The sequence below is a fragment of the Nocardioides gansuensis genome (genome assembly GCF_003076135.1).
GTDB lineage: Bacteria > Actinomycetota > Actinomycetes > Propionibacteriales > Nocardioidaceae > Nocardioides > Nocardioides gansuensis.
Genome location: NZ_QDGZ01000006.1, coordinates 224,046 through 280,772 on the forward strand (window position 1 = coordinate 224,046; position 56,727 = coordinate 280,772).

49 protein-coding genes and 1 pseudogene (1 of these 50 cut by a window edge) are annotated in these 56,727 nt (G+C 70.6%); 27 read left to right on the forward strand and 23 right to left on the reverse strand.

Annotated features, from left to right (window positions below; translation table 11 throughout):
- Window positions 1–58 precede the first annotated feature (58 nt).
- Genes DDE18_RS15020 through DDE18_RS15030 form a run of 3 tightly spaced genes read left to right on the forward strand, consistent with a single transcriptional unit; the run spans window position 59 to window position 2,474 of the window.
- Window positions 59–535: a RidA family protein gene (locus tag DDE18_RS15020; RefSeq protein ID WP_116573069.1), complete on the forward strand. Its 477-nt coding sequence runs from the start codon at window positions 59–61 to the stop codon at window positions 533–535.
- A gap of 42 nt (window positions 536–577) precedes the next feature.
- Window positions 578–1,684, forward strand: a complete 1,107-nt coding sequence (locus DDE18_RS15025) for an alanine racemase (RefSeq protein ID WP_116573070.1) — start codon at window positions 578–580, stop codon at window positions 1,682–1,684.
- 55 nt (window positions 1,685–1,739) lie between these two features.
- Window positions 1,740–2,474: an SDR family NAD(P)-dependent oxidoreductase gene (locus tag DDE18_RS15030; RefSeq protein ID WP_116573071.1), complete on the forward strand. Its 735-nt coding sequence runs from the start codon at window positions 1,740–1,742 to the stop codon at window positions 2,472–2,474.
- A 15-nt stretch (window positions 2,475–2,489) separates the two neighbouring features.
- On the opposite strand, the gene DDE18_RS15035 is transcribed toward DDE18_RS15030, so the two are convergent.
- From DDE18_RS15035 to DDE18_RS23710, 4 genes and pseudogenes are all read right to left on the reverse strand, one after another.
- Window positions 2,490–4,829: an ATP-binding protein gene (locus DDE18_RS15035; RefSeq protein ID WP_116573072.1), complete on the reverse strand. Its 2,340-nt coding sequence runs from the start codon at window positions 4,827–4,829 to the stop codon at window positions 2,490–2,492.
- An 840-nt stretch (window positions 4,830–5,669) separates the two neighbouring features.
- The gene (locus tag DDE18_RS15040; protein WP_116573249.1) at window positions 5,670–6,488 is read right to left on the reverse strand and encodes a DUF1206 domain-containing protein; all 819 of its coding nucleotides are present in this window, start codon (window positions 6,486–6,488) and stop codon (window positions 5,670–5,672) included.
- A 365-nt stretch (window positions 6,489–6,853) separates the two neighbouring features.
- Entirely contained in the window at window positions 6,854–7,117 is a 264-nt protein-coding gene (locus tag DDE18_RS15045) for a fatty acid desaturase family protein (RefSeq protein ID WP_342748954.1), read from the reverse strand.
- A 39-nt stretch (window positions 7,118–7,156) separates the two neighbouring features.
- Window positions 7,157–7,380: pseudogene (locus DDE18_RS23710) on the reverse strand (tRNA (N6-isopentenyl adenosine(37)-C2)-methylthiotransferase MiaB); the annotation flags it as partial.
- Window positions 7,381–7,414: 34 nt separating this feature from the next.
- Here DDE18_RS23710 and DDE18_RS15050 point away from each other — a divergent pair.
- The gene (locus DDE18_RS15050) at window positions 7,415–7,993 is read left to right on the forward strand and encodes a winged helix-turn-helix domain-containing protein (protein ID WP_116573073.1); all 579 of its coding nucleotides are present in this window, start codon (window positions 7,415–7,417) and stop codon (window positions 7,991–7,993) included.
- The gene (locus DDE18_RS15055) at window positions 7,990–8,781 is read left to right on the forward strand and encodes an SRPBCC domain-containing protein (RefSeq protein WP_116573074.1); all 792 of its coding nucleotides are present in this window, start codon (window positions 7,990–7,992) and stop codon (window positions 8,779–8,781) included. Before DDE18_RS15050 ends, DDE18_RS15055 begins: the two co-directional genes overlap by 4 nt.
- A gap of 448 nt (window positions 8,782–9,229) precedes the next feature.
- Here DDE18_RS15055 and DDE18_RS15060 read toward each other — a convergent pair whose 3' ends face one another.
- The gene (locus tag DDE18_RS15060; RefSeq protein ID WP_116573075.1) at window positions 9,230–9,874 is read right to left on the reverse strand and encodes a maleylpyruvate isomerase family mycothiol-dependent enzyme; all 645 of its coding nucleotides are present in this window, start codon (window positions 9,872–9,874) and stop codon (window positions 9,230–9,232) included.
- Window positions 9,875–10,093: 219 nt separating this feature from the next.
- On the opposite strand from DDE18_RS15060, the gene DDE18_RS24270 reads away from it, so the two are divergent.
- Window positions 10,094–10,645, forward strand: a complete 552-nt coding sequence (locus DDE18_RS24270; RefSeq protein WP_425437572.1) for a recombinase family protein — start codon at window positions 10,094–10,096, stop codon at window positions 10,643–10,645.
- A gap of 123 nt (window positions 10,646–10,768) precedes the next feature.
- Here DDE18_RS24270 and DDE18_RS15070 read toward each other — a convergent pair whose 3' ends face one another.
- Window positions 10,769–11,584: a class I SAM-dependent methyltransferase gene (locus DDE18_RS15070; RefSeq protein ID WP_165821181.1), complete on the reverse strand. Its 816-nt coding sequence runs from the start codon at window positions 11,582–11,584 to the stop codon at window positions 10,769–10,771.
- 111 nt (window positions 11,585–11,695) lie between these two features.
- On the opposite strand from DDE18_RS15070, the gene DDE18_RS15075 reads away from it, so the two are divergent.
- Window positions 11,696–12,682 (forward strand): AraC family transcriptional regulator, encoded by a 987-nt coding sequence (locus tag DDE18_RS15075; protein ID WP_245916731.1) that lies wholly within the window; start codon window positions 11,696–11,698, stop codon window positions 12,680–12,682.
- A 102-nt stretch (window positions 12,683–12,784) separates the two neighbouring features.
- On the opposite strand, the gene DDE18_RS15080 is transcribed toward DDE18_RS15075, so the two are convergent.
- From DDE18_RS15080 to glnA, 7 genes are all read right to left on the reverse strand, one after another.
- Entirely contained in the window at window positions 12,785–13,366 is a 582-nt protein-coding gene (locus tag DDE18_RS15080) for a putative glycolipid-binding domain-containing protein (protein WP_116573078.1), read from the reverse strand.
- Window positions 13,367–13,678: 312 nt separating this feature from the next.
- The gene (locus DDE18_RS15085) at window positions 13,679–14,794 is read right to left on the reverse strand and encodes a TolB family protein (RefSeq protein ID WP_116573079.1); all 1,116 of its coding nucleotides are present in this window, start codon (window positions 14,792–14,794) and stop codon (window positions 13,679–13,681) included.
- Entirely contained in the window at window positions 14,787–15,284 is a 498-nt protein-coding gene (locus tag DDE18_RS15090) for an RNA polymerase sigma factor (protein WP_116573251.1), read from the reverse strand. The genes DDE18_RS15085 and DDE18_RS15090 overlap by 8 nt, the downstream gene beginning before the upstream one ends.
- 362 nt (window positions 15,285–15,646) lie before the next feature.
- Complete coding sequence (locus DDE18_RS15095) at window positions 15,647–17,044, reverse strand: amidohydrolase family protein (protein WP_133241231.1); 1,398 nt, start codon at window positions 17,042–17,044, stop codon at window positions 15,647–15,649.
- Between the two features lie 5 nt (window positions 17,045–17,049).
- On the reverse strand, window positions 17,050–17,907 hold the full coding sequence (locus tag DDE18_RS23020; protein WP_165821182.1) for a hypothetical protein: 858 nt from the start codon (window positions 17,905–17,907) through the stop codon (window positions 17,050–17,052).
- Window positions 17,904–18,410, reverse strand: a complete 507-nt coding sequence (locus tag DDE18_RS15110) for a SigE family RNA polymerase sigma factor (RefSeq protein ID WP_116573083.1) — start codon at window positions 18,408–18,410, stop codon at window positions 17,904–17,906. Before DDE18_RS15110 ends, DDE18_RS23020 begins: the two co-directional genes overlap by 4 nt.
- Before the next feature lie 883 nt (window positions 18,411–19,293).
- Window positions 19,294–20,721: a type I glutamate--ammonia ligase gene (glnA, locus tag DDE18_RS15115; RefSeq protein ID WP_116573084.1), complete on the reverse strand. Its 1,428-nt coding sequence runs from the start codon at window positions 20,719–20,721 to the stop codon at window positions 19,294–19,296.
- Window positions 20,722–20,921: 200 nt separating this feature from the next.
- On the opposite strand from glnA, the gene DDE18_RS15120 reads away from it, so the two are divergent.
- The 3 genes from DDE18_RS15120 (at window position 20,922) to DDE18_RS15130 (ending at window position 22,993) form a co-directional block, all read left to right on the forward strand.
- Window positions 20,922–21,692 carry an SCO4651 family lipoprotein gene (locus tag DDE18_RS15120; protein ID WP_133241232.1) on the forward strand — a complete coding sequence of 257 codons (771 nt, stop codon included), beginning with the start codon at window positions 20,922–20,924 and terminating at the stop codon, window positions 21,690–21,692.
- A complete protein-coding gene (locus DDE18_RS15125) occupies window positions 21,685–22,098 on the forward strand; it encodes an RDD family protein (RefSeq protein WP_116573086.1) in 414 nt (137 codons plus the stop codon). The genes DDE18_RS15120 and DDE18_RS15125 overlap by 8 nt, the downstream gene beginning before the upstream one ends.
- 61 nt (window positions 22,099–22,159) lie before the next feature.
- A complete protein-coding gene (locus DDE18_RS15130) occupies window positions 22,160–22,993 on the forward strand; it encodes an SCO4651 family lipoprotein (protein WP_116573087.1) in 834 nt (277 codons plus the stop codon).
- A gap of 104 nt (window positions 22,994–23,097) precedes the next feature.
- Here the strand turns inward: DDE18_RS15130 and DDE18_RS15135 are convergent, their stop codons facing one another.
- Genes DDE18_RS15135 through lipB form a run of 3 tightly spaced genes read right to left on the reverse strand, consistent with a single transcriptional unit; the run spans window position 23,098 to window position 25,560 of the window.
- Window positions 23,098–23,802, reverse strand: coding sequence for a DUF4191 domain-containing protein (locus DDE18_RS15135; protein ID WP_116573088.1), 705 nt, complete (start codon window positions 23,800–23,802; stop codon window positions 23,098–23,100).
- A 38-nt stretch (window positions 23,803–23,840) separates the two neighbouring features.
- Complete coding sequence (gene lipA, locus DDE18_RS15140; RefSeq protein WP_116573252.1) at window positions 23,841–24,788, reverse strand: lipoyl synthase; 948 nt, start codon at window positions 24,786–24,788, stop codon at window positions 23,841–23,843.
- A 10-nt stretch (window positions 24,789–24,798) separates the two neighbouring features.
- On the reverse strand, window positions 24,799–25,560 hold the full coding sequence (gene lipB / locus DDE18_RS15145; protein WP_116573089.1) for a lipoyl(octanoyl) transferase LipB: 762 nt from the start codon (window positions 25,558–25,560) through the stop codon (window positions 24,799–24,801).
- Window positions 25,561–25,652: 92 nt separating this feature from the next.
- On the opposite strand from lipB, the gene DDE18_RS15150 reads away from it, so the two are divergent.
- On the forward strand, window positions 25,653–26,174 hold the full coding sequence (locus DDE18_RS15150; RefSeq protein WP_133241233.1) for a hypothetical protein: 522 nt from the start codon (window positions 25,653–25,655) through the stop codon (window positions 26,172–26,174).
- Here DDE18_RS15150 and DDE18_RS15155 read toward each other — a convergent pair.
- The 4 genes from DDE18_RS15155 to lpdA form a co-directional block, all read right to left on the reverse strand.
- The gene (locus DDE18_RS15155) at window positions 26,149–26,886 is read right to left on the reverse strand and encodes an SDR family oxidoreductase (RefSeq protein WP_116573091.1); all 738 of its coding nucleotides are present in this window, start codon (window positions 26,884–26,886) and stop codon (window positions 26,149–26,151) included. The two genes, DDE18_RS15150 and DDE18_RS15155, sit on opposite strands and share 26 nt — an antisense overlap.
- A gap of 25 nt (window positions 26,887–26,911) precedes the next feature.
- Entirely contained in the window at window positions 26,912–27,802 is an 891-nt protein-coding gene (locus DDE18_RS15160) for a TIGR01777 family oxidoreductase (protein WP_116573092.1), read from the reverse strand.
- 131 nt (window positions 27,803–27,933) lie between these two features.
- Complete coding sequence (sucB, locus tag DDE18_RS15165; protein WP_116573093.1) at window positions 27,934–29,790, reverse strand: 2-oxoglutarate dehydrogenase, E2 component, dihydrolipoamide succinyltransferase; 1,857 nt, start codon at window positions 29,788–29,790, stop codon at window positions 27,934–27,936.
- Between the two features lie 53 nt (window positions 29,791–29,843).
- Window positions 29,844–31,220, reverse strand: coding sequence for a dihydrolipoyl dehydrogenase (gene lpdA, locus DDE18_RS15170; protein ID WP_245916732.1), 1,377 nt, complete (start codon window positions 31,218–31,220; stop codon window positions 29,844–29,846).
- A 103-nt stretch (window positions 31,221–31,323) separates the two neighbouring features.
- Here lpdA and DDE18_RS15175 point away from each other — a divergent pair, with 103 nt between their 5' ends.
- A complete protein-coding gene (locus DDE18_RS15175; protein ID WP_116573095.1) occupies window positions 31,324–31,686 on the forward strand; it encodes a hypothetical protein in 363 nt (120 codons plus the stop codon).
- Window positions 31,687–31,723: 37 nt separating this feature from the next.
- On the opposite strand, the gene DDE18_RS15180 is transcribed toward DDE18_RS15175, so the two are convergent.
- Entirely contained in the window at window positions 31,724–33,241 is a 1,518-nt protein-coding gene (locus DDE18_RS15180; protein WP_116573096.1) for a leucyl aminopeptidase, read from the reverse strand.
- A 55-nt stretch (window positions 33,242–33,296) separates the two neighbouring features.
- On the opposite strand from DDE18_RS15180, the gene gcvT reads away from it, so the two are divergent.
- From gcvT to DDE18_RS15210, 6 genes are all read left to right on the forward strand, one after another.
- A complete protein-coding gene (gene gcvT, locus DDE18_RS15185; protein WP_116573097.1) occupies window positions 33,297–34,418 on the forward strand; it encodes a glycine cleavage system aminomethyltransferase GcvT in 1,122 nt (373 codons plus the stop codon).
- The gene (locus DDE18_RS15190) at window positions 34,418–34,669 is read left to right on the forward strand and encodes a hypothetical protein (RefSeq protein WP_342748953.1); all 252 of its coding nucleotides are present in this window, start codon (window positions 34,418–34,420) and stop codon (window positions 34,667–34,669) included. The genes gcvT and DDE18_RS15190 overlap by 1 nt, the downstream gene beginning before the upstream one ends.
- Window positions 34,670–34,754: 85 nt before the next feature.
- Window positions 34,755–36,002: an SfnB family sulfur acquisition oxidoreductase gene (locus DDE18_RS15195; protein ID WP_116573098.1), complete on the forward strand. Its 1,248-nt coding sequence runs from the start codon at window positions 34,755–34,757 to the stop codon at window positions 36,000–36,002.
- A 7-nt stretch (window positions 36,003–36,009) separates the two neighbouring features.
- Complete coding sequence (locus DDE18_RS15200; RefSeq protein WP_116573099.1) at window positions 36,010–36,843, forward strand: PhzF family phenazine biosynthesis protein; 834 nt, start codon at window positions 36,010–36,012, stop codon at window positions 36,841–36,843.
- A gap of 10 nt (window positions 36,844–36,853) precedes the next feature.
- Window positions 36,854–37,666: a thymidylate synthase gene (locus DDE18_RS15205; RefSeq protein ID WP_116573100.1), complete on the forward strand. Its 813-nt coding sequence runs from the start codon at window positions 36,854–36,856 to the stop codon at window positions 37,664–37,666.
- The gene (locus DDE18_RS15210) at window positions 37,656–38,177 is read left to right on the forward strand and encodes a dihydrofolate reductase (RefSeq protein ID WP_116573101.1); all 522 of its coding nucleotides are present in this window, start codon (window positions 37,656–37,658) and stop codon (window positions 38,175–38,177) included. Before DDE18_RS15205 ends, DDE18_RS15210 begins: the two co-directional genes overlap by 11 nt.
- Window position 38,178: 1 nt before the next feature.
- Here the strand turns inward: DDE18_RS15210 and DDE18_RS24055 are convergent, their stop codons facing one another.
- A complete protein-coding gene (locus DDE18_RS24055; protein WP_281258389.1) occupies window positions 38,179–38,313 on the reverse strand; it encodes a hypothetical protein in 135 nt (44 codons plus the stop codon).
- 105 nt (window positions 38,314–38,418) lie between these two features.
- Here DDE18_RS24055 and dapA point away from each other — a divergent pair, with 105 nt between their 5' ends.
- From dapA to DDE18_RS15225, 3 genes are read left to right on the forward strand one after another with little or no spacing between them, the layout of a single operon-like run.
- Window positions 38,419–39,312, forward strand: a complete 894-nt coding sequence (dapA, locus tag DDE18_RS15215) for a 4-hydroxy-tetrahydrodipicolinate synthase (protein WP_116573102.1) — start codon at window positions 38,419–38,421, stop codon at window positions 39,310–39,312.
- Window positions 39,313–39,338: 26 nt separating this feature from the next.
- Window positions 39,339–41,030 (forward strand): ribonuclease J, encoded by a 1,692-nt coding sequence (locus DDE18_RS15220; protein ID WP_116573103.1) that lies wholly within the window; start codon window positions 39,339–39,341, stop codon window positions 41,028–41,030.
- 16 nt (window positions 41,031–41,046) lie between these two features.
- Window positions 41,047–42,831 carry a sensor histidine kinase gene (locus tag DDE18_RS15225; protein ID WP_116573104.1) on the forward strand — a complete coding sequence of 595 codons (1,785 nt, stop codon included), beginning with the start codon at window positions 41,047–41,049 and terminating at the stop codon, window positions 42,829–42,831.
- An 87-nt stretch (window positions 42,832–42,918) separates the two neighbouring features.
- Here the strand turns inward: DDE18_RS15225 and DDE18_RS24060 are convergent, their stop codons facing one another.
- Window positions 42,919–45,804 (reverse strand): M4 family metallopeptidase, encoded by a 2,886-nt coding sequence (locus tag DDE18_RS24060; protein ID WP_116573105.1) that lies wholly within the window; start codon window positions 45,802–45,804, stop codon window positions 42,919–42,921.
- A gap of 190 nt (window positions 45,805–45,994) precedes the next feature.
- On the opposite strand from DDE18_RS24060, the gene DDE18_RS15235 reads away from it, so the two are divergent.
- From DDE18_RS15235 to DDE18_RS15260, 6 genes are all read left to right on the forward strand, one after another.
- The gene (locus DDE18_RS15235) at window positions 45,995–48,592 is read left to right on the forward strand and encodes an FtsK/SpoIIIE family DNA translocase (RefSeq protein ID WP_116573106.1); all 2,598 of its coding nucleotides are present in this window, start codon (window positions 45,995–45,997) and stop codon (window positions 48,590–48,592) included.
- Window positions 48,592–50,379: a helix-turn-helix domain-containing protein gene (locus tag DDE18_RS15240; RefSeq protein ID WP_116573107.1), complete on the forward strand. Its 1,788-nt coding sequence runs from the start codon at window positions 48,592–48,594 to the stop codon at window positions 50,377–50,379. Before DDE18_RS15235 ends, DDE18_RS15240 begins: the two co-directional genes overlap by 1 nt.
- Window positions 50,380–50,524: 145 nt before the next feature.
- Window positions 50,525–51,964 (forward strand): 30S ribosomal protein S12 methylthiotransferase RimO, encoded by a 1,440-nt coding sequence (rimO, locus tag DDE18_RS15245; protein WP_116573108.1) that lies wholly within the window; start codon window positions 50,525–50,527, stop codon window positions 51,962–51,964.
- Window positions 51,961–52,581 carry a CDP-diacylglycerol--glycerol-3-phosphate 3-phosphatidyltransferase gene (gene pgsA / locus DDE18_RS15250; protein WP_116573109.1) on the forward strand — a complete coding sequence of 207 codons (621 nt, stop codon included), beginning with the start codon at window positions 51,961–51,963 and terminating at the stop codon, window positions 52,579–52,581. Before rimO ends, pgsA begins: the two co-directional genes overlap by 4 nt.
- A 176-nt stretch (window positions 52,582–52,757) precedes the next feature.
- Window positions 52,758–55,028 carry a 5'-nucleotidase C-terminal domain-containing protein gene (locus DDE18_RS15255; protein WP_116573110.1) on the forward strand — a complete coding sequence of 757 codons (2,271 nt, stop codon included), beginning with the start codon at window positions 52,758–52,760 and terminating at the stop codon, window positions 55,026–55,028.
- A 97-nt stretch (window positions 55,029–55,125) separates the two neighbouring features.
- Window positions 55,126–56,727: the 5' portion of an ExeM/NucH family extracellular endonuclease gene (locus DDE18_RS15260; RefSeq protein ID WP_116573111.1), read on the forward strand. Its footprint extends 885 nt past the window's final position; the window shows 1,602 of its 2,487 coding nt (coding positions 1–1,602); it begins with the start codon at window positions 55,126–55,128; the stop codon falls past the right edge of the window.

Genomic DNA, 56,727 nt, shown 5'->3' on the forward strand with positions numbered 1-56,727 from the left:
CTACTACGTCCTCACCGCCGAGCTCGCTCTCGGCAGCTGACAAGGAGACCGGAAACAGATGACTGAGATTTCCACTAGGAGCGGTTCGGCGACGGAGCGGCTCCAGGCTCTCGGCCTGGAGCTGCCGGTCGTCGGTGAGAACCCGCATTTCTTGCACCACCGGAGCGTTGACTCGAGTGTCTACGTGGCGGGTCAGCTGCCCTTCAAGGACGGCGTGCTCCTGGGCCAGGGCATCGTGGGCCGGGACGTCGACCTCGAGACCGGTCGTGAGCTGGCGCGTCATGCTGCGCTCAACTGCCTCGCTGTCGCCGCCGATGCGGTGGGCGGCCTGGACCGCGTCAGGATTGTGCAGATGCTGGTCTTCGTGGCCAGCCCACCCGACTTCGGTCTGCAGTCGAAGGTCGCGGACGCGGCCAGTGACCTGCTTGTCGACGTGCTCGGGGAGAACGGGCGGCACGCTCGCACCGCCATCGGTGTGGCCGGCCTGCCGCTGAACACCCCGGTCGAGATCCAGATGGTCTGCACGGCCGCGTAGGCCGTTCAAATCACCCCCGCTTCAGAGTTCGAGGAGTGCACCGTGCACCGGCTTCAACGAGTACTCAACCGCCTGGTCGACCGGGTGGACACGCCCATGCCGATCGTGCTGGCCGACGTCATGCAGCGCAACATCGACCGGATGCAGGCCTTCGCCGCTGAGCACGGTCTGGACGTGCGCCCGCACGTGAAGACGCACAAGTGCATCGAGGTCGGCCGGCGCCAGCTGGAGGCGGGGGCGGTGGGGATTACCGCCGGCAACGTCGGTGAGGCCGAGGTGTTCGCCGGCGCGGGGTTCGACGACATCTTCCTGGCCTATCCGGTCTGGCCCTCGGGGACCAAGAGTGAGCGGATCCGCCGGCTCGCGCAGACCGCCCGGATGCGGGTGGGGGTGGACAACGCCGCCGCGATCGACGCACTGGCCGAGGCGATGGGGGAGGAGCCGGACCGGCTCCAGGTGGTGGTCGAGGTCGACTGTGGCGCCCGCCGGTCCGGGGCCCCGCCGGAGGCTGCGGGGGACCTGGCCCGGGCGGCGCGCAACCGCGGTCTGGTGCCGGTGGGGGTCTACACCTATCCCGGGCACGGCAGCGCGGGTCCGGGCGTCCGTGAGCAGGCGGCGCGGGACCAGGAGGCCGCGCTGGGTGCCGCAGTGCGCAGTTTCGACGGCGTCGGCATCACCGCCGAGGTGGTCAGCGCGGGCTCGACGCCGACGGTGGCGTTCGCGACCGGCGGCGTGATCACCGAGATCCGTCCCGGGGAGTACGTCTTCTGCGACCTGAACAACACCCGGCTGGGTGCGTGCGAGGAGGACCAGATCGCGCTGTTCGTGGCCGCGACCGTGGTCAGCGACTGGGTCCCCGACCAGGTCATCCTCGACGTCGGCACCAAGGCCATGGGCCGCGAGGGCAACCTGGAGATCGGGTACGGCGGGATCGCCGGTAAGAAGGCGGTGCTGGCCAAGCTCAACGAGTACCACGGGTTCCTGGCCGTGCCCGGCGGCGAACCGCGTCCGAGCGTCGGCACGGTGGTCCCGGTGGTGCCCAACCACGTATGCCCAGTTGTGGCCAGCTTCGAGGAGCTGCTCGTGACCGACACCGAGGGCACGATGCTGGAGCGCTGGCCGGTCGCCGCCCGCGGGCTCCTCAGCTGACCGTCGTACGACGACTCCCCCATGAATCCACCCCCACCCAATGGAGAACCTACAGATGAGACTCGAGAAGGTCACCGCGCTGGTCACCGGCGCTAGCAGCGGGATCGGCGAGGCGGTGAGCTCGCACTTCCGCCGCGAGGGCGCCCGGCTGCTGCTGACCGGTCGGCGGGAGCAGCTCGACACCGCGCAGCCCGACGACCTGTACGTCCCGGGGGACCTCAACGACGAGGGGTTCGTTGCCCGCCTGGCCGAGCAGGCCGCCGAGTCCTTCGGGTCCGTCGACGTGGTCGTCCTCAACCACGGTCTGCAGGCCAGCAGCCCGCTGTCCGAGATGGCGTACGAGGACGCGAAGAACGTGCTGCACAGCAATCTGCTCAGCTCGTTCCTGGTGATGAAGCACTTCGCGCCGCTGATGCCCGAGGCGGGGGGCTCCTTCGTCCTCATCGGCTCCCGGCTCGGCATGGTCGGCATGCCGGGGGAGGTGCTGTACTCCGCGGCCAAGGGCGGCCTGATCATGCTCGCCAAGGGCGCGGCGATCGAGTGGGCCCCGCGCAACATCCGGGTCAACGTGGTCGCGCCCGGTCTGACCGCGACCCCGGTCATTGACGCGTCCTTCCAGCGCCGGTCCGACCCCGAGGCCTACCGCCGCCAGCGCGAGTCCCAGATCCCGCTCCAGCGACTTGCCACCCCTGAAGAGGTCGCCAACGCCGTCCTGTTCCTTGCGTCGTCGGAGTCGTCCTACATCACCGGAGCAGTCCTCCCCGTCGACGGCGGCTACACCGCCTTTTGAACACGCTGCTGCGCTTCACGACGCGTCACCGGTGCGCTGATCGGTGACCCACGCGCTCACCTGTGTCCTGGATCTGAAGCCAAGCTTGGTGAGGATGTGCTCGACGTGGGTCTCCGCGGTGCGACGCGAGATGACCAGCCGTTCGGCTATCTCCTTGTTGCTCAATCCCTCGGCAAGCATCTGGGCGATCTCCCATTCGCGGCGGGTCAGCCCGCCGGGCACGGACGGCCTCGCTCTCTGTCCTTGAGGGGAGGGGCCACGAGTGCCGCGGGACTCGGCGAACGCCGTGGCCATCGCCTGGTCCAGGTCGTACGAGGCGCCCTCGGCGAACGCCGACTCGAACCGGGCGTCGCCGATCGAGTCTCGAAGCAGCTCTTCGGAGCGCTCGTCCCACTGCCGGTACATTTCCTGCGAAACGTTGCCCCCGATGCTGCGCCAGACGGCTTGGGCAGCGCCGAGGAGACGTGCCGCGTCCTCGTCCGGAGAGGAGAAGGCGGCGCACCACGACAGGCCCTGGACGCAGAAGCTGCCGCCGTTGAAGTTCTCCATCGCCTGGAACATGCGAAGTCCAGCCCGGAGCGACGCGCGCGCGCCGGCGTACTCACCGACTCGCCACTGCGCCAGGCCGAGCCCCCACAGCCCCCACGCCTGCGACGCCTTTGCCCCGTGCTGCTCGGCGAGCTCCACGGTGCGTCGGGCCAGCTGCTGGTCCCGCTCGTCACCGAGGAGGCCCGCCGCCAGGGACAGCAGGAGGAGGCTCCGGCATTCCTCCCGTGGCTGACCGAGTCGCTGGGCATCGTTGAGCGCCTCTTCGAGCAGGGGAATCGCCTCGGCGGGATGGCCGCTGTGCACCAGGGCGTGGCCCTGACACTGCCTGACCCGGGCCGCCATCACCTCGTCGCCGAGCCGTTCCGCGAGCGTGCCGGCCTCGGTCAGCATGGCGAGTGCGCGGTCGAACTCACTCAGGTGGATAGCCACGTTGGCGGTGGCGAACAGGGCGTACGCGCGAGTGGACGTGGGCTCGGTCGCGAGCGCCAGCCCACGGAGCAGGTAGCGGTATCCCTCCTGGAGGAAGTGCGTGTGCCACCAGTTCCAGAGCGGGGCCGCGATCTCAAGCGCGGACGCCGCCTCACCCGGCTCGTTGAGGCAGAAGTCAAGCGCAGCGCGGATGTTGTCGTGCTCCCGTCGCAGGTCGACGAGCCAGTCCGCCACCTTGGAGGTGAAGAACTCGTCTGCGAACTGCGCCGCCAGGCTCCGGTAGTAGTCACGGTGACGCATTCGATACTCGCGGAGCTGATCAGCCGCGGCCAGCCGCGCTGCGCCGTACTGCCTGATGGTCTCGAGCATCCGGTACCACGATGCTGTGCGGCTGTCGCTCTGCTCGCGGACGACGATCGACTTGTCCACCAGCCCTGCGAGCAGCGTGAGCACGTCGTCGCGGGGGATCCCGTCCCCTGGACAGACCGCTTCGGCCGCACCGAGGTTGAATCCCCCGAAGAACACAGACAGGCGTTCCCACAGCAGTTGCTCAGCGGGGGAGCACAGGTCGAAGCTCCAGGCGACCGCCGTGTCCAGCGCCTGCTGTCGCAGGATGCCGCCGCGCGCACCTGTGGTGAGGAGGTGGAACCGGTCCTCCAGCCGATCCAGGATCTGGGGCGGGGAGAGGACCCGCAGCCACACCGCGGCCAGCTCGATGGCAAGCGGCAACCCGTCCAGCCGGCGGCACAGATCGATGAGGATGTCGCGGTTCTGTGGGGTCACCTCGAAGTCCGGCACGACCGCTCTCGCGCGGTCCACGAGCAGCGCGACCGAGTCGTAGTGCGAGGCGTCGTCGAGCGGCGGCTCAGAGGAACCCGGTGTGGACAACGGTGGCACCGGCAGGATCTGCTCTCCGTTGACACCGAGCACCTGCCGGCTGGTGGCCATGACCCGCAAGCCGGGGCATACGGCGAGCAGCTTGCCGACCAGGTCCGCGCACGCCTCGACGAGGTGCTCACAGTTGTCGAGCACCAGCAGGAGGTGGCGGCGCTCCAACCAATCGACGAGATCAGCGGTCGGATCGGCGGAGCCATCGTTGATGTGCAGCCCCTTCGACACCGTATGCGGCAACAGGAGCGGGTCCTGCAACGAGGCCAGCTCGACGAACCACGCGCCGTCACCGAACTGCCGCCGCACCTCCATGGCCGTGCGCAGAGCGAGGCGGGTCTTGCCCACGCCACCCACTCCGGTGAGCGTGACCAGGCGGCTCTCGCCGAGCGCGCGACGTGCGAGAGCGACCTCGTGGCGTCGACCGACGAAGCTCGTGAGCTCGGTCGGAAGGGCTCCCGGAGCTGTGGTGGTGATGTTCGTCGTCATGCTGGGCCTCCGACAGCGGCTTGTCACAGTGGCCGCGAGGCACCGCCTTGCGTCCACGCCCGTCGGCAATTCGCAGTCTACGGCGGAGGCGGAGACCCGGCCGGGGTTCCGCCCTGTCCGTTGCTCGGCGCTTGCCTGTGGCCGGACGGTGGCGAAAGCACACGAGCCGCCATCGATACGTGATGGCGGCTCGTGCGGACTGTCTGCGGACTGCGGAGGACGGTGTTACCTCCAACCGCAGGTCAGGCGGGTATCGGGCTCAGATGTCGTAGAAGTGATGACCTCAGTCCGCTGACCTGCGAAAACGACGTCTCAACGAGCTCGTGGGGTGCAGGCGGTACGCACTCTCCGGCAGCCCCGGCTTCTCTCGCCTGCGTCGATATCAGACGTCAGTAGGTGCGATTGAACGTCCGGGTTCCGCCGCGCGCAGGTGCTGGGTGGGGGCGAGATTGCCTCGGCTCCCTACATGAGGTTCCTTTGCGGGATAAAGCACCGGACGGGTCTTGCGGAACGCCTGGAGCGTGATGGGCTCCCTGACCTGAAGCGTTGCCGCAGCAGGTTCGCCTAACGGCAAGCGCCCGGAACTACCGAGATCCGGTAAAGGGGGCATCGGCGGTTGCGAGTGAGAAACCCGGCCGATGCGAGGACGGCGCGTCCCGGTTCCTGTGCCAGTTTCGTGACAGCCGTGATGGGCACAGACCCATACTGCGCGGCTTCCGACCACGATTTGAGGTGCAGCGTGAGTGCGCGCCTGTTCGATACCTGCGACGTGCGTCGTCGGCCGCGCACCCGCTCCCGACGTGCGGAGCCTGGGCGTCCGTGCACTGGGGTGCAGCCGGGTTACATCCGGCGGTATCGCGACTGGAGCATCGCGAACAGGCCGAAGGCCAAGAATCCAAGCGCCACCGCCGTGAGCAGAAACCTCCCGAACGGCTGCGCCAGGATCGTCTGCAGCGCCCCGTCCAGGCCTGGCGCCTCCTGCGGGTCGAAGGTCAGCGTCGCATAGCTGAGCAGGCCCCCCACCAGGACCAGGGCCACCCCCTTGGCGATGTATCCGACTTGGCCCAATCGCGCCACGCCCTTACGGGCAGCTCGGGGCATCGACGAAGTGTCAATCTCCTCGCTGAAGGACTTCTTCACGCCCTTACTTACGCCGGCCACGCCGACGCCGATGATGATCAGCCCCGTGACGACGACGATCACATGGCCCGCGGGCCACGCCAGCACACCCGAGGTGGTTTCCTGTTGGGACTGTGAGCTTGACGATCCCGAACTCAGGGCGACCGACGCTGCGCTGAACCCCAGCGCAGCGTAGATCACGGCCTTGGCCGTGCTGGTGACCTGCTTGCGGACCCGCTTAGCACCGTCACGGTTGTGATAGCCCCAGATGGCTTCACTGGCCTGCCACAGCGCGAGCGCCACCAGGCCGACCGCAACCAGCCACAGCAGGACCTGGCCGAAGGGGTGATCAGCCACTGTTCTCAGGGCCCCGGAGGGGTCGGCACTCTTGCTGGCCGACGTGCCCCACGCGATCTGCAGTGCCAGCCAGCCGATCAAGAGGTGTACAACGCCGTAAGCGATCAACCCGCCGCGGGCGAACACCTCCAGCGACGCGCTGTCGCCGGCCTGTTCGGCCTTGTCGCCGGCACTGGTTGCCATCGCAGGGGCCCTCTGGTCCGCGACACCGAGCGTGGCGCCGCGGAACAGATTGTCCCACCTCCCGGCCGGGCCTGGAAGCACACGATCCTGTGCAGCAACTGGCGGGCGTTCGATCTTTTCGTGTCTGGTCCCGCTCATCACGCTCCGTAACTTCCGAAGACGCGGTTCTGCCGAATCACCCGGCAAACGCCGACCTCAACGCGTTCACCGTGGTGCTGTACACGAGGCCGATGAGCTGTGCTTGCGATTCGTCGGCTTCGCCGGTTGAAGAAGCGGGCCAAACCTGCTGCCTACGTCGACGGCACAGGGGTTTCGCACCTGATCTTCGGGTTGACGCCAACATAGTTCAATGGCGGCCTGGCCGATCAGCTCCTCGAACGCGCTCGGAGACCGGCCCCCACCATGTGAAGGTGCCGCAACCCCGCTGCGTAGGACTCGAACGCAGACACCTCGGTATAGACGACGCCTCGGCTAGCACAGAAGTCACGCACGACGGCTTGGGCGTGGCGCAGGTTCGGCCGCGGCATGCTCGGGAACAGGTGGTGCTCGATCTGGTAGTTGAGCCCGCCAAGCGCGGTGTCGAACCGGCTGCCACGGATGTTGCGCAAGGTCAGCACTTGGCGCAGCAGAGGATCGGCAAACGACGACGAAGCGGTCGAGGGGTGGCATCCTGGGCGTGCGGTCCTTGACCGGCTTGAGTGGCCGAGGTTGCCGTCGAGCTTGTTGTCGGCGTTCTCGCGCACGGCGCAGGTGCTGAACACGGCGACGTCCGGCTGCGCGCCGTCCGCGCCCCGGGCGTAGCCCGCCGCGCGAGCAGGCCGGCGATGCGCCCGGAGTCGTGCACGTTCATCTGGCAGCCGTAGGTGCGCACCTCCAACGTCCTCGTCACCATTGACAAGATTTCTTGTCAATGGCACGGTGGCGTCATGCAGGACGTCGAGGTCATCGAGAGCGCGGAGGCAGCCGCCGCCGCGCTGGATCCGGTCCGGGCCCGGCTGCTCGGCGAGCTGGCCGTCCCGGCCTCCGCCGCGGGGCTCGCCGCCCGGGTCGGCATCCCGCGCCAGAAGGTCAACTACCACCTCAAGGCGCTCGAGGCGCACGGCCTGGTGGAGCTGTCCGAGGAGCGCCGGCACGGGGGCATCACCGAGCGGGTGCTGCAGGCGTCGGCGGCGTCGTACGTCGTGTCGCCGGCGGCCGTCAGCGCGTCCGCGGCCGACCCGGACGCCAACGCCGACCACCTGTCGGCGGGCTACCTCGTCGCGCTGGCCGGCCGGCTGGTGCGCGAGGTCGGCGCCCTGGCGCGCCGGGCCGGCGCGTCCGGCAAGCGCCTGCCGACACTGACCATCGACACGCAGATCGGCTTCCGGTCGGCCGCCGACCGGGCTGCCTTCGCCGACGAGCTGACCGCCGCGGTGCTCGACCTGGCCGCTCGCTACCACCACGACGACGGGCGCCCGCACCGGCTCGTCGTTGCCGCCCACCCACTACCTGAGGAGAGCGCATGAGCACGACCCCGAACGTCCCTTACCGCCTGGAGTTCAGCGTCGAGGTCCCGGGCACCCCGGAGCAGGTCTGGCAAGCCATCGCCACCGCCAAGGGCATGAGCGCCTGGTTCCTGCCGACCGAGATGGAGGAGCGCGAGGGCGGCTCCCTGCACTTCACCATGGGCCCCGAGATGGGCTCGGACGGCCAGGTCACCGGCTGGGACCCGCCGCGCCGCCTCGTCTACGAGGAGGACTGGGCCGCCCTCATGGGCAAGGACCCGGATGCGCTCAGCCCGCTGACGTCGGAGTTCCTCGTCGAGGCGCAGTCCGGCGGCACCTGCGTCGTGCGGGTCACGAGCAGCGGCTTCGGGACCGGCGCCGCCTGGGAGTCGGAGTTCTGGGACGACATGGGCGCCAACTGGATGCCGTTCTTCGACAACCTGCGCCTGTACCTGTCGCACTTCCCCGGCCAGGAGGCCACGCTGCTGGAGGCCACCGCCTCCCACCCCGGCGACGCGGAGGCGCTCTGGTCGACCCTGCACGACGCGCTCGGGCTGGGCGACGAGGGCGCGACGGTCGAGGTGCGCGGAGCCACCGGCACGGTCGAGCGTGTCGGCGAGCGGCAGACGCTGGTCCGGCTCACCGCGCCGGTGCCCGGGATGCTCAGCGTCTTCGCGTGGGGCGAGGGCGACGGCAAGGCGACGGCGGGCGTACGGGCGTACCTGTTCTCCGCCGACGCGGCGGACTACGTGCGGCGCGAGGAGCCCGCCTGGCGGGCCTGGCTGCAGGGGCTCTCCGTCCCGGCCTGATCTTCTGCGCGGAACCGCCTCCCGGCCGGGGCGCCCACCACACCCACCAACGACGCTGGCCCCATGACGCCACAGCACACCGCCCGCCGACCCAGCAGGACTCCGCCCGAGGGCCCCAGCCCCATGACCTCCGACAGCGCAGCCCCGCCCTGGCCGCGACCGCCCGCAACGTGATGGACCGGATCCGCTACTTGGTGCTCGGCACGATCGACGAGGACGGGTACACCCGCACCTCGCCGGTGTACTTCGTCCCACACCGATACCGAGACCTCTACTGGGTGTCGAGCCCGACGAGCCACCACTCACACAACCCCAAACGGGGGAGTGAAGGGCGAAAGCGGCGGGCAACGCTGATTCTCCAGGTGTCCCGCAGAGGATCCCTTGTGACGCAGTTGAGGTTGGCCAGCGCGCTGTTCTCACCCGGCGCGATGCGAGCGGAACGCCGTTCCTACTGCGGTGCGCGGCTGTTGCCTACTACCCTCTGCGCCAAGGTGCCCAGACCGGGTCCGCTGAGGTCTGCCAGTCCTTGTGATCGACCCGCGAGGGCGACCAAGAGGGCCTCCCCGGGACCACTCACCACGGGGCCGGCTCCGTGGGTCCAGGCGACGTCGGTGGCAACCAGCCGGAGGCCGCGGGCGTTCGCCGGAGCCGGTAAAGCCCTGGCGCGGGGAGTGAACTGCAGCGCTGCGACGAGTCGCTCCTCGGGCACTGCCCGCGGATGGCCGAGGGCTCGGCGGATGTCCTGATGATGGACGATCCCGTCGGTTAGCGCGATGGCGCTGCCGAACATCGCGGTGATGCCGCGGGGGACGGCGTGGTTGCGAATCCTCGCCACGAGTTGTTCGGTGCTGAGACGGCGACTTTGCTCGACGCCGATCTGGTTGCAGCGGTCCAGCGAGAATCCCGACCTGGCGAACAGAAGCAGCACTGCGGGCCAGCTCAGCTCGTCGTAGCTCGGCAAGTGTCCGGCCACGTCGCGCACAGACCATCCGGGGCACAGCGAGGACTGCTCCCATTCTTGCTCGGTGAGGCTGTCGAGGTAGTCGGACAGGTCGCGACGCTCCGCCGCTGCCAGCGAGCTCAGGTCGGCCATGGTTTCAGGCCCCTGTGTCAACGGTTCGGTCCATGAGCCTCGAGGCTAGCGCCCAGACTAACCTTGGGTTCCCTCAGCCCGTAGAGGCATCCCGTTGCGGCCCGCTGCTCCTCTTGCAGGGCGCACAATTGGAGGCGCGTGCTGGCGGAGTCGGGCACTGCCCGATGCCCGAGCCGACCGCTTCCTGCGGCACGCCGGGCCCAGCTCTGGAGGTGCGCCATGAGCGCGCTGCCTGTCGGATACGCCCGATGCTCCACCGATCAACAAGACCTCACCGGTCAACGCGACGCCCTGCTCGGCCTGGGCGTCGAGGCTGAGCGGATCTACGTCGATCACGGCCTGACCGGCACCAACCGAGAGCGTCCCGGGCTACGCGAGGCACTCGCCGCCTGCCGCGCCGGCGACCTCCTCGTGGTGACCAAGCTCGACCGACTGGCCCGGTCCCTGCCCGACGCCCGAGCGATCGTCGACGAGCGGCTGTTCAATGTCCTCGCCATGGTTGCCGAGTTCGAGTCCGACCTGATCCGGCTCCGCACCCGCGAGGGTATGAAGGTCGCCAAGGCGAAGAGGCAGGCTGCGTGGCAAGCACCCCAAACTGCACCGCCGCCAGGAAGCATGCTTGGTCTCGCTGGTGCACAGTGGCGAGTACAGCACCGCCGAGGTCGCCGAGCTCTTCGGCGTCGGCCGCTCGACGGTCTACCGCGCCATCCAACGGCAACGCCTCGAAGCGAGAGCCAGTCTCGTGGAGGTGACCTCAAACCGCTGACATAACCTCACGCGCCGGCTGTCCGGCATCCGACACCCGAGAGGAACATCGATCGTACTGAGCTGAACGCCTCGGGAAGCTGGCATGGAACTGCTCGGGTCCGTTCTGTGCGGCCGGGCTCTGCTGGTTCATTTCCGCGCAGTGGTCAATACAGCATTGACGTCGAGTCGGAGCGCACCGCCATCGAGGAAGGTGTGCCAGGCGGTCGTGACGTCCCGCTCGAGCGCCGCACGCTCGTCGTCGCCGATCTCCCCGACCGGCCCGGCCAGCGGTGTGCTGTGCACGTACTGCCACAGGAAGTCGCTCGGCGGCGGAAGCAAGACGCGCAGCGGCTTGGACTCCACCGAGACCGATCGCAGACCGGCACCTTCCGCCAGGTCGCGCAGTTCCTGATGCTCGTGCAGCGAGAAGGTGTGGCGCATGAATCCGGCCACTTCCGGACTCACGTGACGGGCGAGGGCCTGCGCCAAGATCTCGAAGACCGGGGGGGTCGGACCGACAGTCGCGATCGCGACACGTCCGCCGGCGGCGAGCACGCGGTGGATCTCGCGCATGGCCGCAGATCGGTCCGGCACGAACTGTAGGCCCAGCGAGCACGTCACGACATCGAACGAAGCGTCCGGACACGGGATGGACTCCGCGCTGGACTCGTGCCACTCGATCGAGATCGGGGACACGGACCGGGCCACCGCGAGCATGGCCGGGTTGACGTCCAACCCCGCCACGTTGCCTTCCGGGCCGACGAGCTCCGACGCACGCCGCGTCACCACTCCCGTGCCGCACGCGACGTCCAGCACCCGCTCACCGCTGCTCAGCCCGGCCACCTCGAGAAGAGCGGTAGCCCAGGCCGCACCAATGGTCGGGACGAAATACCGTTCGTAGTTCTTCGGAGGCTCCCCGGCGTAGTTCATGAAGCCAACCGCTGGCGTCGAGTCGGTAGTCATCGTTCGCTCCTTCCGTGCGTTGCGAGATAGCGCCATTCTGTAAAGGCACACGCACGATCAGGAATGACCGCGAAACCCAGATGGATGACCGAAATGGCAGGGGGTCCACCCGTGACCGAAGTCGCCGGGCACCCGGAGGCGCTGGATCAGGCCCTTGAGCGGCTCCGTCTCGAAGGCGCCCTCTTCATGCGATGCGAGTTCTCGGAGAGCTGGACGTTCGAGGGAGGGGGCGGGCCGCAGTTCGCCGCGATGATGCACCCCGGGGCGGAGCGTCTCGTGCTGTTCCACGTCATCGCTTCGGGGCGGTGCTGGGGGGCGCTCCCGGGCGGCGAGCGCCACTGGGCGAGCGCCGGCGAGGTGATCGTCCTGCCGTACGGCGACGAGTTCACGATGGGCGGCGTCGAGGCGACGACACCTGTGCACATCGCCAGCATCGTCCCACCGCCGCCGTGGACCGGGATGCCGGTCCTCCGCTATGGCGGTGGCGGGGATCGTACGGACGTGGTGTGCGGATGCCTCTATTCAGAGGATCCGCTGTTCGATCCGGGCAGGGCCGCTTTCCCCCCGGTGTTCGTGGTTCGGCCGGCGGACGGGCCCGCAAGGAGCTGGTTCGACGCGAGCATCGCATATGCCCTGGAGGAGTCGTCAGGCAAGGCGCCGTCCCGCCGATCGACAAAGCTCCCCGAGTTGCTCATCACCGAGGCACTCCGGATGCATCTCGCGACGGCCCCCGCAGCGGAGCGCGGCTGGATCGTCGGGCTACGCGATCCCCTGCTCGGACCCGCGATGGCCGCGATCCATGTAGCTCCGGAACGACGATGGACGGTTGACGAGCTTGCTGCCGAGGCCGGGGTGTCACGCTCGCGGCTCGACGCTCGCTTCCGCGAGGTTCTCGGACGTTCGCCGATGCGCTATCTCAACGAATGGCGCATGCACGTGGCGCAGGACCTGCTGGCCACCACCGACACCACGGTCGCGGCGATCGCCCGCAGAGTGGGATACGACGCGGAAGAGGCGTTCAGCCGAGCGTTCAAACGCGCGCACGGACGGTCCCCAGCCTTGTGGCGCACGGCTCGGGCGGGCAGGTCTGCAAGCTAGCGATGTCTGGGACCTGAACCGCTGTGAGTTCGACCGCGGCGTGTCGCACCGCCGCTACAGCCCTGCGTCTAATCGCCGGTGCCGGGGTGGGCGGCCGGTGGGTCAGTCCACGCGGGAACCGACGCGGGGGTAGTCCAGCACGAGTCCGTGTTGGTCGTAAGTCAGCCGGCAGGCGAAGTCGAACGTGGGGCAGTCATAGTCGAAGAGCTCCCGCCCGCCGTCGTCCTCCAGCCGGGTGTACTCCTGCTCGATGCGTTGGACATTGAGGTCCTCACCGCGGACATATGCCGCCGGGGCAGTCGCGGTCGCACCGACCGGCAGCACGAGCCGGTGTACCGGGAAGGTGTTGGTCAAGCACGAGGTTTCGATGTCGACGTCGGGGCAGCCGTCGAGCCAGGGAGAGGGGATGCCATCGACAGTCCAGTGACCCGCACCGTCGGATTCCAGCACAACGCGGCCGTGACCTGCGCGGGAGATGTTACGCACCTCGGCGCGACGGGTTCGCCACCCGCCGTCCACCTCGATGTGGTACTCGACCACGAGGGGGACGCCGTCCTCGACGGCGGCCGTGGTGCCGTGGACGCGGTACCCGTCGCTGCTGCGCTGCACGAACACGACCTCGAAGCCCACACGTTCGGGGTGGTGGCGCCAAGCGGCCCACGGCGGCAGCTCCGAGAAGGCCATGCGAACATCCTGTCACGGTGAGCGGTCGGCTAGGCACGGCGGCGAGGTCGCCGGGTACCGGGGACCCGAGATCGCGCGGGCGGTCGCGGTCGCTCTCACCGAGCCCTCAGGGCAGCATGGTGCACCGAACCTGGCGCATCACTTCGCCGCGAGTGACTGTCAAGGCGAGCGTCGCGAGCCCGACGCTGTGGCTCGTCCCGGCGCCCCACGAACGGTGGCCGTTAGGGGATCCGCTTGCGGCACAGCGACCGCGCGGATCGCGGCATGAGTGTGCGCATGCCTCGTGTCGGATTGCGCTGCCTGCCTGGCTGGTCAGTGATCGAGCGGGAGTGGGTTCCAGGGCCCGGAGACGCCGTGGTTGAACTCGGTGGCGTTCGTGCCGTCTGCGTCGGCGATCACAAGGCTGCCACCCCGCGTGAAGGAAATGCGGGCGCCGTCCGGCGACCACGCGGGGAGTCCTCCACCGGTGTCTGATCCATCGGCGCCTCCTCCACCGGTGATCCGGGTGAGTCCCGAGCCGTCGACCCCAATGATCGAGATCCCCGCTTGCCCCACATCGCCGGCGACCATCAACCGCCTGCCGTCCGGTGACCAGGCCAGATCACGGATGTGCCCAGCCTCGTTCCACTCGTCGGACACGACCCGAATGTCGGTCCCATCTGACTTCATCACCCGCAGGATGTGACTGTGGTCACCCGCGCCGGTGAAGTACGCGATCCGTGTCCCGTCGGGGGAGATCACCGCGTTGTACACCTCGTTCCCGGCGGGTAGCAGTATCTCGGGCGTTCCTCCGTCGGAATCGACGGAGAGGATCCCACCCTCGCCATAGCCGGAGTAGATGACCTGGGAGCCGTCGGGAGAGAAGGACCCGTCTAGGAATCTGTCCGCCTGCGCGATGCGCCTTTCGGTTCCGTCGGCGTTCAGCACCACGAGTTCGACGTGAGGCATGCCCAGGGGCTCGGCCGGGGAGCGCGGCACGATCCGACGGATCAGCAGCTTCTTGCCGTCGCGCGACCACTCCAGGGGCTCTTCGTCATCTCCATCAGTCACCTGGATGGATGGCTCGGGGCTGTCGGGCGCTGCCGGGTTCACGGCCCAGATCCCGGAGCGCCCCGGATCGCTGTAGACAATCCATCCGTGGATAGAGGCAAAGCAGTTCGGCCTAGGGGTCAGGCAGGACACGTCGTCCGCCTGCTCGATCTCCTGCTCGATGGGGTCGACCGGGGACGGGCTTGTCTGTCGGTCCCGATCGGCGACCTGGGTAACGCCGACACCAGCCACGACCGCGACAGCAACTACCGCAGCGAGGATTCCGGTCCGGCGGACCGCGACACGTCGGCGGGCGCGGCGTTCCAGGTCGTCGAAGGCAGGCATCGGGGTGGAGTCTTCGATGTGGGCGCCCAGCTCACGTAGCTTCTGGTCAGACATGGTGCACCTCCGATCGGTCCGAAAGGACTTGGGCGAGGGCGGCGCGCCCCCGCGAAAGCCGTGCCTTGACGGTCCCGGGCGGGACGTCGAGGGCAGCGGCGATCTCGTGCACCGGCAGATCGGCGAGATGGTGCATCGCGATCGCCTCCCGCTGCGCCGGTGGCAGCTGCTTGAGTGCAGCCATCAGGGCCACGTGGTCGGGGGAGAGGTCGGGGATGGTGGACGGCCCGGCCAGCCGCGGTGCCAGGCCGGCGTACCTCTTCAGCCGCTTCCAGCGGCTTCGCGCGATGTTGACCGCGACGCGGCGTAGCCACGCCTCCGGGTTGTCAACACGGCGGAACTTGGCTCCCTGTGCGATCGCCCGGACGAAAGCTTCCTGGACGACCTCCTCGGCCACCGAAACGTCGCCACCGCACGGCCCGACGAGCTGGACGACCAGCCGCCGGTAGGACGCCTGGTAGACCTCGCGTACGAACCCTTCGTTCGTCATCGCGGCCCTGCCCATCCGTGCGGCCCATCCGCACCCTCACCAAATACGACCTCCGGGCTCGGGGTCTGGTTGCACACGCCGCCGAAAGGCCCACAGCCCGCTTCGCCACCACGGCCCCTTCGAGCATGGTCGCGCAGACACGCAAGCGCTGTCATCGGCACGAGTGCGCACTATCGGCGGCATGTCCGTGCGTCTGTCGAGGCGATCCGCAGAGCCCGTCGCGCTGCCTGTGGCGTAGTGACTGCGTTGGGCGTCGATCCGCTTCGAGGACCGCCTGGAGAACGCAGGCAGGCCCGCGCATGCCGCCGGAGGCCACAGGCCACGCGTGTGGACGTCTCGGGACTGATCCCGGCATCCGTGCACTACTCCTCGAAGAGGGTGCATCCCTCGGCGACGCAGTGTGCGACCTCGCCGCCGATGATCGTGGCCAGCGGGCGGTTGGTGGCGAGGCCGACCTCCGGGTCGGGGTCGAGCGGATCGGCCGTGAGCACGAGGAGGTCGGCGTGGCGGCTCGGCGTGAGGGAGCCGACGTCTTCGGAGAGGCCCATTGCGGCCGCGGCATCGGACGTGAGGAGCCGGAGCGCGTCGAGGACCGGGAGCGTCTTCCGGCTGGCCCAGAGCTCGGGGTGGCATACCGAGCCGTCGGGGTTTGCGTAGCCGCCGGTGACGATCGCGTACGCCTGCTGCAACGGGTTGCCCGGGATCCACGGTCCGTCGCCGTGCCAGGCCCACGTCAGGCCGGGGTTGGCCGCGAGCAGCGCCGGCCAGTCCTCGACCCGGGCGATCGCCACAGGCGGCATGGTCGAGATCCAGCCCTCGGTCGCGACGGTGGGGTCGCAGCCGTTGGACCACGGCATCAGCTGCACCGCTGCAGCCAGCCCGAGCTCGGCGTACCTGGCGAGTGACCGGCGGGGCAGCAGCGCCGCGAGGCTGTTGTGGTCGATGCGGTGTGCCTGGGTCAGCTCGCCGGCATTCTCGTAGCCGTCGAGCGCCGTGTCGATGGCTACATCGCCGATGGCGTGCACCACGACCGCACCCCCGGCGGCGTCGGTGCGCCGTACGACGTCCGCGATCTGGTCGGCGGAGGCGAACAGGTCGCCGTGGCCCACCCAGCCGTTGTCCTTCATCTCCCGGGGAGCGTCGTCGCGGTACTCGAACGACACCGCAGGCGCTCCGCACGAACCGCCGTCGGCGAAGACCTTGACGCCGCCGATCGACAGCGGCCGGTCGAGATCGACGCCGAACTCCTGGGCGAAGGTCCAGGCCTCGCCGACGACCTCGCCGCAGTTATCGTTCCACGACAGGTAGAGCACGGTGCGCACGCGCAGCTCGTCATCGGCTGCGAGCGACTCGAAGGCACCGAGCTGGTTCGGCAGGACGGTCGGCATGCCAGCGGTGGTGATGCCCGCCGCGAGCAGCTCGGTCTGGCCCTCCAGCATCGCGGCCCGGTCTGGGGCGATCTCCTGCATCAGGTGGGTGTGCGTCTCCACGACGCCCGGTATGACCGTGCGCCCGTCGAGATCCACCACGCGGGTGCCGTCGTCGGCGAGCGCCAGGACGTCGACCTCGGAGCCGACGGCGGTGACCTTCCCATCGGCGACGGCCACGGCCTGGACCGTGGTCGCGTCGTCGTCCATCGTGAGAATCTGCCCGCCGTGCAGCACCAGGTCGGGGGCGGGCCGGTCGTCGGATCCGCGACATGCGGAGGCGCTCAGGAGGGCGAGACCCGCCATGACCGCCACTGCGGTGGAGCGTCTCATCTGGCCTACTCGGTCACGAAGGTGATCGACTCTCGGGCCCGGTCGGCTTGGGCGATCAGATCCTCGGGGGCGCTCCCGGTGTGGAACATGTCCACGACCACATTGGTGCCGTCCACGTCCACCACCCAGAAGTCCACCCTGACGGTCCTCAGAGCCCGCCCAGGAGGCGAGTCGAAGTAGCTGATGCCGCGGTCCTCTGCCACCAGGTAGGCGTTGCCTTCGGTGGTGCCGTCGCAGAAGGCGTCGACCTTCACCGCCCCGTGGATCGCGCTGTGCCCGAACGCCTCGGTGGGAGTGGGCCGCTCGACGACGGTGGAACCGGGCATTGCGGCGAGTTGCGCAGCCAGCTGCTGCTGACCCGCAGCTGCCGGCTTGTGACCGGCCTGCATCCGGCACCCGCCCGCGACCGCTCCGGGCCGGTACACGCCGATTCCGGCGAAGTCCTCGTCGACCCTGGCCACCGGGTGGTTCGAGGCCTGCCAGTTCGAGCCATCGATCGTGAGGTCGGCCTCGATCACCTCGCCCGCATCGGTGGTGCCCACGTGGATCCGGTAGGTGCCGGGATCGGCGCTCCCCTGGTCGAAGTCGGTCCAGCTTGGCGGGGCCGCTGCCTCGGCAGGCTCGCTCGGCTGGCCGACAACGTCCGGGCTCGAGTCGACCTGGTCGTCGCCGAGCTGCGTGGCCCCGTAGATGCCGCCGCCGATCAGCAGCACTGCCGCGGCGGCAAGGCCGATCCTCGTGCCGTTCCGCCGGCGCAGGCGGTCCTCGCCGCCACTGACCATGCCTTCGATGTCGGGTGTGGGTGTCGCACGCATTTCCGCCTCCTGGCTGAGCACCGCTCGGAGCTCGTCTTCGAGATTCATGACTCCATCGCCTCCCCGACACCCGACGCGGCCAGAGCCCGCCGGAGAGCCTTCATGGCCGCCGACGCCTGTGACTTCACAGTGCCGGGCGCGCACCCGAGAACTTCCGCGATCTGTACTTCCGTGAGGTCCTCGTAGTAGCGCAGGACGATCACGGCCCGCTGCCGCACCGGCAGCGCACACACCAACGGCCAGAGCAACGACCGGTCGACGACGCCGACCTCCACCGACTCCCCCGCGGCCTCTGGCATCGGATCCGACAGCACCTCGCGCAGCCAGGCCCTCCGGCTGCTCGACACCACCGCGTTGGCCAGCATGCGGCGCACGTACGCCTCTGGGTGCTCCATGCGGCTGATCCGTGCCCAGCTGACGTACGCCTTCTCGAGCGTGGTCTGGAGCATGTCCTCGGCCGCCGTGGGCGACGCCGTCAGCAGATATGCCAGGCGGTAGAGCGACTGCCACCGCGCGGCCACGAAGTCGACGAAGTCCTGCTCCGTGGTCATCGTTCACCCCGCTTCGTGGTCACACTCCTGTAACGCGAATGGTGATCGATCCGGTTCGTCCGCACGGGAGTTTCGTTCTTGCAATGCCTTGCCCAGGCGTCCCGCCATGCCTAGAGCCACCGTCTTCCTCGGCGGAGAACGGCCCGCGGGCTGCGATCCTCTGGACACGAAGTCGTCGCGTTGGTGCGTAAATCCCGCCCGCCGCCGACGTCGTGGACTACGTGCACGCCGTCGGCCTCGCTCCCGCGAACTGCGCGCCAGGCACCCCGGAAGGCTGGACACCGATGTGTCCGCTCATCTGCATGACCGAGCACTCCTCGCGGCCAGCCTTCGCCGCAATGAGCAAGGGATTCGGCCGAGTTCAGCCATACGATTTGCTGGGCACGGCTCTAAGAAGAGATCAAGGGCGCCGGCTGCGCCGGCGCCGCCGGGTCCCGCGCTCCCGGCGTGCGGCCTGGCGGCCGGTCCCTTCGCGCACCCCGCGGCCACGTTCGACGCGGGGCCTGGTTCCTGCGAGAGAATGCCCGGCATGAGCGCCTGGGGAGGAACTTCTCCGATGACACCGCTTGCGACATTCGCAGCGACTACCGCGAGCTGCTCGAGGACGGAGTGGACGATTCCGAGGCCGAACGTCGGAGCCTGCAAGATACGCACAGCTCCCGCCGCGGATGACGCTGATCATCAGGCATCGATCTACACCGCCTGGCGGGGCCTACAGACGGCTCTCGACAACCGGTTGGCGGGCCTGACCGCCGTCGGTGGTTACACGCTGGGTACACAGGCCAACGACGAACGACCCCTGACCGCGAAAGCCTTCGATAGACGTTTTCGCAGGTCAGGGGCCGTTTCAGGCACCTATCCGCAGGTCACGAGGACCCCGGAATCAGATGTCGTAGTAGAGCTCGAACTCGTGCGGGTGCGGGCGCAGCTGCACGGGGGCGATCTCGTTCTCGCGCTTGTAGTGGACCCAGGTCTCGATCAGGTCGGGCGTGAACACGTTCCCCGCGGTGAGGAAGTCGTGGTCGGCCTCGAGGGCGTCGAGGACGGCGCCCAGCGAGGTGGGGACCTGGTCGATCTCGGCCATCTCGTCCGGCGGCAGCTCGTAGATGTCCTTGTCGATCGGCGCGGCCGGCTCGATCTTGTTCTGGACGCCGTCGAGGCCCGCGAGCATCAGCGCCGAGAAGGCGAGGTAGGGGTTCGCCGACGGGTCGGGGAAGCGGGTCTCGATGCGCTTGGCCTTCGGGTTCGCGCCCGTGATCGGGATGCGGACCGACGCGGAGCGGTTGCGCGAGGAGTAGACCAGCGAGATCGGGGCCTCGTAGCCGGGGACCAGGCGGTGGTAGGAGTTCACCGTCGGGTTGGTGAAGGCCAGCAGCGCGGGGGCGTGCTTGAGGATGCCGCCGATGTACCAGCGGGCCAGGTCGGAGAGGCCGCCGTAGCCGGTCTCGTCGTAGAACAGCGGCGAGCCGTCCTTCCACAGCGACTGGTGGACGTGCATGCCGGAGCCGTTGTCACCGAAGATCGGCTTGGGCATGAAGGTGACCGACTTGCCCTGGTGCCAGGCCGTGTTCTTGATGATGTACTTGAACTTCATGACATCGTCGGCGGCCTTGAGCAGGGTGTCGAACCGGTAGTTGATCTCGGCCTGGCCGGCGGTGCCGACCTCGTGGTGGCCGCGCTCGACCTGGAGGCCGCTGGCCTCGAGGTTCTTCACCATGTCGTCGCGCAGGTCGCTGTAGTGGTCGTAGGGCGCGACGGGGAAGTAGCCACCCTTGAAGCGGGTCTTGTAGCCCAGGTTGGGGGTGTTCGGGTCTTCCTTGCCCGAGTTCCACCAGCCCTCGATCGAGTCGATGTGGTAGAAGCCCTCGTTCGGGCCCGTGGAGTAGCGCACGTTGTCGAAGATGTAGAACTCGGCCTCGGGCGCGAAGAACGCGGTGTCCGCGATGCCGGTCGACTCGAGGTAGGCGAGCGCCTTCTTGGCGATGTTGCGCGGGTCGCGCGAGTAGGGCTCACCGGTGATCGGGTCGTGGATGAAGAAGTTCACGACCAGCGTCTTCGCGCTGCGGAAGGGGTCGATGAAGGCGGTGGTCGGGTCCGGGAACAGCGACATGTCGGACTCGTTGATGGCCTGGAAGCCGCGGATCGAGGAGCCGTCGAAGCCGAGGCCGTCCTCGAAGACCGACTGGTCGAAGGACGAAACCGGCACGGTGAAGTGCTGCATGATGCCGGGCAGGTCGCAGAAGCGGACGTCGACCATCTCGACGCCCTCGTCCTTGATGAACTTGAGCAGCTCATCGCTGTTGTTGAACATTCGTCCTCCTTGGCAGCGGCAGGTGCTCGCGTGCCCAAGCTGGTGGCGGTGGGGTGGCGCCTCGTTGCACCGGGTCTGCGCGAACGTAGTCACGCGCAGTTTCTTGACCGTATCCCGATTGTTTCGTGCGTGTAACAGATGCCCGAGCACCGAGAGGCCGGTCCGCGCCCAGTATGGGCCACCCCGTTATGGTCGCCGCCATGTCTCAGCACAGGAAGACGGGCCAGCTCTCGTGGCGGCGCCTCACCGTCCTGCTCGCGAGCGGGGTCACCGTGCTCGCCGGGTGCAGCGACGGCGGCGAGGACCCCACGTCGTACGACGAGGGGTCGCCGCTCGCGTCCGTCGTCGCGGCGGTCGAGGGTGCGGGCAGCGTCCACCTCTCGCTCGGCACGCAGACCCGCAGGGGAGAGGTCGAGATGGACGTCACTTGGGAGGACGAGGACGCCTTCCGGGCCGTCGCCGGCACGGGTACGGCGAGCCGGCTCGACGTGCGGCGGGTGGACGACAAGGTCTACGTCGGCGGCGAGGCCGTCGGGCTGCAGTGGACCTACCTGGAGGTCGACGACCCGCGGCTGCAGGGCGAGGGCGGCTTCGACGCGGGCCCGGTGCCGGTGCTGCTCGCCGTCGACGTCCCGGGAGAGCTCGAGGCGCTCGCCGCGGCCGTGCAGGAGACCAGGGATCTGGGGGAGGAGCAGGTCGAGGGCGTGACGGCGAAGCACCTCGAGCTCACGGTCGACTCGAAAGCCTGGCAGGCCGAGCTGCCGGAGGAGTCCATGCACGCGCAGATGGACCTCCCCGAGACCGTCACCATGGACCTGTGGGTCGACGAGCAGGACCTGCCCGTCCGCTGGGACTACGAGGGACAAGGATCAACAGAGGGCGGGAAGGACGACACCGCCCGCCTCTACTTCACGGGCTGGGGCGACCCGGTCGAGGTGAAGGTGCCGGGAAGGGCGCAGCCCGTTGAGTGAGAGCCGCTCCCCGGGCACGCCTCTCGAGACCGCCAGCTGGGGCCGGCGGATCCTCGCCCTCGCGGTCGACTGGTTCGCCTGCATCCTCGTCGTGATGCTCCTCCTCGGCTTCGAGGGCTGGCGCGACGATCCGCGCTCCGGGCTCTACACGCTGCTGCTGCTCGTCGTGGAGTCCGCGGTCGGCACCGCGGTCGCCGGGGGCTCGTTCGGCAAGCTGGCGACCCGGCTCCGCGTCGTACGCGTCGACGACCCGTCACGCCCCGTCGACCTGCTCCGCGCACTGCTGCGCAGCGCGATGGTCGCGGTGGTCATCCCGCCGCTGGTGGCCCGGCCGGACGGCCGTGGGCTACACGACATGGTCGCCGGCACGATGACCGTGACGCTGGCGGACCTGAAGTCTCGCTGAACTGACCGGCGACTGGGCGTTTCTGGTGTTTCGGGCTTGCCCGGCAGGGCAGGCTGGGCGCATGCGTACTCACCTGAAGCGCCGCCTCGCCGCGGCCGTCGTCCTCCCGGTCCTGCTCGCCACCGGCGCCTGCGGGGGCGGGAGCGAGGAGCCCGAGTCCTCCTCCGAGTCGACCACCGACAGCACCTCCTCCTCGGAGGAGACCGAGACCGAGACCGAGTCCGAGGAGCCGGAGGCCGCCGAGGGCGAGTCCGTCGAGCCCGCCGAGTTCACCGCGGACATGTCGGAGGGGATGGAGTCCCTCACCACCGCCCGCACCTCGATGACCGTCGAGGGCCAGACCGGGATGAGCATGGAGGGCGTCGTCGACTACACCGGCGACAGCCCGGCGATGGAGGCGACCATGGAGGCCGCCGGCATGCCCGAGGGCGGCATGGAGATGATCCTGCTCGACGGGATCATGTACATGAGCGCGCCCGGCCAGGGCGGCAAGTACATGCGCCTCGACCTCAACGACCCCAACAGCCCGCTCGCCCAGATGGGCCTCGGTGGCCTCTCAGAACAGCTGGACATGCGCAAGGCGATGGAGTCCTACTCCGCCGGCCTCACCGGCGTGACCTACCTCGGCGAGGAGGACGTCGAGGGCGAGTCCCTCGAGCACTACGAGATCGAGTTCGACCCCTCGAAGGTGGACTCGCTCAAGCAGCTGCCGCCCTCGGCCGCCGAGCAGATGACCTACGACGCGTGGTTCGACGACGACCACGTGATGCGCCAGATGGTCATGGAGATGCCGCAGGGCCTCGGCACGATGACGATGAAGATCTACGACCTCGGCACCGAGGTCGACATCCAGGCACCGCCGAAGTCGCAGGTCATGGAGATGCCGAGCAGCTGACGGCCGCCTTCACCGAGCACGACGCCCGGCCAGCCCCCGAGATCGGGGGAGTCTGGCCGGGCGTCGCTGCGTTCTCGGCGTACGCCGGGTGAGGGGGAGGTGGGTCAGCGACCGCGCAGGTTGCCGCGCATACCCTTCATGCTCGTCGGCACCGGACCCTTGGGGAGCGGCACGTTGGGCCGGACCGAGTCGATGGCCTTGAGGCGGTTGACCACGTCGGTGATCTCGGCGGGCTTGACGCTGCGGCCGAGCTTGGTGACATGGCGGACCAGCTTGGGCAGCGGGACCTGGCCCTCGTCGTTGCCGACGATGACCTCGTGCACCGGCACGTCGGAGACGACGCGCTCGTGGCGGCGGCGCTCGGTTGCGAGCAGCTGCTTGACCCGGCCCGGATTGCCCTCGCCCACCAGGACGATGCCGGGCGGGCCGACGACACGGTGCACGACGTCCTGCTGCTTGTTGAAGCCGACGGCGGGGTAGGTCTTCCAGCCGCGCTTGAGCAGCGTCAGCGCAGAGGCGGCGGCACCGGTCTGGCCCTCCATCTGGCCGAAGGCGGCGCGCTGGGCGCGGCGGCCGAAGACGATCAGGGCGAACAGGACACCGAGGAGGAAGCCGCCGAGGCACGAGAAGACCCACTGCAGCAGGCCCTGCCCGGGGAGCAGCCACATGCCGAAGAAGCCCAGGAGGGCGCCGAGGACGAACGCGCCGAGCGTCCAGAGGCCGAGCCGTCGGTCGGTCTTCTTCGCCATCCGATAGGTCTGGACGAACTGGGCGCGACGGCTGCTGGGCGGGGTGACGGGGGTCGACATGGTGCCTCTTCTAGCGGGTCCGACGGGAAGGGAGCGGTTCAGGCCGTGGCGACGACGCCCGCGCGGGCGTCCATGGCCTGACGGTACAGCCGCCCGGCGCGGTAGGACGACCGGACCAGCGGACCGGACATCACGCCGGAGAACCCGATCTCGTCGGCCTCGGCCTTGAGCTCGACGAACTCCTCCGGCTTCACCCACCGCTCGACCGGGTGGTGGCGCAGGCTGGGGCGGAGGTACTGCGTGATCGTGACCAGCTCGCAGCCGGCCCCGTGGAGGTCGCGCAGCGCCTGGCTGACCTCCTCGCGGGTCTCGCCCATGCCGAGGATCAGGTTGGACTTGGTCACCAGGCCGAAGTCGCGGGCCTGGGTGATCACGTCGAGCGAGCGCTCGTAGCGGAACGCCGGGCGGATGCGCTTGAAGATCCGCGGCACGGTCTCGACGTTGTGCGCGAGCACCTCCGGACGGCTCTCGAAGACCTCCTGGAGGAGCTCCGGCTTGCCGTTGAAGTCGGGGATGAGGTTCTCCACGCCCGTGTCGGGGTTGAGCTCGTGGATGGCACGCACCGTCTCGGCGTACAGCCAGGCGCCGCCGTCGGGGAGGTCGTCGCGGGCGACGCCGGTGATCGTGGCGTACTTGAGCTGCATCTTCTGCACCGACTCGGCCACGCGCCGCGGCTCGTCACGGTCGAGGGGCTGCGGCTTGCCGGTGTCGATCTGGCAGAAGTCGCAGCGGCGGGTGCATTGGTCGCCGCCGATGAGGAAGGTGGCCTCGCGGTCCTCCCAGCACTCGAAGATGTTGGGGCAGCCCGCCTCCTGGCAGACGGTGTGCAGGCCCTCGGACTTCACCAGGCCCTGGAGCGCGGTGTATTCCGGACCCATCTTCGCGCGGGTCTTGATCCACTCCGGCTTCCGTTCGATCGGGGTCTCCGCGTTGCGGACCTCGAGGCGGAGCAGCTTGCGACCATCGGCAGAGGGGGCGGAACTCACCTGGGTCACTCTACGCGCGGGCGGTGGGGGCCCCAACTCGGCTCGGCTCGCCGCCGGGCCGGATCAGCTCGATACGCGGCGCGTGGGTGGGCTCGGGCTTGGGGTCGTAGTCGGGAGTCCGCTCGTACGGCGCCCATGCGAGGTAGGTGCGCAGGTGCTTCTCGACGATCGGGAGCACCTCGGAGACGGTCACGCGGCGGCCGAGCTCGAGGCTCAGGTTGGTGACTCCCGCGTCGGCGATGCCGCAGGGGACGAACCGGTCGTACCACCCCATGTCGACGTCGCAGTTGAGCGCGAAGCCGTGCATGGCGACCTTCTGGCTGACCCGGATGCCGATGGCCGCGACCTTCCGCTCCGGCCTGGTGGCGCCCTCGCGCAGCCACACGCCGCTGCGGCCGGGGACCCGCGCCGCCTCCACGCCGAGCTCGGCGCAGGTCTGGATCAGCGCCTCCTCGAGGCGACGGACGTAGTCGACGACGTAGACGTGCTCGGGAAGCGCGACGATCGGGTAGCCCACCAGCTGGCCGGGGCCGTGGAAGGTGATCTTGCCGCCACGGTCGACGTCGATGACCTGGGCACCACCGGGGTCGACGGGCCGCTCGTGCGGGTCGGTGCGCTTGCCCGCGGTGAAGACCGGCGGGTGCTCGAGCAGCAGCACGGTGTCCTCGCGGGTCCCGGCCACCACCTCGGCGTGCAGCTCGCGCTGGAGCTCCCAGGCGGCGAGGTAGTCGACGGCGTCGTCGCCGAGCCCGGCGACCTCGAAGTGCAGCATGCCCGCGAGCCTACGCCGGCGCCCCCGGCCTCCTGATGGAGCCTGTGGATGGCGGCCGACGGTCGCGGCCGAACTCGGACATCGTGGTGTCCGTGGACCCGCGCCGACTCCTGCCCGTGCTCGCCTTCGTCGCCGTCATCTCCGTGGTGGCGTGCCTGACGGCCGTCCTCGTCTCCCGGGACCGGCCTGCCGCCACGGCCGCCTCGCCGCCAGGGCCCTCGCCCCGCGTCGTACTGGCCCGCTGGGACGCACGACGGTCAGCGGCCTGGGCCGCCGGCGACATCGCCGCGCTGCGGCGGCTCTACGCCCCGGGGTCGGAGGCCGGGCGGGCCGACGCGCGGATGCTGCGGTCGTACGCCGCGCGCGGGCTGCGAGTCGAGGGACTGACGACGCAGGTGCTCTCGCTGAGGGTCGCGTCGCGCACGGACACGCGGCTCTCGCTCGTCGTCACGGACCGGGTGGCCGGGGGAGAGGCAGTGGGGGCCGCCGGGTCGACGCCCCTCCCGGTCGACCGGGCGACGACCCGGGAGGTCGAGCTGCGGCTGGTCGAGGGTGAGTGGGTGGTGGCGGAGGCCCGGGACGCCGGAGTCATGCCTGCGCGAGCCACTCGCTGAAGGTGATGCGTCCCCGCGGTCCTGCGTGGCGCGGCAGCAGGCCGTCGCCGGCCATCTGGCGGCCCACCTCGCCGGGCAGGGGCATGGGCACGACCGGCCGCCGCTGCCCCCGCGCCTTCACGATGCGGCGGGCGAGCTCGGGCATCTCGTGCACCTCGGGGCCGGCCATCTCGTCGGTCATGCCCCGGGCGGGCCCCTCGGCGAGGTCGACGAGGTGGGCGGCGACCTCGCTCGCCGCGACGGTCTGGCTGCGCATCCGGGGGACGAGGGCGACAGGTCCCTTGATCCGGTCGAGCAGCTGGCCGGGGAACTCGTGGAACTGCGTCGCCCGCAGCACCGTGGCCGGGATCGGACCCGCGAGCACGAGCTCCTCCTGCCGGCGCTTGCCGAGGTAGTAGCCGAAGTCGACCCGGTCGATGCCGACGATCGACAGGGCGACGTGGTGCCTCACCCCGGCGGCCTCCTCGGCGGGAAGGAGGTGGTGGGCGGCCTTCTCGAAGAACTCCCGCGACGCCTTCGCCGACAGGGTCTGCAGGTTGCTCACGTCGATGACCGCCTCGACGCCGGCGAGCGCCTGGGCGATGCCGGTGCCGGTGGTCAGGTCCTGCCCGGTCGACCGGGCGAGGACGACCGGCTCGTGTGCGCGCTGCTCCAGCTCCGAGACGACGTGCCTGCCGACGACGCCGGTCCCTCCCGCGACTGCGATCCGCATGGTCCTTGTCTAGCGCATCGCGCGGTCAGGCGAGCGCGGTGGCGAGCACGTCCCGCACGTCCTGGTCCTGGAAGTCGTAGCCGGCGCGCTCCAGGGCGGCCGGACGGGCGTTGACCGAGCTGAGCAGCGCGGACGCCATCGGGCCAGTGGCCTTCTCGAGCACCAGCCGGGGAGCGGCCAGGAACGACGGCCGCCCCAGCGCCTGGGCGAGCGCCCGGGTGAACTCTGCGTTGGTCGGCGGCTCCGGGCAGCAGATGTTGAACGGGCCCGACACGTCGTGCGACTCCGCCAGGAAGGCGACCGCGCCGACCCAGTCGCGCAGCGACACCATCGGCATGTGCTGGGAGCCGTCGCCCAGGCGTGCGCCCAGGCCCAGCCAGAAGAGTGGGCGGAGCTGGCGCAGCGGGGGTGACATGCGGTCCATCACGGGTGCGCTGCGCAGCACACAGACCCGGGCGCCGGTCTCGGCGGCGGGCTCCGTGGCCGCCTGCCAGGCATGGGTGACGCGGGTGAGGAACGCGTCACCGCGGCTGTCGGAGGCTTCGGTGACCTGCTCGCTGCCGTGGTCGCCGTAGTAGGAGATCCCGTTGCCGGCCAGCAACGCCGGCTTCCGCTCGCCCGCGGCGATCGTGCCGGCCAGCACCCGGGTCGTGACGACCCGGCTCTGCAGCACCTGCTCGGCCCACTTCCGGGAGTGGACGTTGCCGACCAGCGGCGCGCCGGCCAGGTTGACCACGACGTCCGCAGCCTCGATCACCTCGGCGTCCAGCTGACCGGCGTACGGGTCCCACTGCGACTCGTGGGCGTCGCGCGCCGGGCCGCGCACCAGCGCCGTCACCTCGTGGCCGTGCACCCGGAGGTGGTCGGACAGGTGGCTCCCGAGGAACCCGGACGCTCCGGCGATGACGACGCGCATGCTGCCAACGTACTAGGGCCGAGTCGGCCCATCTGCTCACGGAAATTGCGCCGAGTCGGCGCATCTGCCGCAGGTGTGCGTGCAGATGCGCCGACTCGACGGGGTCAGCGTGTGCAGATGAGCCGACTCGATCAGACCTCGAAGGAGGCGGTCTCGAGGCGCTGCTTGACCTCGCGCAGGAAGCGGCCGGCGTCGGCGCCGTCGACCAGGCGGTGGTCGTAGGTGAGCGCCAGGTAGACCATGTAGCGCACGGCGATGGTCTCGCCGAGGTTCGGGTCGTCGATGACGACCGGGCGCTTGACCACGGCACCGGGACCGAGGATCGCCACCTGCGGCTGGTTGATGATCGGCGTGTCGAAGAGCGCGCCGAAGCTGCCGAGGTTGGTGATCGTGAAGGTGCCGCCCGACAGGTCGTCCGGCGTGATCTTGTTGTTGCGGGTGCGGTCGGCGACGTCCGCGATCTTCTTGGCCAGGCCGGCGATGGACAGGTCACCGGCGTCCTTCACGACCGGGGTGAGCAGGCCCTTCTCGGTGTCGACCGCGAACGCGATGTTCTCGCGGTCGAAGTAGGTGACCTCGCCGGCCTCGGTGTTGAGGTTGGCGTTGAGCTTGGGGTGCTGCTTGAGCGCGTCGATCGCGGCCTTCGCGAAGAACGGCAGGTAGGTCAGCTTGACGCCCTCGCGGGCCTGGAAGTCGGCCTTCACGGCGTCTCGCAGGCGGGCGATGTTGGTGACGTCGACCTCCATCACCTGGGTCAGCTGCGCGGAGGTCTGGAGCGACTCGACCATGCGCGTGGCGATCACCTTGCGCAGGCGGCTGATGGGCTCCGTCGTGCCGCGCAGCGGCGACGGGGTGACTCCGGTGGAGGCGGCAGGAGCCGGGGCCGCAGCGGGTGCCGCGGCAGCCGGCGCCGCAGCGGCGGGCTGCTGGGCCTTCGCCGCGGCGTCGAGGACGTCCTGCTTGCGGATCCGACCGCCGACGCCCGTGCCCGAGATCGACGCCAGGTCGACCCCGTGCTGAGCGGCCATCTTGCGGACCAGCGGGGTGACGTAGTTGCGCTGGTCGTCGGCCTCGCCGGCAGGTGCAGCAGGAGCGGCAGCCGGCGCGGCGGGCGCGGCGGGAGCCGGGGCGGCGGGAGCGGGGGCGGCGGCGGGAGCCGCAGCGGCAGGGGCGGGCGCCTGCGCCGCGGGCGCGGCCTCCTGCGCCGGAGCAGGCCCGGCCGGAGCCTCAGCGGCCGGAGCCGCAGGGGCCGGGGCCTCAGGAGCCGGAGCCTCAGGAGCCGGGGCAGCCGGAGCCTCGGCTGCGGCCGGAGCGGCGTCGCCCGAGCCGATGACGGCCAGCTCGGCGCCGACCTCGACGGTCTCGTCCTCGGAGACCTTGATCTCCAGGAGCGTGCCGGCCACGGGCGAGGGGATCTCGGTGTCGACCTTGTCGGTGGAGACCTCCAGCAGCGGCTCGTCGACCGCGACGGTGTCACCGACCTGCTTGAGCCAGCGGGTGACGGTGCCCTCGGTGACGGACTCGCCGAGCGCGGGCAGCGTCACGGGAGTGCCTGAGCCACCGCCGGAGCCACCGCCGGCAGCCGCGGGAGCGGGAGCGGGAGCGGCCTGCTCGGCAGCCGGCTGCTCGGGTGCGGCGGGCGCCTCGGGAGCAGCCTCCTGCGAAGGTGCGGCGGGTGCCTCGGCAGCAGGTGCTTCCTGGGGGGCGGACTCGGCGGGGGCCTCGGCCGCGGGAGCCGCGCCGCCCTCACCGGCGTCACCCACGAGCGCCAGCACGGCGCCCACCTCCACGGTGTCGTCCTCGTTCGCCTTGATCTCCAGCAGCGTGCCGGCGACGGGCGAGGGGATCTCGGTGTCGACCTTGTCGGTGGAGACCTCCAGCAGCGGCTCGTCGACCGCGACGGTGTCACCGATCTGCTTGAGCCAGCGGGTGACTGTGCCCTCGGTGACGGATTCGCCGAGTGCGGGGAGGGTGACTTCGGAGGCCATGGGCATTCCTTCGGTGTCGTGTCGTGTGGAGATGTCGTGTGTCGGGCTTGGGGTCAGGCGTGGGCGTGCAGGGGCTTGCCGGCGAGCGCGAGGTGTGCCTCGCCGAGCGCCTCGTTCTGGGTGGGATGGGCGTGGACGAGTGGGGCCACGTCGTCGGCGTGTGCCTCCCAGCCGTAGATCAGCTGGGCCTCGCCGATCAGCTCGCCGACCCGGTCGCCGACCATGTGGACGCCGAGCACGGGGCCGTCCTTGCGGCTGACGAGCTTGACGAAGCCCTGGGTGTTGAGGATCTGGCTCTTGCCGTTGCCGCCGAGGTCATAGGTCAGGGTCTCGACCTCGTCACCGTACTGCTCGCGGGCGGTCGCCTCGTCGAGGCCGACGGAGGCGATCTCGGGGTGGCTGTAGGTGACGCGCGGGATGCCGGCCTCGTCGATGGGGCGCGGGTCGAGGCCCGCGATCTCCTCCGCGACGAAGATGCCCTGCTGGAATCCGCGGTGGGCCAGCTGCAGGCCCGGCACGATGTCGCCCACGGCGTACACGCCCTCGACGCTGGTGCGGCACCGCACGTCGGTGACCACGAAGCCACGGTCGAGGGTGATGCCCTGCTCCTCGTAGCCCAGGCCTGCGGTGGAGGGGCCGCGGCCGACCGCGACGAGCAGCAGCTCGGCCTCGAGGACGTCGCCGCCCTCGACGGTCACCGCGACGCCGGTGTCGGTGGCCTTGACGCTCTGGAACGGCGTGCCGGTGCGGAAGGCGATGCCGCGCTTGCGGAACGCGCGCTCGAGGACCTTCGAGGAGGCCTCGTCCTCCGCGGCGACGAGCCGGGGGAGCGCCTCGACGATCGTGACGTCGGCACCGAAGGACTTCCACACGCTGGCGAACTCGCAGCCGATGACTCCGCCACCGAGGACGATCACCGAGGCGGGCACGCGGTCGAGCGTGAGCGCGTGCTCGGAGGTGATGACGCGCTCGCCGTCGACGTCGAGGCCGGGGAGGCTCTTGCTGTAGGAGCCCGAGGCGAGGACGACGTGGCGACCGGTGTACGCCGTGCCGTCGACCGTGACCTCGCGGGGGCCGGTGAGCCGGCCCTCACCCTCGATGACCGTGATGCCGCGGGACTTGATCAGGCCGCTCAGGCCCTTGAAGAGCCGGGAGACGACGCCGTCCTTGTAGGCGTTGACGCCGGCCATGTCGACACCCTCGAGGGTGGCGTTGATGCCGAACTGCGTCGCGTCGCGAGTGGAGTCGGCGACCTCGGCCGCGTGCAGGAGCGCCTTGGTCGGGATGCAGCCCACGTGGAGGCAGGTGCCGCCGAGGTTGCCCTTCTCGACGAGCCCGACGCTGAGGCCCAGCTGGGCCGCCCGGAGTGCACAGGCGTAGCCCCCCGAACCCGCCCCGAGGATGAGTACGTCGAAGCTGCCGTCCGCCACGCCTGTCCTTCCGCTGGTCACCGATCGAGCCGCGGCCCATCCTTGCACTCTTTGTGGGCCTGTCCACACCGGGTCATCTGGAGTGGCCCGGCACAATGTCGCCATGGGACTGCTCGACCGCTTCCGTCGCTCCGGACGCATGCGCAAGCCGGCCCGGGACGCGATGCGGACCGGATCGACGAGTGTGCGCGCCTCCGACCCCGCCGATCTGCGGCACCTGGCCGAGTGGGTCGCGTCCCGCAGGGGCGTCGAGGGGTTCGTCGAACCTCGCACCGCAGTGAGCGACGTGACCCTGCTGCTGGTCGCCCACGACGGCGAGTGGACCCGTCGCCGCGTGCCGAGCGTGAAGTGGGCGCACGACTTCTGCAACAAGCACCGCGTGCCGTCCTACGACGCGGCCCTCGTCGGCGTGCCGCAGCGGATGCGGGACTACAACAGGCGACGGAAGCTGAACGGCGAGATCTAGGTCTCGATACGGGTCTCGATACGCTCGCTGGCGCTCGCTACTCGACCAGCGATAGTGCGCGGATCAGCTCGACGAGTGTCGGGACGCCGAAGCCGGTGCCGCCCGGCGGGACGTGGCCGTAGGCGGCGCCGGAGTTCATCTCCTTGCCGGCGATGTCCAGGTGCGCCCAGGGCAGGCCGCCGGTGAACTCGCGCAGGAACGCCGTGGCGTAGAGACCACCGCCCCAGCGCACCCAGTCGTGCTGGAGCAGGTCGGCGACCTTCGAGGCGCGGATGCGCTCGGACATCTCCTCCGGGATGGGCATCCGCCAGTGCGCCTCGCCGGCTCGCTCGCCGGCGGCCAGCACCTCGGCAACCATCTCGTCGGTGCCCATGACCGCGCTCACCCGGTCGCCCAGCGCGACCTGCATGTGCCCGGTCAGGGTGGCGACGTCGACGAGCACGTCGGGCTCCCCCTCGGTGGCCATCACCATCGCGTCGGCGAGCAGCATCCGGCCCTCGGCGTCGAGGTTGGCCAGCTCGACGGTGGTGCCCCCGTACATCGTCACGACGTCGCCCGGGCGTGGGCCGCTGCCCGAGATCATGTTCTCGGCCATCGGCACGAACGCCGTGATCCGCAGCGGCAGGTCGAGGCGGGCGGCCGCGAAGACGGCCTGCACCACGGCGGCGCCGCCGCCCATGTCGGCCTTCATCTCAAGCATGCTGGAGGAGGGCTTGATGGTGAGGCCGCCGGAGTCGAAGGTGATGCCCTTGCCGACCAGGGCGAGGTGGCGGGTGGCGGCCTTCGGTGACCACGTCAGCTTGACCAGCCGGGCGGGGGCGGCGGAGCTGCGGCTGACGCTGAGGATGCCGCCACAGCCCAGCTCGGCGAGCTGGTCCTCGTCGAGCACCTCGAGGCCCACCTTGGGTGCGCCACGGCCCTTCGTGAGCTCCTTGTGCGCAGCGGCGACGGCGTCCGCGAAGGCCGGCGGGGTGAAGTCAGCCGGCGGCATGTTGACCCAGTCCCGCGTGGTGGCGACCGCAGCCGCGACCACCTGCGCGGCCTCGAAGGCGGCCGTGGCCTCCTTCTGCCGCGCGACGGGCGAGAGGACGACGACCTCACCGGCTGCCGGAGCCGCTTCGCTGCTCGACTTGTAGCGGGTGAACGTGTAGCCGCCCAGCAGGTGGCCCTCCGTGACAGCCGCGACGAGCGAGGGCGTCTCTGACGGCAGGGCCAGCGCCACGGAGGCCGCGTTCGGCACGCTGCGGGCGGCGACGCCGGCGGCGCGTCGTACGGCGGTCGCGTCGGGCCCGCCGTCCCGGGCCGGCCCGAGCCCGACCAGCACCAGCAGCGGCGAGCCGAGGACGCCGTTCGTCGGGATGCGGGCTACGTCGCCGGCCTTGCCGGTCACGCCCATCGTCGCGAGCAGCGGGCGCAGCTTGCGCCCGTAGACGGCCGCCACGTCGGCACCCGCGGCGCAGAGCTCGGGACCGCCGTCGCCGGCCAGCACGCCCACGACCACGGCATCGGCGCGGGTCTTGGCGGGACTGGCGCTGCGGAGCGTGTACGTCGTCATTCGGCGCATGTTAGGCGAGTCAGCCGCCCCCGGCCGCTGCGGTAGGTTGCGGCGCATGGTCGACGAGTCCCTCAAGCGATCCCCCCTGCACGACCGCCACGAGGCGCTGGGCGCCAGGTTCGCGGAGTTCGGCGGGTGGCTGATGCCGCTGGAGTTCTCCGCCGGCGTGGTCAAGGAGCACACCGCGGTCCGCGAGGCCGTCGGCGTCTTCGACGTCAGCCACCTCGGCAAGGCGATGGTCACCGGGACCGGTGCCGCGGCGTACGTCAACGACACGCTGACCAACGACCTGCGCAAGATCCACCCGGGCAAGGCGCAGTACACGCTGTGCTGCGACGAGCAGACCGGCGGCATCGTCGACGACCTGATCGCCTACTACCAGGACGACGAGCACGTGCTGCTCGTCCCGAACGCCGCCAACACCGCGGAGGTCGTGCGCCGGCTCCGGGAGCAGGCCCCCGACGGGGTGCAGGTCACCGACCACCACGACGACTACGCCGTGCTCGCGGTGCAGGGCACGAAGTCCGACGAGGTGCTGGCGAAGGTCGGCCTCCCGGTCGGCCACGAGTACATGTCCTTCGTCGAGGCCGGGCTGCCCGACCTGCTGGGGGAGACCGCCGTCGTGGTGTGCCGCACCGGCTATACCGGCGAGCGCGGCTACGAGCTGGTCGTGCGCAACGACGGCGCCGTCGCCCTGTGGGACGCCATCCTCGCGGCCGGCGAGGAGCACGGGATCCTGCCGTGCGGCCTGGGCTCGCGCGACACGCTGCGCACGGAGATGGGCTACCCGCTCCACGGCCAGGACATCAGCCTCGACGTCACGCCCGTGCAGGCCGGCCTCTCCTGGGCGGTCGGCTGGCAGAAGGACACGTTCTGGGGCAAGGACGCGCTGGTCGCGGAGAAGGAGGCCGGGCCCAAGCGCCGGCTCCGCGGCCTCGTGGCCGTCGAGCGTGGCATCCCGCGACCCGGCATGGGGGTCACGCTGACCCAGGACATCCCGCTGTGCGACATCACCTCCGGCACCTTCTCCCCGACCCTGAAGAAGGGCATCGGCCTGGCGCTCGTGCCGACGATGGTGGCCGACGACGCGCAGGTGGGCGTCGACATCCGGGGCCGCCGCGAGATCTTCCAGCTCGTCGACCCGCCGTTCGTCCACCCCTCGGTGAAGGAGTCCTGATGCTGCCCGACCCGCCGCCCACCTTCCGCCCGCCTGCCCCGCAGGAGCGGCCCTGGCGGTGGCGCCTCGAGGACGCCTCCGGCCAGGAGGTGCGGGTCGAGGGCCACAGTGGCCAGCGGTTCGCGAGCCAGGCGGACGCGGAGTCCTGGGTGGGGGAGATCTGGGCCGAGCTCGCCGAGCACGGTGTCGACGCGGTCACGCTGTTCGAACACGACCGCAAGGTCTACGGGCCGATGTCGCTGCACGCCTGAGGGCGGGCTGCAGGCACACCTCCTCGCCGACACGCCGTACGGCCCTGCGCTGGCAATAGTCTAGTAAATCAGTAGACTTTCTGCCATGAGCAACCTGAGCATCGTCGACGAGCCGACCACAGAGGGCCACGCAGCCCGCATCCGCGACGCCGGGCACGCGCTGGCCGTCGCCACCACCCTCGCCGCCAGGTTCGCCGAGCGCGCCTCGGAGCGCGACCGCGATCGCAGGCTCCCGCACGTCGAGATCGGCCAGCTCGCTGACTCGGGCCTGCTCGCGATCACCGTCCCTGCGGAGTACGGCGGGATCGAGCTGCCGCCGAGCACGGTGGCCGAGGTGCTCGCGCGGCTCGCGGCGACCGACGCCAACATCGCCCAGATCCCGCACAGCCACTTCGTCTACGCCAACCTGCTGCGCGTCGCGGGCTCGGAGGCCCAGCGCGAGCGCCTCTTCAGCGCGCTCCTCGCCGGCAAGGTGATGGCCAACGCCCAGTCGGAGCGCGGCGGCAAGGACGTCACCGACATCGCCACGACGCTCACCGCCGACCAGGACGGCCGACTGCGCCTCGACGGCACGAAGTACTACTGCACCGGCACGCTCTTCGCCGACGTCGTCCCCGTGCTGGCCCGTCTCGACGACCCGCACCAGGCCACCGACATCCCCGAGGGCGACGTGATCGTGCTGCTGCCGGCGGTCGTCGACGGCATCGCGATCCGGGACGACTGGGACGCGGTCGGCCAGCGGTGCACGGCCAGCGGCACCGTCGTGCTGGAGGCCGTGCAGGTCAGCCGGGACTGGGTCGTGCCGCGGCACAGGGCGTTCGACTCGCCCAACGGCTACGGCGCCTTCGCCCAGCTGATGCATGCGGCGATCGACGTCGGCATCGCCCGCGGCGCCCTCGAGGCGGCGGCGGAGTTCGTCCGGACGAGCGCGCGGCCGTGGTTCGAGGCCGAGGTGGAGCGGGCCGTCGACGACCCGCTCACCGTGCAGCGGATGGGGGAGCTCAGTGTCGAGGTGACCGTCGCGGAGGCCGTGCTGGAGCGGGCCGGCCGCGCCGTGGACCGCGTCTTCGACGCGCCGACGGAGGCGCACGCAGTGGCTGCATCCCTCGAGGTGGCCGCAGCCAAGGTAGTCTCCGAGCGCGCGTCGCTGGCGGTCAGCACGGGTCTCTTCGAGGTCGGCGGCACCCGGGCGGCAGCGGGGCGCACGCGCCTCGACCGATTCTGGCGCAATGCCCGCACGCACACCCTCCACGACCCCTCGCGGTGGAAGCTGCAGCACCTCGGGCGACACGTGCTCACCGGTCAGCGCCCGCCGGTCCACGGGGTGATCTGATACGGGCATGCTGCGCCCTTTCCGACAGGTCGACGTGTTCTCAGAAGATCCGCTCTGCGGCAACCCCGTTGCGGTGGTGCACGAGGAGCAGGGGGGGATCAGCGACGAGCAGATGGCCGCGTTCGCCCGGTGGACCAACCTGAGCGAGACGACGTTCCTGCTGCCGCCGACCACCGACCAGGCCGACTACCGGCTCCGCATCTTCACTCCCGACGAGGAGCTGCCGTTCGCGGGGCACCCGACGATCGGGTCGGCACACGCCTGGCTCGAGGCGGGTGGTGCGCCGCGTTCACCGGGCACGGTCGTGCAGGAGTGCGGCGTCGGCCTGGTGACGGTGCGGCTGGGGGAGCGGCTCGCGTTCGCCGCCCCTCCGCTCATCCGGTCCGGTCCCGTCGACAGCTCCGACCTCACGCGCATCGCCCGGGTCCTGCGGGTGCGCGAGGAGGAGATCCTCGACTCCGCCTGGATCGACAACGGTCCCGGCTGGATCGGCGTCGTGCTGCGCGACGCCGACGCGGTCCTGGCCCTGCAGCCCGACTGGGCCGCCTTCGGCGATCTCAAGGTGGGCGTGGTGGGCCCCCGCGAGGGCGGCGACACGGCCTGTGAGGTCCGGGCGTTCTGCCCGGGCCTGGGCATCACCGAGGACCCGGTCACCGGCTCGCTCAACGCCGGCCTGGGACAGTGGCTGGCAGGCAGCCTGCTGCCCACGTCGTACGTCGCGGCGCAGGGCACGGCCCTGGGCCGAGCCGGCCGGGTGCACGTCGAGCGGGACGGCGACACGGTGTGGGTCGGCGGCGACGCGACGACCACGATCGCCGGAACGGTGGACCTGCGCGAGTAGCCTGACCGCCATGCAGTCCTATCTCGACCTCCTCCGGCGCATCCTCGACGAGGGCGTGGAGAAGTCCGACCGCACCGGCACCGGCACGCTCAGCGTCTTCGGCCACCAGACGCGCTTCGACCTGCGCGCCGGCTTCCCGCTGGTGACGACCAAGAAGGTGCACACGCGGTCGGTCTTCGGGGAGCTGCTCTGGTTCCTCCGGGGCGACACCAACGTCAAGTGGCTGCAGGACCGCGGCATCACGATCTGGGACGAGTGGGCCGACGCAGACGGAGACCTGGGTCCGATCTACGGCTACCAGTGGCGGTCGTGGCCGGCCCCCGACGGCCGGCACATCGACCAGCTGGCGCAGCTGGTCGACAACCTGCGCCGCGACCCCGACAGCCGGCGCCACATCGTGAGCGCCTGGAACGTCGCCGACATCCCCGACATGGCGCTCGCGCCGTGCCACACGCTGTTCCAGTTCTACGTCGCGCCCGCGCCGGACGGCGGACCCGGCCGGCTCTCGTGCCAGCTCTACCAGCGCAGCGCCGACGTCTTCCTGGGCGTGCCGTTCAACATCGCCTCCTACGCGCTGCTGACCCACATGGTGGCCCAGGTGGTCGGGCTCGAGGTGGGCGACTTCGTGCACACCCTCGGCGACGCGCACCTCTACACCAACCACGTCGAGCAGGCGCGCCTCCAGCTGACCCGCGAGCCGCGCGCCCTGCCGACGCTCTGGCTCAACCCCGAGATCACCGACCTCGACGCGTTCGACCTCGACGACATCCGGGTCGAGGGCTACGACCCGCACCCCGCCATCAAGGCTCCCATTGCGGTCTGAGCCGGTCTCGACTCCGCTCGACCAGCCGCGGGAGCGCGTCGTGGTCGTCGCGGCGTACGCCGAGAACCGGGTCATCGGCGACCACGGCCGGATCCCCTGGCACATCCCCGAGGACTTCGCGCACTTCAAGGCGGTCACCCTCGGGCACACGCTGGTGATGGGGCGGGCGACCTGGGACTCGATCGGCAGGCCGCTGCCCGGCCGCACGACCGTCGTCGTCACCCGCGATCCCGGGTGGACGGCGGGGGAGCACGCCGACCGGGTGCACGTCGCCCTCTCGCTGGAGTCGGCCCTGGAGCTGGCCGCCGGCCTGCCAGGCGACACCGTGGTCGCCGGCGGCACGCAGATCTACGAGCAGGCGATGCCGTGGGCCACCCACATGGTGCTCACGGAGGTGCACCTCGAGCCGGCCGGGGACGCGCACTTCCCGACCTTCCCGCCGGGGGAGTGGCGGGAGGTCAGGCGCGAGCCCGGGCCCGGGCTCGAGTGGGTCTGGTGGGAGCGGGTCTGAGCTAGGTGCGCGCCGACCGGTGGATCTCCTTCTCCACCGCCTTCGCGAGGTCGGAGACCAGCCGGGAGTGCCAGCGCTCGTGGGCGGCGAGGTCGCTGACCAGCGCCTTGCAGTCGGGGCAGGTGTCGGATGCCATCAAGATCACCTCCTTGCCTCCAGAGTGCTCCCCGGACGGTGGCGCAGCAACCCACCCGCGCGCCGCGAGGCGGGGCGTGGGGCGCCGGCGGGATAGCCTGACCCCATGACGTCTGCAGCACCCTTCGGGCGGATCCTGACCGCCATGGCGACCGCCTTCCACGAGGACGGGTCGCTCGACCTCGACGGCACTGCCCGAATCGCCGCCCACCTGGTCGACCACGGCCACGACGGCCTCGTCGTCAGCGGCACCACGGGCGAGGCCCCCACGACCTCCATCGAGGAGGACGGCCGCATCCTCCAGGCGGTCAGGGACGCCGTGGGCGACCGGGCGACGATCGTCGCGGGTGTCGGCACCAACACCACCACCCACTCGGTCGAGCTGGCCCAGCAGGCGGCCAAGATCGGCGCCGACGGGCTGCTGCTCGTCACGCCCTACTACAACAAGCCCTCGCAGGCAGGCGTGCTCCACCACTTCCGCCAGGTCGTCGAGGCCACCGACGTCCCGGTGATGCTCTACGACGTGCCGGGTCGCACCGGCACGACCATCGCCCCGGAGACCTACGCCCGCGCCGCTGAGTGGGACACCGTCGTCGCCGTCAAGGACGCCGTCGGCGACTTCGTCCGCGGAGTGCGCATCGCCACCGAGACCGGCATCGCCATCTACTCCGGCGACGACGCCCACAACCTCGGCTGGCTGGCGCACGGTGCCGTCGGCATGGTCTCGGTCGCGGGTCACGCGATCGGCGACGACCTCAAGGCGATGACCGAGGCCTTCCTCGCCGGCGACCACGACGCCGCCCTGGCGACGTACATCCGCACGCTTCCCGTCGTCGACGCCATCATGGGCGTCCCCAACTACGGCGCCACCACCGCGAAGGCCACCCTGCAGCTGCTGGGTGTCCTCGACAACCGCCACGTCCGCAGCCCGCTCGTCCCCCTGGACGAGCAGGAGTACGCCGCACTCCGCGCCGCACTCAACGCTGCCGGCCTCCTCTGAGACCCAGAGCAACAGGAAGAAGCACCTTGAGCCATCCCCACCCCGAGCTGTCCGCGCCCGCACCTCTCGAGAAGGGAGCCCTGCGGGTCATCCCGCTGGGGGGCCTCGGGGAGGTGGGCCGCAACATGACGGTCTTCGAGTACGACGACCGGTTGCTGATCGTGGACTGCGGGGTGCTCTTCCCGGAGGACCACCACCCCGGCGTCGACCTGATCCTGCCCGACTTCGCAGCGATCCGGGACCGGCTGGACAAGGTGGAGGCCCTGGTCCTCACCCACGGCCACGAGGATCACATCGGCGCGACGCCCTACCTCCTGCGCGAGCGCGGCGACATCCCGCTGGTGGGCTCCGAGCTCACCCTGGCCCTGCTCGGCTCCAAACTGCGAGAGCACCGGCTCAAGGAGACCGTCCACCACGTCGTACGCGAGGGCGACCGGATCTCGTTCGGCCCGTTCGAGCTCGAGTTCGTCGCGGTCAACCACTCCATCCCCGACGCGCTCGCGGTCGTCATCCGCACCGGCGCCGGCCTGGTGCTGCACACGGGCGACTTCAAGATGGACCAGCTGCCCCTGGACGGCCGGATCACCGACCTGCGCGCCTTCGCGCGGCTGGGGGAGGAGGGCGTCGACCTCTTCCTGACCGACTCCACCAACGCCGAGGTCCCGGGCTTCACCACGTCGGAGCAGAACATCGGCCCCGTGCTCGACCGGGTCTTCCACCAGAGCAAGCAGCGGCTGATCGTGGCCTGCTTCGCGTCCCACGTCCACCGCGTGCAGCAGGTGCTGGACGCGGCCGTGGCACACGGCCGCAAGGTCGCCTACGTGGGCCGGTCGATGGTCCGCAACATGCAGATCGCGCACGACCTCGGCTACCTCACGGTGCCGCCCGGCGTGCTGGTCGACGCCAAGGACCTGGCCGAGCTGCCGCCGGAGCGGCAGGTGCTGGTCTCGACCGGGTCGCAGGGGGAGCCGCTCAGCGCCCTGAGCCGCATCGCGCAGCGCAACCACCACTTCGTGCACATCGAGGAGGGCGACACCGTCATCCTCGCGAGCTCGCTCATCCCGGGCAACGAGAACGCCGTCTACCGCGTGATCAACGGCCTCGCCCGCTGGGGCGCGAATGTCGTGCACAAGGGCAACGCCCTGGTGCACGTCAGCGGCCACGCGAGCGCCGGCGAGCTGCTCTACTGCTACAACATCGTCAAGCCACGCAACGTGCTGCCGGTGCACGGCGAGATCCGCCACATGCGCGCCAACGCCGAGCTGGCGAAGGCCACGGGCGTCCCGGCCGACCGGGTCGTGATCGCCGAGGACGGCGTCGTTGTCGACCTGGTCGACGGCGTCGCGAAGATCGCCGGCAAGGTCGAGTGCGGCTACGTCTTCGTCGACGGCTCCTCCATCGGCGACATCTCCGAGGCCTCGATGAAGGACCGCCGGATCCTCGGCGAGGAGGGCTTCATCTCGGTCATCCTCGTGGTCGACTCGGTGACCGGGAAGGTGAGCGGCGGGCCCGAGATCCACGCCCGGGGCTTCGCGGAGGACGACTCCACCTTCGACGCGATCCGCCAGCCGATCATCGACGCGATCGACCAGGCGATCGCCGACGGGGTCGACGACTCCTACCAGCTGCAGCAGACCGTACGCCGCGTGGTCGGGCGCTGGGTCAACAAGACCCACCGCCGGCGGCCGATGATCATCCCGGTGGTCGTCGAGGCGTGAGGGGGCATGGGGGCAGATGACTGGGCACGCGCTCGACCGCGCGGGTGGTATCGCCCGGGTCCTCGACCTGGTGCGCCGGGTCAACTCCTCGACCGACACGGCCGAGCTGCTCGACGAGGTCGCCCGCGGTGTGGTCGAGGGCCTGGGCTTCGGGGTCTGCGCGATCAGCCGCATCGACGGGGACAGCGTGCTGACCACCAACGTCGCGGGCGACGCCGACGCGCGCCGCGCCCTCCTCGGCCGCCGGTTCGGGATCGAGCTGGTCCTCGACGAGTACGCCAAGGCCGAGCACTGGGGCATCCTGCGTTTCCGTAGCCACGACACGCTCGGCCGCCAGCCGCTCGACCGCGCGCCGGGCTGGACACCAGGCATCGCGCCGGGTGGCGAGCCCGATGACTGGCATCCCCTCGACGCGCTGTACGCGCCCCTGCTCTCCGCTACCGGCGAGCTGGTCGGCAACCTCGCCGTCGACCTGCCGCCGGGCAACAAGGTGCCCGGCTCCGAGCTGCGGGAGCTGCTCGAGCTCTTCGCCGTGCAGGCCGGCCTAGCGCTCTCCAACGCCCAACAGAGGGACCGGCTGGCCGAGGGGATGCGCCTCGAGTCCGCCATGAAGGAGGTCGCGCTGGCCGGCAGCCAGGTCGACCTGGACGCCATCCTCGCCACGGCCGTCCGGGCCGTGCACGCCGGCTTCGAGGCGTCCCAGGTCTGGGTGCGGTGCTTCGCCGACCCGGACCTCGGCAGGGACGCCCACGCGTTCGGCCATCCCGAGCCGCCGATCTCGCCGTCGCTGCTGCTGCGCGAGGACCTGACGGACGACGCCTGGCCGAGCCGTGGCCGGGTCGTCAGCCTGCTCCTGGAGGGCGACGAGGGGCCGTTCATCCGGAGCGCCGCGCCCCTGCGCGAGCTGATGCGTCAGATGGGTGCCGGGCGGCTGCTCGTCTCACCGCTGTCCCTGGGAGCCGAGCTGATGGGCTACCTGGTCATCGCCTTGCCCCTGGAGCACCCCGAGCCGACGACGAGCGAGCTCACCGCACTGCACGAGATCGCCCGGGAGCTCGGGCGCATCGTGCACGCCGCTCGGGTCCACGAGACCGAGCAGCGGCTCGTCACCGAGCTGCGCGAGCTCGACCGCTACCGCGCCGACCTCATCGCGACGATCTCGCACGAGCTCAAGACGCCCCTCACGTCGATCATCGGCCACGTCGAGCTGCTCGACGAGCTGGACACCGGGGTGCCGTCGGTGCGTGCGATCGAGCGGAGCGCCCATCGCCTGCACAAGCTGGTCGACAGGCTGCTCTCCTACTCCCGGCTGCACGGCGAGATCCGAGAGGTGCGTCGCCGGTTCGACCTGGTGGAGCTGTGCCGCTCGACCGTCGAGCACTCCGGGTTCCAGGCCGCGACGTCCGGGCTCTCGCTCGACCTGGAGGTCCTCGACGAGCCCCTGCCCGTGACCGGGGACCCCCACGAGGTCTCCCTCATCGTGGACAACCTGGTGGGCAACGCGCTCAAGTACACCCCCCGCGGCGGGTCGGTGCGCGTGCGTGTGGGGTCCGCGGGCGCCGAGGCCCGGGTGGAGGTGGTCGACACCGGTCTGGGCATCTCCCGCATCGACCAGCCCCATGTGTTCTCGCCCTTCCACCGGTCCACCAACCTCGATGCGCTCTCCATCCCAGGCTCGGGTCTGGGCCTCGCCATCTGCCGCCGCATCGCCGAGCAGCACGGCGGGCAGGTGTCCGTCGAGAGCGAGCTGGGACGGGGCAGCACGTTCACGCTGACGCTGCCCCTGGACACGAGCGACTGAGCCGCACGACAAGGGCCCCGGCGGGATCCGCCGGGGCCCTCCCCGTGTGTCAGGCCCCGGTCGTCCCAGGGTCGTCAGGGGCCGACGTCAGCGACGACGGCCCTCCGTGCTGCCGGCCACCGGCGCCGGGCCGCCGAGGCAGGTGGAGACCTCGACGTTGTCGACGTACCAGCCCTCGAGGCCACCGCACCCGTCACGGCCGATGTCGAAGCGCAGCGTCACGGTGTCGCCCGCCTTGACGCCGGCCTTCGTGAGGTCGACCTGCGAGGTGCCCCACGAGCCGCCGATCTCGCCACCGTCGGTGCCGGTGAACCCGTCCTCGCCCGCCATCGGGTTGGTGTTGGTCGAGGCGTCGGTGAGCTTGGTCGGCGCGTTGAAGGTGTAGGCCGCCGCCGGGATGACCGCGAACGGGCCCCCGTTGACGCTGACCTTCACGTTGCCGCCGTCATAGCCGGTCTCCGTCGACACGTAGTGGTCGAAGGAGAGCCGCGGCGTCGCGTCGCCGGCCGGGACGGTCACCGAGGGGCTGGTGATCGAGTCACGGCTGGAGAAGTCGCCGGCGCCGTTGGAGCACTCGCCCCGGTCGGGCGCCGGGCCGTAGGCCACGCCACCGGCGTGGTTGCCCGGAGCGCTGGTCGAGGCCTCCCACGGCATCGCGAAGCCACCTCGGAAGACCACCTGCTGGCTGGGGGTCCAGCCAGCGAGGCCGTCCTCGAAGTCCTCGACCCAGACCTGGGTCTCGGTGCCACCCTCGCCGCAGAGCGCCGGGGTGTTCGGGTCGAGCAGCGGCTTGAAGTCGCACTGCACGGGGTCGGTGCGCAGCTCCACGGCCGCCGCCATGTTGGCGACCTGGCCGCAGTCGCCACGCCGGATCGAGGCCGCGGCGGTAGGCGAGGCGTTGGCCGCCGTGCTGAGCTTGCGGATCGGCTGGCCGACGAGGTCGGTGCACGAGGCCTCGAGCGCGTCCGCGTGGTCGGCGAAGTCGGTCGTCGGCGTCTGGTACTCCGTCATCGCGCGGAAGTAGATCGCCGCCGCCTTGTCCATGCCGAGCCCCTTGATGTCGACGCCGTTGTAGGAACCGCCGTCCACGAGCAGGGCGTAGCCGTGGTTGGGCACGCCGGAGTTGCTGTGGACGCCGCCGCCGTCGTCGGTGGCGCAGTAGTACTCGGCGTCCGAGACCTTGCCCGGGTCGCCGTGGCAGGTCGGGCTCCACATGTCGCGGATCGCTCCACCGAAGGCGGTGGAGTCCTCACCCATCAGCCAGCGGTAGGAGTCGTGGCGGACGCCGGTCGCGTCCTTGAGGGTGACGTTGACCGGACCGTTGGGCAGCTCCGACTTGATCAGGTTGCCGTCGGAGAGGCGGATCCGCACCGAGGGGATCGTGATCGTCGAGTCGACGCCGGACATGCCTGCCGGGGTCGACTCCACGTTGTCGGCCACCAGGACCGCGATCGCCCCGGCGTTCTGGGCATTCTTCACCTTGATGGTGAAGGCGCAGGCACCGCGGTCGACGAGCGCGATCTTGCCGGCCACCGCCGCACCGTTGGTCAGCGCGGTGCACGCGTCGGAGGTGCTGGGGCTCGGCGTACCGTCCGGTGCCGGCTGGCCGTTGTCCACGCCCAGGACCACGTCACCGGTGACCCCGGTGGCGCTGAGCTGCGGGCCGAACGAGGCCGCACCGGCCTGGCAGACCTTGGCGATGCTGGCGGGCGAGTTGATCACCGCAACCGGGCGCGCGGGGGAGTGGCTCGAGCAGACGCCCACCGGACGCTTGGCCGCGATGTCGCCCTCGTCGGCGTCCATCCGGCCGTTGATCAGGTCGACGGTCTCACCCCAGATGTCGGAGTAGGACTCGTTGAGCGCACCGGACTGCCACTGGTAGATCAGGCCGTGGGTGTACTCGGTGTAGGCGTGGCCCCACTCGTGCGCGACGACGTCGTCGGAGGAGACGCCGCTGCAGTAGTTGGTGGTGACGCCGTTCCAGTTGGCGTTGGGGCACGAGATGCGCGGGTCGTTGTTGACCGTGATCATCTTGTGGCCCGCGCCGTCGTAGGAGTCGCGACCGAAGCCGTTCATGAAGAACCAGTAGGACTCACCCGTGCCGAGGACCTCGTTCTGCTGGTCGACGTCGAGCCGGCCCGGGAAGGCGTCGCCCTCCACCCACTTGAGGCCCTTGCGGTGGTAGACCCCCTCGTAGAGCTCGCGGGAGAGCGCGTCGTGGACCAGGGAGTAGCGGTTGACGAGCTTGCCCGTCTGCGCGTCGAGGAACACCATGTCGCGGACGTTCGCCCCGTTGGTGACCTCCACGACCCAGGCGAGGATCGCCTTGCCGGCCTCGCCCTTGGTGGCGCCGAGCCGGTAGACGACCAGCTCGGTGGAGGCAGCGTGGATGCCGGTGGTGTCGGCGTCACCCTCGTGACCGGGCGGCTGGGCCCGCACCGTGCCGACCGCTGCCTCGCCGGCGCGCTCGGCGCTCACGCGCGGCGTCGTGGACAGCGAGAGGTCGGGCGCGGCGTAGCCGTTGACCGAGGTCAGGTCGCCCTGCTCGTCGACGTGCGCGCGCAGCATGGCGCCGAAGACGTCGACGCCCCGGTAGGCCTGGCTGTAGGTGACCGTCCAGCCGACGCCGTTCGCGGTGACGCTGTCCCGCCGGAGCTCGGACGGGCGGGCAGCGAAGTTCGCGGCGTACTTGTCGAGATAGGCGTCGGCCTTGGCCGCCGCAGCGGCGCGCGAGGCGCCGGAGCGCGACGGCATCAGGTCGCCGTCGGTGCCCTTGACCCGGATGAAGCCGACCCGACGGGTCGCGCTCTCTCCGGAGAGTGTGACGAGGCCCTGGGCCTCGTTCTTCATGGCCTGCACGCCGTTGCCGTCGCCCGATCGGGGCGCGGACCCGGCTTGCGCCTGCATCATCGGTGAGGCTGCGAGGCCCGCCCCGATGACCGCCAGCGCGACGCCCTGCTTGAGGAGCTTCACGTCGGGTAATCCTCTCTTTCCCGAGACTCCCGCGAGGATGGGGGAGTGGTCCGAGTCACAGTAGGCTGCGGATCGTGACAGGTAAACACCTTCACGGCCGCTGGCTGTGACAAGGGATCGCCGAGCGGTGCCCGGCGACACGCATCCTGTGATCCATGGGGCTGGTGTGACGACCAACTAGGGTCGGAGCATGGCGACCCGTACGTCTTCCCCGCCGGGGTCGCGGAGCTCGAGCACGTCACGCACCAAGGCAGGCTCGAGCACCCGATCACGGAGTACCAGCAAGCGCCCCTCGTCCAAGGCCCCCGCGAAGGCCCGGACGAGGACGGCCGCGCGCCGGCCCGCCCCCCGCGCCGTGCGCAACGGCCCGGGACCGGTGGCCCGCACCTTCGGTGCGTTCGGCCACGCGGTGGCCTCGGTGTGGCTGGCGGTCGCCCACGCGCTGGGGGCGGTGGCCCGCAGTGTCGGGCGCTCGGCCCGTGACCTGGACCCCGAGCACCGCCGCGACGGGGTGGGGCTGTTCCTGATCGGCCTGGCCCTGGTCGTCGCTGCCGCGGTCTGGTGGCAGCCCCCGGGCGGTTTCATGGACTTCGTCCGCGAGGTGGTGTCCGGCTCGGTCGGCAAGGTCGGCTGGCTGGTCCCCTTCGTGTTCCTCTACGTCGGCTTCCGCACCCTCCGCGACCCTGAGCACAACGGCCCCGCCGGCCGCCAGGTGATCGGCTGGTCCGCCTTCGCGCTCGGCTCCCTGGGGATCGTGCACATCGCCAACGGCAACCCCCAGCCCGAGGTCGGCGACGCCAGCGCGCTGCAGGAGGCGGGTGGCGCGATCGGCTTCGTGATGTCCAGCCTGCTCCTCGACCTCGTGCGCACGTCGTACGTCGTGGTGCCGCTGCTGGGGTTGCTGGCCTTCTTCGGGCTCCTCATCATCACCGCGACCCCGCTCTACCGCGTGCCCGACCGGCTCGCCTCGGTCCGCGACCAACTGCTCGGCCGCCACCCCGTCGCCGTCCCGGACGCCCAGGCCGACGAGAAGACGCAGCCGGTGCGCACCCGCCGCCGCAAGGGGCTCGACGAGGTCGACCCCGAGATGGGGGACCCGGCCTACGACAGTCCTGTGCTGCCCGACCGCGAGCTGAAGAAGCGCCGCAAGGCGCTGGCCGCGTCGACCTCCGACGAGGGCGCCGACGTGGGCATCGACCTGTTCGCCGACGCGCCCACGGCGGTCACGCCCGTCGTCGACGACGCCCCGACCGGCGACGTCGAGCCGCCTCCACACACGCCGCTCCCGCAGCGGGTGGAGCAGCTCCAGCTGTCCGGCGACTTCGCCTACACCCTCCCCGACGGAGCCGTGCTCAAGCCGGGCTCGCCCCACAAGGCGCGCTCGAAGGCCAGCGACGCCGTCGTCGAGCGCCTCTCCGGCGTGCTCGACGAGTTCGGCATCGACGCCCAGATCACCGGCTACACCCGTGGCCCGACCGTCACCCGCTACGAGATCGAGCTCGGTGTCGGCGTCAAGGTCGAGAAGATCCTCGGCGTCCAGCGCAACATCTCCTACGCCGTCGGCTCCGACGACGTCCGCATCCTCAGCCCCATCCCGGGCAAGTCCGCGGTCGGCGTCGAGATCCCCAACGTCGACAAGGAGATCGTCTCCCTCGGCGACGTGCTCCGCTCCAACGCCGCCCGCAACGACCACCACCCGATGGTCGCCGGGCTCGGCAAGGACGTCGAGGGCGGCTTCGTCGTCGCCAACATGGCGAAGATGCCGCACCTGCTCGTCGCCGGTGCCACCGGCTCGGGCAAGTCGTCGTTCATCAACTCCCTCATCACCTCGATCCTGATGCGCTCCACGCCGGACGAGGTGCGGATGATCATGGTCGACCCCAAGCGCGTCGAGCTGAACAACTACGAGGGCGTCCCGCACCTGATCACGCCGATCATCACCAACCCGAAGAAGGCCGCCGAGGCGCTGGCGTGGGTCTGTCGCGAGATGGACATGCGCTACGACGACCTGGCCAACTTCGGCTTCCGCCACATCGACGACTTCAACAAGGCCGTGCGGGCCGGCAAGGTCGAGGTGCCGCCCGGCAGCGAGCGCCAGCTCTCGCCGTACCCCTACCTGCTCGTGATCGTCGACGAGCTCGCGGACCTGATGATGGTCGCCCCGCGCGACGTCGAGGACTCGGTGGTCCGGATCACCCAGCTCGCGCGTGCCGCCGGCATCCACCTGGTGCTCGCCACCCAGCGTCCGTCCGTCGACGTGGTCACCGGCCTCATCAAGGCCAACGTTCCCTCGCGGCTGGCGTTCGCGACGTCGTCGCTCGCCGACAGCCGGGTCATCCTCGACCAGCCCGGCGCGGAGAAGTTGGTCGGCCAGGGCGACGGGCTGTTCCTGCCGATGGGGGCGTCGAAGGCGATCCGGGTCCAGGGCTCGTGGGTCACCGAGGCCGAGATCCACCAGGTCGTCAAGCACTGCAAGCAGCAGCTCGAGCCCACCTACGTCGAGGACGTCACCGCGCCGCAGGCGTCCAAGCGCGAGCTCGACGACGACATCGGCGACGACATGGACCTGGTGATCCAGGCCATCGAGCTCGTCGTGTCCACGCAGTTCGGTTCCACGTCGATGCTGCAGCGCAAGCTGCGGGTCGGCTTCGCCAAGGCAGGCCGCCTGATGGACATCCTCGAGAGCCGCGGCGTCGTCGGCCCGAGCGAGGGCTCCAAGGCCCGTGACGTCCTGGTGAAGCCCGACGAGCTCGACTCCGTGATCGCCACGCTGGAGGGGGAGTCCTGATGGAGAGCGCACCGCTGCACGACCAGCCGCACGAGGAGCAGGAGACGCCACGCGAGGCGCTCACCCTCGCGCCCGACGTGGTCGAGGTGCACCGCAGCGCCGGCCTCGCCGCCGGCGTGGGAGCCGTCTCGTCCGCCGTCGCCATCGCCTACCTCGGGCGCGCCGTCCAGACCGGAGCCGTGCTCGACTGGGTGCTGTCCGCTGCCATGGGCCTGCTCGGCATCGCCTGGCTCGCCGCGCTGGTCGACGCCCGCACGCCGCTGATGGTCGCCGACGCCCAGGGCGTGCGGATGCGGCTGGGCCGCACCTGGCGCGGCCTGCCCTGGGGCGCCGTACGACGGGTGGAGCACACGCCGCGCCGCGGCCTGCTAATCGACGGCCGACTCGTCGTGGTGCCGCACAACCCCGAGAGGCTGCTCGACGAGCTCGACCGGCGCGGCCGCCGACAGGCGGCCTGGGCCGAGCGGCTGCACGGAGCGCCGCTGGCCGTGCCGCTGGGGCTGTCGACCAAGGTGACCGGCGCGGGCGACGACATCTCCGCGGCGCTCGAGCGGGTAGCGATGAGCGCCACCGAGGTCGTCGTGGTCGAGCGGGCCGCGACCACCCCGGCACCCGAGACCACCGAGGTCGCCGAGGACGTCTCCGACGACACCGGGGCCGACCACGTCGACACCGGCCACCACGTCCACCTGCGTGACCCCCGCCCGCTGCTCGCCACGGGCATCGCCCGCCTCGCCGCGCTGCTGCCGGAGCGGCGCGACGGCGTCGACGACCATGCCGCAGCCCAGGACGAGGTGGCGGACGAGGCCGGGACCGGCGGTGGGGACGGCCACGACGTCGCGGCGAGCGCCACCCCGGCACCCTTCCGGGAGACCCGGCCGGCCAGCCGTGCGGAGGTACGCCGAGAGGCAGAGGCCGCCGAGGAGCCGACCGGTCGCGAGCTGCGCCGCCCCGGCAGCGTCAGCCTGGTCGAGGAGACCCAGGTCTGGGGCGACCGGGTGCGCCCGATCGCCCGCGAGGGCGACGCCGTCGAGGCGCTCGTCATCGACGACTTCGCCGTCGAGCCCGCCGACGACCCCGTGATCGGACCGGAGCTGGCGGCGGCGCGCACCAGGATCGGCCTCACGGTCGACCAGCTCGCCGAGCGCACTCGCATCCGGCCGCACGTCATCGAGGCGATCGAGGTCGACGACTTCGTGCCCTGCGGCGGCGACTTCTACGCCCGCGGCCACCTGCGCACCCTCGCCCGGGTGCTCGGCGTCGACGTCACCCCGCTGCTGGCGTCCTACGACGAGCGCTACGCGCACGCCCCGATCAACCCGCGCCGGGTCTTCGAGGCCGAGCTCGCCACGGGCGCCCACGGCTCCATCCGCGGCACGCGCGGCGGCCCGAACTGGTCGGCGCTGGTCGCCGTCGTCATGGCCCTGGTGCTCTGCTGGTCGATCGCCCGCCTGGTCATGGACTCGCCCCAGCCGCTGCGCGGCGCCACCCCGGTGCTCAACGGGTCCGGTGGCCCGGACGGCATGGGCACGGCGCCCGTGGCCGACCCCGTGCCCGTGGTGGTGTCCGCCCCTGCCGGGGGCGCGCACGTCGTGGTCCGTGACGGCAGGGGCGAGATCGTCTTCAAGGGCAACCTGTCGGTCGGCGCCACGCAGGAGCTCACGGCCTCGCCGCCCGTGCGCGTCCAGTCCACCGACGGTGCCGTCACCGTCGCCCTCGACGGGGAGGCCGCCCGTCCCGTCGGCGAGCCCGGTGTCACCGGCCAGGGCACGTTCGTCCCACGCTGACCGGACCACGTCCCCGGACGTGTTTCGTCTCACCCGCCCCGGCGGGCGAGACGCCGCCGATGCGTCGGCGTTGCGGGCCCCGACATGCCGAGACGGCATACTCACGGGTGACATGACGAGCACCCGCACTGAACCGTCCACCCCGATGAGCGTCGCGGTGGTGACCCTGGGCTGCGCCCGCAACGAGGTCGACTCCGAGGAGCTGGCCGGTCGGCTCGAGGCCGACGGCTTCGTGCTGGTCGCCGACCCCGGGGACGCCGACACGGTCGTCGTCAACACCTGCGGCTTCGTCGAGGCGGCCAAGAAGGACTCCGTCGACACCCTGCTCGAGGCTGCCGACCTCAAGGAGCAGGGCCGGACCCAGGCGGTCGTGGCGGTGGGCTGCCTCGCGGAGCGCTACGGCAAGGACCTCGCCGAGTCGCTGCCGGAGGCCGACGCGGTGCTCGGCTTCGACGACTATCCGGACATCGCGGCCCGGCTGCGCTCGATCGTCGCGGGGGAGGCCCACCAGGCCCACACGCCGTCCGACCGCCGGCGCCTGCTGCCCATCTCCCCGGTGGACCGCGACGCCTCCGCCATCTCGGTGCCCGGGCACGGCGACCTCGCCGAGATCGGGGTCGGTGCGCCTGCGACCGGGCCGCGCGCCGTACGCCGTCGCCTCGACGCCGGCCCGATGGCCCCCCTCAAGCTCGCGAGCGGCTGCGACCGCCGCTGCTCGTTCTGCGCGATCCCCAGCTTCCGCGGCTCGTTCGTCAGCCGGCGTCCCAGCGACGTGCTCCAGGAGGCGCAGTGGCTGGCGACGCAGGGCGTCAGGGAGCTCTTCCTCGTCAGCGAGAACTCCACGTCCTACGGCAAGGACCTCGGCGACCTGCGGCTGCTCGAGACACTGCTGCCCGAGCTGGCCGGAATCGACGGCATCGCGCGGGTGCGGGTCTCCTACCTGCAGCCCGCCGAGACCCGCCCCGGCCTGGTCGAGGCGATCGCCTCGACGCCCGGCGTCGTGCCCTACTTCGACCTGTCGTTCCAGCACGCCAGCGCCACGGTGCTGCGGCGGATGCGCCGCTTCGGCGACCCCGAGAGCTTCCTTGGGCTGCTCGAGCAGATCCGGGGCCTCGCGCCGGAGGCAGGCGTCCGGTCCAACGTCATCGTCGGCTTCCCCGGCGAGACCGAGGACGACCTGCAGGTGCTGTGCGACTTCCTGGAGGCCGCCCGGATGGACGTCACGGGCGTCTTCGGCTACTCCGACGAGGACGGCACCGAGGCCGCCACCTACGACGGCAAGCTCGACGACGACGAGGTGCGGGCCCGCACCGAGCACGTCACCGCCCTGGTCGAGGAGCTCAACGCCCAGCGCGCCGAGGAGCGCGTCGGCGAGACGGTCACCGTGCTCGTCGAGTCGGCCGAGGACGGTGTCGCCGAAGGCAGGGCCGCGCACCAGGGCCCCGAGGTCGACGGTACGACGCGGCTCGAGGACGCGGGCGCCGTGACCGTCGGCCACCTCGTGACCGCCACGGTCGTCGCCACGGACGGCGTCGACCTCGTTGCCCGGGCAGACGTGCCCCAGCAGGAGGGAGCACGCGCATGAGCGAGACACAGCAGAAGGTCTCCAACTTCAACATCGCCAACGTCCTCACGACGCTGCGCATCGTCCTGGTCCCGTTCTTCGCCTGGGCGCTGCTGCAGGACGGCGGCGACTCGGTGCTGTGGCGCTGGGTCGCCTTCGCCATCTTCGCCGTCGCGATGATCACCGACAAGGTCGACGGCGACCTCGCGCGCAAGCACAACCTGATCACCGACTTCGGCAAGATCGCGGACCCGATCGCCGACAAGGCGATCACCGGCATGGCCTTCATCGGGCTCTCGCTGGTGGGCGACATCTGGTGGTGGGTCACGATCCTCGTGCTGGTCCGCGAGTGGAGCGTGACGCTGCTGCGCCTCTCGATCCTCAAGCACGTCGTCATCGCGGCCGCCCAGAGCGGCAAGATCAAGACGACCCTGCAGGCCGTCGCGCTCTCCGGCCTGATCTGGCCGCTCCCGCACGGAGACGCGCACGGCGGGGCCTTCGACGCCTGGGGGGTCTTCGGCGAGGTGCTCTTCTACACCAGCCAGGTCCTCCTGGCCGCGGCCGTGGCGATGACCATGTGGTCGGGCTACGAGTTCTTCCGCGACGTGCGGCGCGCGCGACGGTCCGCCCGGTCCTGACCAAGCCGTCACAGAAGGTTCACCGGGACTCGTCTGAAGTGCCACGGGAGGGCCCCCACGTCGGGTTATCGTGACGCGGTTCACCAGCCCGTCCCGAAAGGCTTCCTGTGTCAACATCATCATTCGGTCGACGCTTCATCGCGGGGGCGACCGCAGCGGGGGTTCTTGCGGCCCCGATGGCTGTCCTGGGGACGGCGTCGCCGGCCCACGCGGCCACGGTCAACATCCAGATCCTCGGCACCAACGACTTCCACGGCCGCCTGCTGGCCAACGGCTCGGAGGCGGGCGCTGCCGTGCTCTCCGGCGCCGTCAAGCAGCTCGAGGCGGAGAACCCCAACACCGTCTTCGCAGCCGCCGGTGACCTGATCGGCGCCTCCACCTTCGAGTCCTTCATCCAGAAGGACAAGCCGACCATCGATGCCCTCAACGAGGCCGGGCTCGACGTGTCGGCCGTCGGCAACCACGAGCTGGACGCCGGCTACGCCGACCTGGTCAACCGCGTGATGGCTGCCTACGACGCCACCACGAACCCGCTCGGCGGAGCGGCCTGGCAGTACATCGCGGCCAACCTCCGCAAGAAGAGCGACAACACCCACGCCGTTCCGGACCGCTGGATCAAGGACTTCGGGTCGGTGGAGGTCGGCTTCGTCGGCGCGGTCACCGAGGACCTGCCGTCGCTCGTGAGCCCGGACGGCATCTCCTCGATCGCCGTCACCAACATCGTCAACGAGGTCAACGCCAGCGCCGACGCCCTCGAGGCCGAGGGCGCGGACGTGATCGTGCTGCTGGTGCACGAGGGCGCCCCCGACACGACGTTCGCCTCGGCGACCAGCACCACCAACGCGTTCGGCCGGATCGTCAACGGCGTCGACACCAACATCGACGCGATCATCTCCGGCCACACCCACCTGGCCTACAACCACTCCGTGCCGGTGCCCGCGTGGCAGACCGAGGGACGCGCCGTCACCACCCGACCGGTCGTCTCGGCCGGCCAGTACGGCATGAACCTCAACAAGCTCGTCTTCTCGGTCGACGACGCGACCGGCCAGGTCACCGCCGTCAACCAGAGCATCCTGCCGCTGATGGGTCCCGACCCGGACGGCAGCGGTCCCGGCGTCCCGCCGGCGCTCTACCCGGTCGACGCCGAGACCAAGGCGATCGTGGACGCCGCGAAGGCGAAGGCCGACGAGCTCGGCGCCCGGGAGCTCGGCAAGATCACCGCTCCGTTCAACCGTGCCCAGCTCGCCAGCGGCACCGAGAACCGCGGTGGCGAGTCCACGCTGGGCAACCTCGTCGCCGAGGTGCAGCGCTGGGCCACGTCGACCCCCGAGGCCGGCGCGGCGCAGATCGCGTTCATGAACCCCGGCGGCCTGCGGGCCGACATGGTCGGCAACGCAGCCGCGGGCTACCCGGCCACGCTGACCTACAAGCAGGCCGCGGTCGTGCAGCCGTTCGCCAACACGCTGGTCAACATGAGGCTCACGGGTGCCCAGATCAAGACCGTGCTCGAGCAGCAGTGGCAGCGCGACAGCAAGGGCGAGGTGCCCACCCGGCCGTTCCTCCGCCTCGGCACGTCGGCCGGCTTCTCCTACACCTACGACCCGGCCAGGCCCGAGGGCTCACGCATCACCGGCATGTGGCTGGGCGGCAAGAGGATCGAGCCCGCCACGGCCTACTCCGTGACGGTCAACTCGTTCCTCGCCGCCGGGGGCGACAACTTCCACGTCTTCAAGGACGGCACCGCCAAGCGCGACACCGGCAAGATCGACCTGCAGGCCATGGTGGACTACGCCGCGGCCAAGTCGCCCGTCGCGCCCGACTACACCCAGCACTCGGTGGGGGTCTCGTTCCCGGCCGGTGCCCCCGCGGCGTACAGCCCGGGCGACACGGTGAAGCTCTCGCTGTCCTCGCTGGCCTTCTCCACGGCGCCCGACAAGAAGGACACCGCCGTGGCGGTCACCCTGGGTGACAAGAAGCTCGGCACCTTACCCGTCGACAACACGCTGGGCGCGGACGTCTTCGACGAGTACGGCAAGGCCGCCGTTGCCGCCAAGGTGCCGGGCGGCACCGCCCAGGGGCCTGCGACGCTCCGTGTCACCGGCACGACCACGGGGACCACCGTGGACGTCCCGATCACGGTCGGCCCGAAGAAGGCCGTGAAGATCAAGGTCGTCAAGCGCCCCAAGAAGGTCGTCGCAGGCAAGACCCGCGCGCGCATCGTCGTCAAGGTCCTGGCCGAGGCCGGCACGCCCCACGGCAAGGTCGTCCTGCGGATCTTCGACAAGATCGACAAGAAGTGGACCGCCATGCTCAAGGACGGCAGGGCGAAGTTCAAGCTGCGGCGCCTGAAGAAGGCCGACCGCTACAAGCTCAAGGCGACGTACAAGGGCAGCGGCGAGTACCTGAAGGCCAGCAAGGCCTTCAAGCTCCGCGTCCGCCGCGGCTGAGTGAGGTGAGGGAGCCCGGTCCGCCGGGCTCCCTCACCATCCCTGCTCGACTCCTGCTCGCCCCGCCAGCACACCACGTCCGACCTCGGGAGAACCCATGCGCACCAGCGCGAACGCACGACTGATCGTCGCCGCGGCCGCCTTCGGCCTGCTCGCGACCGGGCTCGCAGCCTTGCCCGCCCAGGCCAACCCGGCCGGCACCGGCCTCGTCATCAGCGAGGTCTACGGCGGCGGGGGCAACTCCGGCGCCACCCTGACCCACGACTTCATCGAGCTCTACAACCCCACCGATGCCGCGATCAGCGTCGAGGGCCTGACGGTGGAGTACTTCGCTGCCAGCGGCAACCCCGGTGACAGCCACCCCCTCAGCGGCAGCGTCCCGGCGAAGGGGCACTACCTGATCCGGGAGGCGAAGGGCAATGGCGGCACGACCGCACTGCCGACTCCGGACGCCACGGGCTCGATCTCGATGGGCGGATCCGCCGGCAGCGTACGGCTGAGCGGCGCGGCCGGCGTCATCGACGTCGTGGGCTACGGCGCCGCCGTGGTACGCGAGGGCTCGCCGGCTCCGGCCCTGTCCAACACCACGGCGGCCACCCGGGACGCGGCGCGCAGGGACACCGACGACAACGCGGCCGACTTCACGGCCGCCAGCCCGGCGCCGCACAGCTCCGGCGTGGTCACCGAGCCGCCGCCCGGCCCCGTCTCGAAGACCATCGCCGAGATCCAGGGCACCGGCGCCAGCAGTCCGCTGTCTGGGCAGCAGGTGTCGACCCGAGGCGTGGTGACGGCGGCCTACCCGACGGGCGGCTTCAACGGCTTCTATATCCAGACGCCCGGCCCCGACACCACGCCGGGCGCCTCCGACGGCCTGTTCGTCTTCGAGCCCGGGTTCGCCTCCTCCATCGCGGTCGGCGACTCGGTCGAGGTCGTCGGCCTGGTCAAGGAGTTCGGCGGGCTCACCGAGGTCGACGCCACCACGGTGACCGAGATCGCGGCGCTCCCGGCCGTCGTACCGAACACCGAGCTGCCCGGCAGCACGTGTGCCCTGCCCGGCACGGCCTGCCCGGACACGGCCTCCCTCGATGCGCAGCGTGAGGAGCTGGAGGGCGAGGCGTTCTCGCCCACTGCCCCGATGACGGTGACCGACGCCTACGACTTCGGGGTCACGTCGAGCAGATTCTTCGGCGAGATCGGCATCGCCGCCGGCTCGACCATCCCCCTGGTCACCCCGACGGAGGTCGTGGACGCCCAGGACGCCTCGGGCATCGCCGCCCGCACTGCCTACAACGACGCGCACCGGGTGGTGCTCGACGACGGGTCGTCGGCGACCTACTGGAACACCAGCAACACCGCCGATGCCCAGGACGAGCCGCTGCCGTGGCTGACCGCCGACCACACGGTCCGCGTCGGCGCGCAGGTCACCTTCGACAAGCCGGTCATCCTCGACTACCGGTTCGGCTGGAAGCTCCAGCCACAGCGGCAGGTCATCGGTGTCCCGACCGGCCTGGTGACCTTCGAGCAGGACCGTCCCGCCGCGCCCGCGCCGGTGGGTGGCGACCTCAAGCTGGCCACGTTCAACGTGCTCAACTACTTCACCACCCTCGGCGGCGACGTCCCCGGCTGCTCGGCCTTCGTCGACCGGGACGGCAACCCGATCGCGACCCGGAGCTGCTCGGGTGCCAACGGCCCCCGGGGC

Excerpts from the sequence above, each read along its gene's own strand:
- DDE18_RS15020 (WP_116573069.1), top strand. The coding sequence starts at position 59 with ATGACTGAGATTTCCACTAGGAGCGGTTCGGCGACGGAGCGGCTCCAG.
- DDE18_RS15030 (WP_116573071.1), top strand. The coding sequence starts at position 1,740 with ATGAGACTCGAGAAGGTCACCGCGCTGGTCACCGGCGCTAGCAGCGGG.
- DDE18_RS15035 (WP_116573072.1), bottom strand. The coding sequence starts at position 4,829 with ATGACGACGAACATCACCACCACAGCTCCGGGAGCCCTTCCGACCGAG.
- DDE18_RS15040 (WP_116573249.1), bottom strand. The coding sequence starts at position 6,488 with ATGGCAACCAGTGCCGGCGACAAGGCCGAACAGGCCGGCGACAGCGCG.
- DDE18_RS15050 (WP_116573073.1), top strand. The coding sequence starts at position 7,415 with ATGCAGGACGTCGAGGTCATCGAGAGCGCGGAGGCAGCCGCCGCCGCG.
- DDE18_RS15055 (WP_116573074.1), top strand. The coding sequence starts at position 7,990 with ATGAGCACGACCCCGAACGTCCCTTACCGCCTGGAGTTCAGCGTCGAG.
- DDE18_RS15060 (WP_116573075.1), bottom strand. The coding sequence starts at position 9,874 with ATGGCCGACCTGAGCTCGCTGGCAGCGGCGGAGCGTCGCGACCTGTCC.
- DDE18_RS24270 (WP_425437572.1), top strand. The coding sequence starts at position 10,094 with ATGAGCGCGCTGCCTGTCGGATACGCCCGATGCTCCACCGATCAACAA.
- DDE18_RS15070 (WP_165821181.1), bottom strand. The coding sequence starts at position 11,584 with ATGACTACCGACTCGACGCCAGCGGTTGGCTTCATGAACTACGCCGGG.
- DDE18_RS15080 (WP_116573078.1), bottom strand. The coding sequence starts at position 13,366 with ATGGCCTTCTCGGAGCTGCCGCCGTGGGCCGCTTGGCGCCACCACCCC.
- DDE18_RS15085 (WP_116573079.1), bottom strand. The coding sequence starts at position 14,794 with ATGTCTGACCAGAAGCTACGTGAGCTGGGCGCCCACATCGAAGACTCC.
- DDE18_RS15090 (WP_116573251.1), bottom strand. The coding sequence starts at position 15,284 with ATGACGAACGAAGGGTTCGTACGCGAGGTCTACCAGGCGTCCTACCGG.
- DDE18_RS15095 (WP_133241231.1), bottom strand. The coding sequence starts at position 17,044 with ATGAGACGCTCCACCGCAGTGGCGGTCATGGCGGGTCTCGCCCTCCTG.
- DDE18_RS23020 (WP_165821182.1), bottom strand. The coding sequence starts at position 17,907 with ATGAATCTCGAAGACGAGCTCCGAGCGGTGCTCAGCCAGGAGGCGGAA.
- DDE18_RS15110 (WP_116573083.1), bottom strand. The coding sequence starts at position 18,410 with ATGACCACGGAGCAGGACTTCGTCGACTTCGTGGCCGCGCGGTGGCAG.
- glnA (WP_116573084.1), bottom strand. The coding sequence starts at position 20,721 with ATGTTCAACAACAGCGATGAGCTGCTCAAGTTCATCAAGGACGAGGGC.
- DDE18_RS15120 (WP_133241232.1), top strand. The coding sequence starts at position 20,922 with ATGTCTCAGCACAGGAAGACGGGCCAGCTCTCGTGGCGGCGCCTCACC.
- DDE18_RS15130 (WP_116573087.1), top strand. The coding sequence starts at position 22,160 with ATGCGTACTCACCTGAAGCGCCGCCTCGCCGCGGCCGTCGTCCTCCCG.
- DDE18_RS15135 (WP_116573088.1), bottom strand. The coding sequence starts at position 23,802 with ATGTCGACCCCCGTCACCCCGCCCAGCAGCCGTCGCGCCCAGTTCGTC.
- lipB (WP_116573089.1), bottom strand. The coding sequence starts at position 25,560 with ATGCTGCACTTCGAGGTCGCCGGGCTCGGCGACGACGCCGTCGACTAC.
- DDE18_RS15155 (WP_116573091.1), bottom strand. The coding sequence starts at position 26,886 with ATGCGGATCGCAGTCGCGGGAGGGACCGGCGTCGTCGGCAGGCACGTC.
- DDE18_RS15160 (WP_116573092.1), bottom strand. The coding sequence starts at position 27,802 with ATGCGCGTCGTCATCGCCGGAGCGTCCGGGTTCCTCGGGAGCCACCTG.
- sucB (WP_116573093.1), bottom strand. The coding sequence starts at position 29,790 with ATGGCCTCCGAAGTCACCCTCCCCGCACTCGGCGAATCCGTCACCGAG.
- DDE18_RS15175 (WP_116573095.1), top strand. The coding sequence starts at position 31,324 with ATGGGACTGCTCGACCGCTTCCGTCGCTCCGGACGCATGCGCAAGCCG.
- DDE18_RS15180 (WP_116573096.1), bottom strand. The coding sequence starts at position 33,241 with ATGACGACGTACACGCTCCGCAGCGCCAGTCCCGCCAAGACCCGCGCC.
- gcvT (WP_116573097.1), top strand. The coding sequence starts at position 33,297 with ATGGTCGACGAGTCCCTCAAGCGATCCCCCCTGCACGACCGCCACGAG.
- DDE18_RS15190 (WP_342748953.1), top strand. The coding sequence starts at position 34,418 with ATGCTGCCCGACCCGCCGCCCACCTTCCGCCCGCCTGCCCCGCAGGAG.
- DDE18_RS15195 (WP_116573098.1), top strand. The coding sequence starts at position 34,755 with ATGAGCAACCTGAGCATCGTCGACGAGCCGACCACAGAGGGCCACGCA.
- DDE18_RS15200 (WP_116573099.1), top strand. The coding sequence starts at position 36,010 with ATGCTGCGCCCTTTCCGACAGGTCGACGTGTTCTCAGAAGATCCGCTC.
- DDE18_RS15205 (WP_116573100.1), top strand. The coding sequence starts at position 36,854 with ATGCAGTCCTATCTCGACCTCCTCCGGCGCATCCTCGACGAGGGCGTG.
- DDE18_RS24055 (WP_281258389.1), bottom strand. The coding sequence starts at position 38,313 with ATGGCATCCGACACCTGCCCCGACTGCAAGGCGCTGGTCAGCGACCTC.
- dapA (WP_116573102.1), top strand. The coding sequence starts at position 38,419 with ATGACGTCTGCAGCACCCTTCGGGCGGATCCTGACCGCCATGGCGACC.
- DDE18_RS15225 (WP_116573104.1), top strand. The coding sequence starts at position 41,047 with ATGACTGGGCACGCGCTCGACCGCGCGGGTGGTATCGCCCGGGTCCTC.
- DDE18_RS15235 (WP_116573106.1), top strand. The coding sequence starts at position 45,995 with ATGGCGACCCGTACGTCTTCCCCGCCGGGGTCGCGGAGCTCGAGCACG.
- DDE18_RS15240 (WP_116573107.1), top strand. The coding sequence starts at position 48,592 with ATGGAGAGCGCACCGCTGCACGACCAGCCGCACGAGGAGCAGGAGACG.
- rimO (WP_116573108.1), top strand. The coding sequence starts at position 50,525 with ATGAGCGTCGCGGTGGTGACCCTGGGCTGCGCCCGCAACGAGGTCGAC.
- pgsA (WP_116573109.1), top strand. The coding sequence starts at position 51,961 with ATGAGCGAGACACAGCAGAAGGTCTCCAACTTCAACATCGCCAACGTC.
- DDE18_RS15255 (WP_116573110.1), top strand. The coding sequence starts at position 52,758 with ATGGCTGTCCTGGGGACGGCGTCGCCGGCCCACGCGGCCACGGTCAAC.